The sequence below is a fragment of the Pseudomonas sp. GW823-FHT02C05 genome (assembly GCF_058797595.1).
On sequence record NZ_JBXAJU010000001.1, the window covers coordinates 383858 to 435151 of the forward strand.

Below are 51294 nucleotides of genomic sequence, written 5' to 3' on the forward strand. Positions count from 1 at the left end.
ATGACCTGTTCGATGGAGGGCCCTTGAATGGCCGGCGGTTGCGGGTTTTCGCCGAATTCGCGCCAGATGAACAGGGTCAGTTCCGCCCCGTCAGTCAGTGACAGGGCGTTTTCCTCATGGGCGAAAGTTTCAAGCAGCCGGTAGCGCTGATCACTCCAGAACAGCTCCTCGACCCAGGGGTACACCGGAATAAAGTGGAAATGGATGGGGTAGCCGGGGGCATGGCCGAACCGGCTGATGTACAGCCACTTGGGTTTGAGCTGCAGCTCCAGGTTTTTCTGCACCCTGGCGAGCAGGCCGCCCAACTCCGTCAGGGCGCTCTCGGGCAGCTCGGCCAGTGAATTGACCCGGGATCGCGAGCCCAGCATCAGGTAGCCGGGCAGGGCGGACGACAGGTGATGATTGAGCACCCAATGGTCGGTTTGCAGAATGATGAACTCGGGGGCTATGCCCACCTGCTGGGCGGAGTTCAAGGCATGGGCTCCTGTTCGGGAAGGTCGCTCTTGTATTCGCCCCATTGCATGTACGCGTAGTACCGGGTCATTGCTTCGAAGTGGCTGGGGGCTTCCACTTCCCACACAAGCCGGGCGTCGGGGTGAAGCAGTTTGCGTGCGGTGTTTCCCTGTGGGCCGCTCAGACAGAAGGTCTGGCAGTCATCCGGTTCCATCCAGAGTTGGTAGTTCATCTCTTGCGCTTCTGAGTGTGGGGGAGGCTATCGTCGTTGTGGCTCGAGCAACCTAGATCGAGCCGACCGAACGCAGGTATTTCCGTGCCTGAGGGCTGGTGATCTTTTCGGGTTCAAGGACATACAGCGAGCTCCAGAGCGGTGGTAAACCCAGTTCCTCCATGTAGGACGTGAAGCTGTTGAAAGGCTCGGTACCAATGACCTCGGCGCTGAGCCAGAGCAACTCGCACTCCTGGCAAAGGTGCAGGATTTCCTGCGTTGCCCGCACTTGAACCTGGGTTACTTCGCCTTGTTCACATTCCGGACACAGCATTTTTTCACCTCCCCAATGGGCGCGCAGTCTATCACTGACCAGGTTGCACGCGGCCAGCAACGAAGGTCTGCCTGCGCTCAGAAACCCGCCATGGAGGACGCTGCTTTCGACCCTGTCCGGAGCGGGCCTTTGCGGCACCCGCATCCCCGGCCCCGGTCGCATAAATTTGAAATGCCTGGCATTGCTCGCCAGAATCGCCCCCCGATCCGGCACAAGGTGCCGGACCTTGGTGGTGAAAAGGGGCAGCAGTTGAATCAGCAGACATTGTCCATGCGCCTGGCGCGCGTGGCGGCGCATGTACCAACCGGCGCACGCCTGGCCGATATCGGCTCGGATCACGGCTATCTGCCGGTGGCCTTGCTGCTGCGCGGCAGCATCAGCGCGGCGGTGGCCGGAGAGGTGGCGTTGACGCCGTTCCACGCGGCCCGGCGCACGGTGCGCGACAACGGCCTGGAGCAGCAGGTCAGCGTGCGCCTAGCCGATGGCCTGGCGGCGATCGAACCGGGCGACGCCATCAGCGCCATCAGCCTGTGCGGCATGGGTGGCGAGACCATCCGCGACCTGCTGCAAGCCGGCAAGGCGCGCCTCAATGGCCAGGAGCGGTTGATCCTGCAGCCCAACGGGGGCGAGCAGCCCCTGCGCCAGTGGCTGATGGACAACGGCTACCGCATCCTGTGCGAAGAGGTGCTGCGGGAAAACCGTTTCGACTACGAAATCATCGTCGCCGAGCGCACAGGGCCGGTGAGCTACAGCCCCCGGGAGCTGTACTTCGGCCCTCTGCAACTGCAGGCCCGCAGCCCGGCGTTCCTGGCCAAATGGCAGCGCCTGCTGCGCCTGAAACAGCGCACCCTGGAAAACTTCAGCCGGGCACAGGCGGTGCCCGAAGAGAAGGTGCAGGACATGGCCCGGCAGGTGCGCTGGATCAGCGAGTTGCTGGGCTGAATCGAAGTTCAAGGCTATTTTTCGGGTGCAAATCGCGTCATGCCGGCTTGCCTGATGCCAAAGGGGCCGTTGCAGTCAGCCCTGCACTGTCCAGAGCATGGTCTGCACCTGGATGTGGGGGTGGCTTTGCAGAGGCTCCCACTCATCAATGAACGCGAACCCCTGGCGCAGATAGAAACTCGCGGCCCTGGCATTGGCGGGGGAGACGTCGAGGAACACCCGCTCATGGCCTTGTTCCCGTGCGCGCGACTTCACCGCTTCCACCAGCCGGGCCGCCACGCCGGAGCCACGGGCCGCGGGTGCGACCCACATGCCGATCAGGTTGTAGCGGTTTGCCTCACTGACTGCGGCGCCGATCATTCCCAGGGGCTGGCCATCCTCGATGGCCAGCCAGAATGCGCTGGTCGCGCCCGAGGCACGTTCCTGCCACTGCTGGTCACTGTACCGGGCGGCACTCTGGTAGCTGACCCCGAACGCGGTCGGGGCGTCCTGCAGCGCGGCGAGACGAACTTGCTTCAACAGCCTCCAGTCCTGGGTTTGCGTCGGTCGAATATCCATGGCGGTCTTCAGGTCGAGTGAGGCAGCAACCTCTCACAAGGCTGGCGCAGGAACAAGCGTGCCTTGCCCGGTGCTGCGCTTGCCGGCGGCCTGCGCTTGCCATTTGCCAGCATCTTGTCGCTGATGAAACGCTGGCTATATGATCGCGCGTCATGCCATTGGCCACTTGCGTGGCCGGCGTTTCCTCATCGGTTCTACAGGGATGTTCCAGGGATGAAAATCAAGAGCAATACAGGTCTGTACAAGGAAGGCCGGCTGGCTGCGCGACTGGCCGGCTGGTTGCTGGCGCCGTGCATGCTGGCGGCTTCGATGCTGGCCCAGGCCGGTGCGCCGATCCCTCCCGGCGCAGTGCTGGCGGTGATGCAGAACGTCGAGGTGCCGGACCAGGATGAAGAGGTGGAGCTGGAAGACGGCGTTTCCGCCACCTTCTGGTACGGCCAGGAGCTGGACTTCGACGGCAAGCACTACTACGCCACCTTTGTCTGGCACACCCGGGACCGCGCCGCCCGCGAGGGCGAGGATTTTGCCGCGCCGGAGGTTCAGGTACGGCTGGCCGATGCCACCTTCGAACTCACCAACCCAGGCCAGAAGCAGGCCTATTCCATCCGCAGCATCGAACGCAAGATCGGCTTCTTCGGCGGCGGCGAGAAGCCCGAGGAAGTGGACACCAAGCGCAAGGCCGTTGAGCACCGTACCGCTGACGGCCGCCTGCTGCTGGCGGTGCCCACGGCCACTTTCGACAATGGGGTGATCACCAGGGGCTACACCATGCTGGTGTTCAATCCGAACAAGAAACCCGAAGACGATGGCTGGGTCTGGTCCTACGTTGGCCAGGTGCGCACCGGCGAGGACAACTCCGCGGCCTGCGACGACGGCGCGGTCATGCCCTGCATCGGCAGCGACGGTGAGCTGAGCTTCGTCGCCGGCCAGGAGCCGCTGCCGCAGGTGCAGGTCAAGGTCAGCGGCACTACCTTCGAGGGCCCGGGAAAGGTCCGTTCGCTGGCGGCCGCAGACAACCTCACCTATGTCTACGACAGCAAGACTGAGCAGTACGTCAGCCGCTAGTTGCGGCAGCGACGGCCAGGTGGCGCAGCCTTGCCAAACCCACGATCCTCCAGGGAGGATCGTGGAGCGCTTTCACCCCGGTCCGGCACAGCCATCATCCAAGGAAACGGCGAATGAGTACGCGTATCGACATGCTGATGAACCCGGGGCCGGAGGTGCGCGCTGCGATCCTCGAGCCCTTGCGGGCCCACAACCGGGCCCAGGCGGGCGATCCCAAGCCCGAGGCCATCGCCCTGGTGGTTCGCGACGAGCACAGCGGTGAGATTCTCGGTGGCCTGCAGGCGGAGATTTTCTATCGCTGGATGTTCATCGAGCTGCTGGCGGTCCCCGAGCAGACACGGGGCCAGGGCACGGGCTCGCAATTGCTGAACATGGCCGAGGAGCTGGCCCGGGAAAAGGGCTGTATCGGCATCTGGCTCGATACCTTCGACTTTCAGGCGCCGCAGTTCTATCAGCGGCATGGCTTCAGCGAATTCGGCCGGCTGGAGGATTTCCCGCCGCAGCACCGGCGTTTCTTCCTGCACAAACGCCTGGTCTGAACCCCCGGGCCCTGGCTGGCGAACCCGCATGCAGCGCGTTCCCGCAGCCTGGGCTGCGGCTACTCAGGCGTGGGCATCGACGCCGATCCGCGCCAGTAGCCAGTCCTGATAGAGCGCGGGGCTGTCGGTGGTCTGGCCGCCGTTTTTGGCAACGACCGTCTTGCCGTCCAGGCGCCCGATTTCCATCAGGTATTGCAGGCCCTTGAGCACATGGGTGGCGTCGTCCTTGCCCAGGGACTGCACATCGGGCAGTTGGACGGAGTTGCTCTTGTCGTCGAATGTCGCCCAGGTGGGGTTGGCTCTGTATTGGGCTATCAGTTTGGCGTCCGAGATTTGCGATTCATGAAAACTGGCGTCGATCTTCGCCTGCATTTGCGGCGTTGCATTCTCTACCTGGATTTTCATGGACTTCAGCGTGCCATTCTCCAGCGCCCTGGTGATTCCCTTGAGGCCCATGGCTACGAGGGATGTCGAGTTTGAGATGCTTCCTGTCATGAGACTGCTCCTGGGTGGGTTCTGGCCAAGCAGAGCAAAACCCGGGCCATGAGCCCTGCACATGATGCAGCGCGGCGTTGGCAGCGGCGCCAGCAGCGATGGCGGGCAGAAGTTGGCCGTAGTGGGCAAGGGATTGCCATTGGATCGCCTGCTTTTGCCAGCCACTACTGCCCCGAGGCGGATATCGACCTGTGTCCGCTGCCCTGGTGGCCGTGAAGAAAAACTCGATCTGCATGGCCAATCGGCGCACAGTGGCCGCCTGTACTGTTGCCACTTCCGATTGCCCGCCCATGACCCAGCCCCGAACCTCCACCGCACTCGCGGCCCTGATTGCCCGGCACACCCCGCACTCCGGCGACTTTCCCAGCGCCGTGCCCAACCTGACCTTGCACCGCCGTTCCACGCCGACCTCGGCCATTCCCTGCATCTACAGCCTGGGCCTGGGGGTGATTGCCCAGGGCGGCAAGCAGGTGCTGCTGCAGGAGGCGGTGATCAATTACCGGGCCGGGCAGGGCATGCTGACCAGCATCGACCAGCCGGTGGTGGCCCGGGTGACCCAGGGCTCGGCGGCCGAACCTTTCCTGGGCATGATGCTGACCCTGGACATGCACCAGATCCTGCAAACCGCCGCGCAGATGCAGCCGCCACCGCCTTCGCGGGCCAGCGATTATCGGACGGTGGTGGTGGATGAACTGGAGCCGGGGCTGGCCAGCGCTCTGGAGCGGCTGGTGGGCTTGCTCGACGAGCCGGCGCTGATTCCCCAGCTGGCGCCATTGATCCAGCAGGAAATCATCGTCCGGCTGTTGGCCGGGCCCTACAGCCTGGCGTTGCAGCAGTTGCTGGCGGTGGGTTCGCCGACCCAGCAGATCTTCAAGACCGTGGCCTGGCTCAAACAGAACTTCACCCAGCCGTTGCGCGTCGATGATCTGGCGCAGCGCGCCCATATGAGCCCGTCCACCTTCCGCCAGCATTTTCGCGCCATCATCGGCGTCAGCCCGTTGCAGTTCCACAAGCAGTTGCGCCTGCAGGAAGCCCGGCAGTTGATGCTCAGCCAGAACATCGATGCAGGGCGCGCCGCGGGGCTGGTGGGCTATGAAAGTGCTTCGCAGTTCAGCCGGGAATACAGCCGGGTGTTCGGCGCGCCGCCGCAGCGGGATATCCGCAGGATGCGCGAGGCCGGGTAAGGGCCAGGTTGCAGTGCAGGGTTCAGCGAAATAGGCAAACAGGCTGTGGCGCGGCTCTGGGCGCCTAACCATTCGATCCGCCACGGATAGGCCTGTTTCTAGCTGTTTGTGTTGCAGCGAAACAGCCTTCGGGGTGAGCCGGCAGAATCCGCAAAACAGGCAAACTTGCCGTCAGAATAGGCAAGGTTTCGCCGCGAGACATTTCTATACTGGTGCCCGACGACGCAGCAGCCCCAAGGCCTGCCGTGTCCCGGGCGCTTTCGGTAACGCCCGACTCCGCACTCCCGCACACGGGAGCGAGCGGTCCGCCTATCGATCCAGACGAGCCTGCCCAGGGCGGCTCAAGGAGTACGGTCATGAGCAACAGCATCGAACACGTCAGCTTCCCCAACTTCGGCTGGGACAACGCCGCGGACATCTATCTGCCGGCGGATTTCGACCCGGGCAAGCGCTACCCGGCGATCGTCAGCACCCATCCCATCGGCAGTTGCAAGGAGCAGACCTCCGGCAACATCTACGCCGCCCGGCTGGCCCGGGCCGGGTTTGTGGTCATCGCCTTCGACGCCAGTTTCCAGGGCGCCAGCGGCGGCCAGCCACGCTTTATCGAAGACCCGGCCACTCGCGTGTCGGACATCCGTTTCGCCATCGACTACCTGGTGACCCTGCCTTATGTCGACCCCGAGCGCATCGGTGCCATCGGTGTCTGTGGTGGCGGTGGCTACACCATCCAGGCGGCAATGACCGACTACCGGATCAAGGCCCTGGCCTCCATTACCGGGGTCAACTTCGGCCGCCTGATCCGCGAAGGTTTCAGCAACTTCGATCCGGTCAGCGCCTTGCACGCCATGGCGAAGCAGCGCACCGCCGAGGCCCGGGGCGAGGCGCGTCATGTGATCGACTACCTGCCAGCATCGGTAGCCGAGGCGCAGCAGAACGGCATCAGCGACATCGACGTACTGGAAGCCACCGAGTACTACAAGACCGCCCGGGGCCAGCAGCCAAACGGCGCCACCAGCGGTCTGTTTTCCTTCAATAGCGCGGCCTTCGGCTGGGATGCCTTCCTGCAGGCCGAGGTGCTGCTGACCCAGCCACTGATGGTGGTGGTCGGCGACAAGCCCGGCGGCTTCGGTGCCTACCGCGACGGCCTGGAAATCCATGGCCGCGCGGCCTCCCGGGACAAGCATCTGGTGGTCGCTGAGGGCGGGTCCCACTACGACCTGTACGACCGCGCCGAAACGGTGGCGCTGGCCATGGCGCAATTGGTGCCGTTCTTCCAGCAGCACCTGTAAGGGGTGAGGCAGCCGCCGCTGTCGCCTGGCCGGCGACGGCGGCTTTGTCGTGCCTGGGCGCCAAACCGCTCCCCCGGCAGGCCGCCGGTGAGCAGCAGGCTGGCGAAGCTCAGGGGGTAGGCATTGATGACTCATTGCAGGGCCGTGATGCCGGCATCCCGGTCCCGGGCGATGGATTCCAGGGCGACATTGACGATCGAGGTGTCGAGGATCACCACCCCATAGCTCCGGCAGGGGGCGATCAGTACCTGGCGTCGCAGGCGGTGCTTGAGGTCCATGGGGGCGTATTTCCTTTGCCGCAGTGCGGTGCGACTATACGAACCTTTTTGCACACAATGCTTCGGGCTGGATCGAAGTGTGCGGCGAAACCTTCGCCGAGCCGGTGCGGGGGGCATGCTCATCATCCTGTCCGATGGCAGCTCGCTGTCCGCCAGCGCCCTGGCCGAAGCGGCGGGGATGTCACCGCAGACCGCCAGTTCGCATCTGGCCAAGCTGCTGGAGAGCTTTTGCAAGCTGGGCTGGGAGCAGTTGCAGCGCCAGCTGGGTGTCCAGCCGCTGGCCTGAAGCCCTTGTGGCCAGCCAGCGAAAGCCCCTTCAAGCCATCACCCCAAGGAATGACGAATGAGCCGCCTGCCCCTGCAACATATCGACCTGAGCCAGGTGACGAGCACCGCTGAACTGCACCTGGTGCTGCGCGATGCCCTGGGTTTTCCCCATTGGTACGGCTGTAACTGGGATGCCTTCTGGGACGCCATTACCGGGCTGGTGGAAATGCCCGAACAGTTGCATATCAGCGGCTTGCCAGCATTGTCCCGGCGCCTGCCCCGGGACGCGCAACTGCTGCTGCAATGCCTGGAGCGGATGAAGGTCCAATACCCGACGCTGGCTGCGGACCTGCTGTTGGAGCCAGCCAAGCCTTAGTCCTGCCTATCGCCGGACGCGCAATTGAGCCACGACGCTGCCAGGCAAGGGTTTATTCTTTCCCGAGGCAGTGAACAGCCACCCATGGAGACGCCTGTGAGCATCAAAGACCATCCCGAGGATTACCAGGACCTCAAGCGCGCCGTTGCCTTGCTGGAGTCGCCTTCACTGACGGCGCGCCTGTCCGGGCTGCTGGGTTCGCCCATCGAAAGTGCGGTCAAGGCGCTGCCGGCGGTGGTGGCGAAAAAGATCAACGGCGCGGTGGTGGCGGCCCTGCACAGCTCCGCCGATGCGGCGCTGTGGAGCCTGGACAACGCGCCAAAAAAACCGGCATCGACCTTGCTGCACAAGATGTATGCGGCCACTTCCGGCGCTGTGGGCGGGGCCTTCGGTTTTGCCGCGCTGTTTGTCGAGTTGCCCATTTCCACCACCATCATGATGCGCTCGGTGGCCGATGTGGCCCGCAGCGAAGGCTTCGATCTGGCGGATTTTGCCACCAAGCAGGCCTGCATCGAAGTGTTCGCCATGGGCGGCAACAGCCAGGCCGACGACGCCACGGAAACCGGCTACTACATCACCCGCAGCTTCACCACCCAGGCCATGCAGCAACTGTCCAAGGAGCTGGCGGCCATTGCCGCCAAGCGCGGTGCCGGGGCGGTGGGCAGCTTGTCACCGGGGCAGGTGGGCAAGTGGCTGGCACTGCTGATCGAGAAAGTCGCCAGCCGTTACGGCGTGACCATCTCCAGCAAGTTCGCGGCCCAGGCGGTGCCGATGATCGGCGCCTTTACCGGCGCCACCATCAATGCGCTGTTCACCGACTTCTACCAGGACATGGCCCGTGGGCACTTCACCGTCAAGCGCCTGGAGCACAAGTACGGCTTTGAGCAGATCAAGGACGAGTATGCGCAGATCCTGCGCAAGCAGCTGGCAGGCTAGGGCGGTATCCCCATGAGCGACTTTCCCGTTATCCGCACCCCGCGCCTGATCCTCAGGGAACTGTGCCCGGCCGATGTCCCGGCACTGTTCACGATCCACAGCGACGCGGATGCCATGCAGTGGTTCGGCACCGACCCCATCACCGACTACCCGCAGGCCGAGCAACTGCTGGCGCTGTTTGCCAGCTGGCGCAGCCTGCCCAACCCGGGGACGCGCTGGGCCATCGAACGCCACAACCAACCGGGCCTGCTGGGCACCTGCGGCCTGTTCAAATGGAACCGGCAGTGGCGCAGCTGCGCCGTCGGTTTCGAGCTGGGGCGTGCGGCGCAAGGGCAGGGGCTGATGACCGAGGCGCTGGAGGCCGTGGTTGGCTGGGGCTTCGAGCATATGGCGCTCAACCGTATCGAGGCCCAGGTGCATCCGCGAAACCTGGCGTCCCTCAGATTGCTGGAGCGGGCGGGCTTTGTCCGCGAAGGGCTTTCACGGCAGGCGGGATACTGGCTGGGGACTCATCATGATCTGGTGCAGTACGGGTTGTTGAGGGCCGACTGGCTCAGTCTGGCGCCGCTCGCCGCAGGTTCTGCGTAGCCCATAGCGCGAATATCAAGCGGGCGCTGGCAGCTCAGCTGTTGCCCGGCGTCGGCGCATCGCTGTCCTCGACGGGCTCCAGGTCGTGGTAGGAGGGGAAGACCTTCCTGTTACTGATCTTCAAGCCTGTCGGTTGCTCGAGCCCGTGGGTTTTACTGGAGTCCCAGGTGCGCCGTTCGCCGCAGTAGGTATGCACCACCTCCGAGTTTTCCCAGAACAGGCGCTCCAGCAGGGCTTCGTACTCGGCCAGCCACGAATCATCGAAGATGTAACTGCCTTTGGGGTAGGTGGCGAAGTGCACCATATGCCCGAAGTAGCAGTGCCCCCGGCTGTTTGGCAGCACGCTGAAAAGCGCCCGGGTGATCTGCGCCCCCGTCACTGGCAGGCTTTGCAGCACCGCACGATTGTGCGCTTCGGCAGCCGGCGAAGGGTCAAAGCAATGGATGTATCCATACAGGTTGCCGCTCATGGGGTCAGTTGCCTGCGTTATGGGTTGATTGGCGGCATCCGTTGTTGCGGGCCAGTCGATCGATCGCTTGCACGCCGGCGCGCATCTTTTCCACGGCGCTGGCATTGGCCGAGTGGATGTGAATACGCGGCGGATGAAAACCATTGAGGGCCACGGCCTCTTCGATCCACAGGATCACGTCGTAACCGGTGCCGCGCTGATCATCTCCGAGGTCGTGGTCGAGGCTGATGTCCTCGACGCCACCGGCTTTCAGCAGCGCGATCACTTCGTCCGGCCAGTAGGCGCGAACCCAGCCTTGCGGGGTTTGGCGTTCGTCGTCGAGGTAGATTTTCATGGGCATGTTTACTCTTTCAGATGCAGTTCAAGCATCGGCGTCGTTCGCGATGACATGCAGCACAAGGCTTAGCGAGTCGTCGGTGAGCAGCGGTGGGTGATCCTGTTGCTGCTTGTCGATGAAAAAAAGCGCACCCGGCGCTGTTTCAGCGGGCATGGAGAGGCAAGGGTAGAGTCGGTTTTTACTGGCCTCGGCATACTGGATATGAACCTCGCAGTGCTCAACCCAGATCCTGCTCGATTGACCGGAGCAACTCAGGAACAAGGTGCTGAAGCCTGATTGCTCCTGCTCCAGCGGCATTGATTGAGAGTCGCCGTGCCGGCCTTTGCGAATGGCTCGTGCCATGGCATTGAATGCTTTGGGTGTGCCAAAGAAATGCAGTTCCTGCCCGTTCAGTCTTGCCAGCACGTCAAGTTTCCTTTCGTATCGCATCGGTCAACGCTGGGTCATTGCAACCTGCGCCGGAGCGCTGACAGGACCGCGTCAGCGTGGCAGAGTGGCCTGTCCAGAGGAATGGCGCCGGCTGTTTCAGGTGCCAAGGTGATCGTGCTGGGCACGCCCTGGTCGCAGAGCTGCTGTTGAGCTTGCAACAGGACTCGGCGGCTGCCTGTCAGCCAATGCTTGTTCTGCTCTGACAGCAGTGCAGCGACTTGCGGTGGGTGCAGGCCAGTTTTTGCCGCAGATTGCCCATCGCGGTTTTGTCGTGGCGATTGAATGCAGGAGTCAGCACGTAAAAGTTGCCCGCCGCAGCGTCCTGATCGTACTTGTCTTGCAGATAGTCATTCACGCTGGTGGCACTACCGATGGCGTCGACCACTCCAGTCTGCACGTTAACCAGATGGGCGTTTGTGCCGATATAGCAACTCGACTCCAGGCCATGCTGCACATAGTCCGCGCTGTTGCAGCGGATCATCCAGTAAGCTCCCTGGGGGCAAAGCTCGCAGGACTGAATGACAAAACGCTCAGGCTTTCCATCGTTGATAATGCCGTCATGCATGGCGAGCACCAGCGCACAGGCTTGTTGGGCTGAGAACATCGGTGGATGGTCTTTTACGGTGGATGTCTGGATGAATTTTCGCCCAGTTGTATACCCCGATATTGAGCAATAAGCCATTGCCGGGCTCAAGGTTGCATTGTTTCTCCGGCACTGGATTAGTCCGCCGCACTTGTGTAGAAACGCTCCATTCTTCAACCCGGCACCCGTTGCCACCCCAGGTAGAACCCCATGCGGCCCAACGCCGAACTGCGATTGTTTGCACTGCCCCTGTGTGCTGGCCTGGTCTACGCCGTGATCAAGGGCCTGATCAAGGGCTGGAATGGCACGCAGCTGTTTTCCGGGTTTCTGTTTGGCAGTGTGATTGCCATGGTCCTGGGCATTCCCCTGTTGCTGTGGGCCGAACGGCGCTGGCCGCAGGCCAAGCTGCGCTACCTGTGGATCAGCCTGATCCTGAGCCTGGTGGCCACGGTGCTAGTGCGTGCTTCATGGATGCAACTGTTGCTGCTGCCGCTGGCCGGCGGACTGGTCCTGGGTGGCCTGTACAGCCTGGTGATCCGTTGTATCGACAAGCTGCCAGTGCCGCTTCATGGACGATCTCGGCAGGGGTGGGGGCAGCTCCTGGCGGTTCCTCTGTCAGGTGCTTTGACCCTGGGCAGCATCGCTACAGCGCTTTATCCCAAGGGCGAGGAAAGCCTGCCGATGTTTTTCTTCGGCGGGTTGATCGGCGCGTGGCTGAGCGTGCTGGTCTGTTGGCCGATGCTGTGGCTGGTGGAGCGGGTACTGGTCACCCCTTGGCGCTACGTGATCGGTGGCGTCCTCAGCGGCCTGCTGGTCTGGCTGCTGTCCGGGGCACAGGGCTTGAAGGTCAATCCTCAGGGCTGGTCTGCGGGGCTGGGTTTCTGGGTGTCGCTGCTGACCCATGGTTTCTTTCCGTTCCTGCTAATCGGACTGTTGAGCGGGATGCTGGTGACGGCCTGCAACCGCCTGCTCCAGAGCAAGAAGGCGGGCCCCGGTTGAACTCGATGACCTGGAGAGATGCTTCGATGAAACAAGGGTGATAGCATTGCGCCACTTTTGCACTGCAGATCAAGGGATTTCTCGTGCGTCGATTGCTCAGTCGCTTATCAACCGTGTTTGCCGGCCCCTCGGATGAGTACTGGGATCAGAAAGCCACGGAGTTGACCTATTTGGGCAAGCTGCATCGTGGCGAGCTGGAGCTTGAGCAGAGCCGCCCGGGCCAGAGCCTTCAAGAGCGTGCCATCGCCGCTGTGGGGCCGGTGAACTTTACCGAGCTGCTGGCTGAGCTGGAGGTCGATACCCGCTATAGCACCCTCACGGCGGCGCAGATCAGCGGCGCGGTGGGCATCGGTATTGCGGGGGTGGTCTCGGCGTACATGACCAACCTGCACGCCGACAAGCTGGAGGAGCTGTTCCTCAAGTTGCATGAGTATTTCAAGCCGGAAGGCAACACCAGCCCCCTCGATTATCGGTCCGGCGCCAAGCATCGCTACATTTTCGGGCATGACCTCAATGTGTTCCAGAAGCTGCCTGACGACTACACCTTCGGTGGCGAGTCCGTAGGCGGCAAGACCCTCTATTCTCTGGTCGTCGATTACATCGAGGCGGGGTACCCGGCGGCGGGCCCGGTGCTCAAGCACCTCAAGGCGATTGCCCATATCCTGACCCATTGCCTCAGCGACCTTCCCACCAAGGATGGTCTTCCCCTGCCGTTCAGTTCCCTGTTCACCCAGTGGGTGAAGGATGAAAGCAAAGCGTCTGGCTACAGCGCCTCGAACCCGCTGATGGATGCCTTGGGCAGGGAGTTCGGTACGATCAATGCGGCGGATATCAGCTCCTATGCCACCATCAAGCTGCTATTGAGCGGACGGCACGCCATCGCGTTCTACAAGTCCGAGGTGTCCCAGGAGGACAAGGACCTGCACCTGGCGCTGATGAGCACCATTGCCTATGGCACGGGGTTGATGATCCAGATGTTGCTGCTGGTCGCCGGGGCAGGGGGGCGCACCGGCAAGATGAACTACCTGATTGCCGGGCCTTTTCTCTGGAATGCCGGCAAGTCGACCTTGATTACCCATCGTCAGCACCAGCGGGTGGTGATGGACTACGAGCGCTCCATCAGCCTGCTTGACGATAAAACCACTACCTTCGATGACTGGGTCAGAGTTCAATGCCAATGATCGATCATGCCGAAAATGCCGATACCGAATACCACTTCGAGTCCTCGGACGAGTACTGTTCTCCCGATCTCGTAGAGCAGGTTGCCAAGACGCTTAAGCAGAACATGAGCCTGACTGCTGCCGACCTGGCTCAGTTGGCGACCATCGTGCACCTGGAGCGCCTTCGTTACGATTTTGCCCACAGCGGGCAAAGTCTTGCCGAGCATGGCAAGGAGATTCAGCGGCTGCGCGCCGCGCTGATTGAGCATCACCGTCGCGAGCCATTCGACAACGGCAAGCTGGAAAAAGCCTTCTACAAGGCATTGAACAAGGCTTACGGCTATGTCGGATAAAGTCGTCCGGGGCCTGTTCATAGCTGCGGGCGCCATCGTCGTCAGTTGTACGTCGGGGCTGATGGGCAAGCTCGCCTCCGACTATCGAGAGCGCAAGCGCAGAAGCCGGCTCGATGAAACCTTGAACAAGATGGAAGCCAAGATGGCAACGGACAAACAGAACCGGGGAACTCCTTGATGGCGATTGTGGTAGTAGGGCTGTTTCTTCTGATCCTGGCCATTGTGGTGTTCAGCACGGTCTTTTCATTGTTTGAAAAATCCCGCATCGCCAAACACGAGCAGATGAAAAAGGCCAAGGCCAAGACCTTCAGGAAAAAATAGGCAACGTTTTGAGATTCCCTCCCATTCTCCATGTCTGCTTCGAAGATGACGCGCTTTGCCTGGGCTGGGCCGACGGCCTGGTCCTGCGCCAACCCCTGAGCCGTTACAGCCAGCTGCAAACCGCCACGCCCGAGCAGCGCGCGGATTTTCAGATCCAGCCTCATGGGATCTCGGTGTCCTGGCCGCACCTGGGCGAGCCGGTGGTCAGTGTCAACGCCATCGACTGGATCTGGGAGTACCTGTGCGATGCGTCCATGGCTCGCCTGAAGGCCCTGGACTGGCAACTGCAGCAACTGCCGGCGGACGACCAGGCCATCGTCGCGCTGTGGCGGCTGGAGGCGGACGGCTACAACGGCGGCTTCCTGCAGTTCTTCTGCAACTGGGGGCAGCAGACCTGCGAGCTGGCGCTCAGCACCCTGGCCGCGATCGGCGCGCGCAACACTCGGGCCCTGGTCAGCCGCCAGCGCCAGCTGATCGCGCACCTGGAAGGCCACCCGCAACTGGAGCAACTGTGGGACATTCCCGGGCTGCTGAGCGACGAGGAACATGAGCTGATCAGTGGCAAACTGGACGAGCAACTGTGGTCGGCGATGGAGGAGGTCCCGGCCTTGGCGGTGAAGCATTTTTACGTTGGCTGAGGGGCCTGGCGCCGTGTTCTAATGCCGCGCCTCGTCTCGGCAAATGGACTTCACCCCATGTCTGAACCCCGCATCCGCGCGCTCGCGCTGTGCATCTTCCATCACCAGGGCAAGATCCTGGTCAATCAGTTCTTTGATGCCGACAAGCAACAGATGCTGTTCCGCCCCCTGGGTGGCGGCATCGACTTTGGCGAGCACAGTGCCCAGGCAATCGTTCGGGAAATACAGGAAGAGCTGGGGCTGTCGATCAACAGCCTGCGCCTGATCGGCACCCTGGAAAGCCTGTTCACCTATGCCGGCAAGCCCGGCCATGAGTTCGTCCAGGTATACGACGCCCGCTTCGACGACCCGAGTGTCTACCAGCGTGCCCAGCTCGATGCCCGGGAAAGCGATGGCGCGCCCTTCGTGGCCCGCTGGCAGGGCAGCGCCAGCTTCACCGAGCAGACGCCGCTGGTTCCCGCGGGCTTGGCGGACCTGCTCAAGCAGGCGGGCCTGCTTGGCTGACGGGCACTGATGCTGCTGGGTGCCCTGCCGGGCGGGGTGGCCCGGCAGGGCCGCCGGCTCAGAAGTCCCAGCGGGTGCTGAGCATGAAGTTGCGGGGTTCGCCGTAGGCCGCCGAGTTATAGAAACCGACGTTGGTGTAGTAGGACTTGTCGAAGATGTTGTTGACGTTGAGGGTCGCCGACAGGTTCTGGGTGATCTGGTAGCGGGTCATCAGGTCCACCAGCCAGTAGGCCTCCTGGGAAATGTCTTCGTTGATCTTGCGCGGTGCGTTGTAGACCGAATACCAGCCCTCGCTCTGCCAGCGCAGGCCGCCACCGACGGTCAGCTTGTCTAGGTCGCCCTTGAGCTTGTAGCTGGTGTAGAGGTTGACCTGGTCCTGCGGCTCGAAGGTGGAGATCTTGTCGCCCTCGTCATCACGCACGATCTTGTGGGTGTAGCCGGCCTGCACTTGCCAGCCCGGGCTCAGTTCGCCGGAAATCTCCAGTTCGTACCCCTTGGTCACGGCCTTGGCGCCCTTGAACGCGTAGTTGTCGGGGGTGGGCGACTGGTTGTTGTAGGCATCGTCCGGCACCGAGCGGTTGGTCTCGTGCACTTCGAAGTAGGCCAGGCTGCTGTTGAGGCGGCCTTCGAAGAACTCGCCCTTGAGCCCCAGCTCGTAGTTCTGGCCTTCGTCCGGGTTGAGCAGTTTGCTGTCCTTATCCTTGTTCCAGCTTTCCTGGGGCATGAAGATATCGGTGTAGCTGGCGTAGATCGAGAAGTGGTCATCGAGGTCGTAGACCGCGCCGACGTAGGGCACGAAGCGTCCGCTTTCCTTGTAGGACGGGGTCAGGCCGGTGAGGTGATAGTTGACCACGCGCCCGCCCAGAAACAGGTTCAGGTCGTCCATCAGGTTGAGGCGGGTGGTCATGTAGGTGCCGGTCTGGCGCACGGTGTCGTCGGTGCGCTGGGCCGGCAGCCCCCAGATGGGCCGCTCGATCTTGCCGTGCCAGTTGTAGAAGTCCACCACGTTACCCTTGCCCCCGGGGAAGTCCGGGGACCAGTAGCCCTTGCCGGTCCAGCGCGAGTTGGCGATGGAACCGCCCAGCACCAGTTCATGCTCGCGGCCGAACAGATTGAAGGGGCCGCTCAGGTACAGGTCGGCGGAATCGCTGGTGGTGTCGCCGGTGTACTTCTGTGCGTTGACCTTGGCCGTGCCATCGGTCTGCGGCTCGTCGAACTGGATCGAGCCGAGTTCGGCGTGGTAGCTGTTGATCTTGTGGTCCAGTTGCAGCTTGGTGACCCAGCCATCCCCCAGGTCGTGTTCGAGCATGGCAAAAGCGGTGCGGGTGTATTGCTCCCAGCCGCTCCAGGTCGCGCCGTTGTTGTAGGAGCGCGACATGCTGTTGTGCCCGCCGGTGGCGTTGATCAGCGGGAAGGTGCCGGACCAGCTGGAGCCCTTGGGGATGTTGTCCTGGTAGTCGCCGCCCACGGTCAGCAGGGTGTCGGGGGACAGGTCGAATTCGAGGATGCCGTAGTAGGTCGAGGTCTTGCGCGAATAGTGGTCGAGGAACGACTGCTTGTCCTGGTAGGCCGCCACTGCGCGGCCGCGAACATTGCCGGTTTCGGTCAGCGGCCCGCTGACGTCCAGTTCGCTGCGGTAGTTGTCCCAGGAGCCCATGCCCAGGGAGGCGTGGCCCTGGAACTGGGCGGTGGGCTTCTTGCGCACCAGGTTGATGGTGGCGCCCAGGGAGCCGGCGCCGGTCAGCAGGCCGGTGGCACCCTTGAGCACTTCCACCCGGTCGTAGATGGCCATGTCGCTGAGGGTGTTGCCAGCCGAATAGGCGACGTTGCGCACGGTGGAGGGGATACCGTCGTACTGGAAGTTGTTGATCGAGAAACCGCGGGCGTAGTAGTTGGTGCGGTCGGTATCGTAGGCCGAGACGGTGATGCCCGGCGTGTGGCGCATCACGTCGTCGACGTTGTTGAGGCCGAAATCTTCCATGTGCTGCCGGGTGACCACGGTGATCGACTGCGGTGTCTGCCGCGGGGTCAGCACCATGCGGGTCGCCGTGGCGATGGTGCCTGGGGTGTAGGAGCCGCTGCCTTCGGTGACAGTGCCCAACTGGTTGCTGACGATCTGCGTAGTGTCCAGCTCCACGGCCTGGCCGGTCCGGGGCAGGCGGGTCAGCAGCACCGCGTTGGCACCGTTGCGTTCAAAACCCAGGCCGGTGCCTGCCAGCAGCTTGCCCAGTGCCTGTTCCGCGCTCATGCGCCCGCTGACCCCCGCCGACTCGATCCCCTGGGCCAGTGCCGCGGAGTAGGCGATCTGCAAACCGCTCAGGGTACTCAGTTGGTCCAGGGCATTGGCCAGGGACTGGCGGGCGATGGCAAAACTGTAGGTGGCGGTTGCCTGCTTGCCGGCAGCGGTGGTGGGCTCGACCGCCATCACGGGGTTGCAGGCCAGGCAGATGGCCAGCGCGAGGATGCTGCGGGCCGGGGTGAGTGTTGGAAGGTGCATGGAAGTCCCGTACGAAATAGGAATGATTTGCATGAGCAAACACCCTGACGGGTTGGCCTCGGCAAAGCCGTAAAACTTTTTTCAGCCCCCTCCCGGCAGTGTTTCAGCGCAGTATCAGGATGCCGCCCGGCAGGCGGGTGAGCTCGGTGGCGGTGACTTTGCCCAGGGCCTGGACAATGGCCTGCGGGTCATCGAGCTGGTAGTTGCCGCTGACTTTCTGCTGCGCCGCGTCGGCGTTGAACAGCAGGATCGGTGCGCGATGGTAACGACGCAGTTCTTGCAGAACCTGGGCCAGGGGCACGTCCTGGAAGGACAGGCGGCCGTTGATCCAGGCCAGTTGCCGTTCGCTGCCCTCGGGGTTCAGGGGCAGCAACTGGTGGCCCTGCAACTGTTGCCAGTTGCCGGCTTGCAGCAGGCTCTGCTGGCCGTTTTCGTCGGCCAGGCGTACCCGGCCTTCGCGCACGGCCACGGTCACCCCGTTGGCCTGGCGGCTGACGCTGAAGCGGGTGCCGACCACGGTCACCGTGGCGCCGCCGGCCTCGATGGTCAGCGGCCGGGACGGGTCGTGGAAGGCCTCGACATAGAGCTCGCCGCGCAGCAGCTGGATGCGCCGCCGGGCGTTACTGAAGTCGCTGCTGATGGCGCTGTCGCTGCCCAGCACGATGTGCGAACCATCGGCCAGGTCGAAGCGCTGGAGTTCGCCGACCGCGCTCAGCTGATCGGCCTGCAGGCGCAGCGGCAGGTCGCCGAACCAGCCGGCACCGAGCATCACCAGCACCGTGGCCGCGGCGGCCAGCCAGCGAGTGCGGTGGCGTTTTCTGCGCAGCGTGGCGGGGGCCGGGGCGGCCGGCAGGTCCAGGCCCAGCGCCAGCTGTTCCAGGGCCTGTTCGAAGGCGCTGGCCTGCCACAGGTCTTCCAGGGCGCGGTAGGCCTCGGCGTGCTGCGCATGGCTGTTGCGCCACTGTTCAAAGCGCTGGCGCAGCGGCAGGTTGTGGGTCATGGCCTCTCGCTGGGTGAACCAGTAGCTCGCCTGCTCGCGAATGGCGTCGCCGGGAAGGGCGCTGAGGTGTTCAGTCATCGGGGTTCTGCCGGTCGGTGGCTTTGATGCAGGCATTGAGTGCATGGCGCAGGTCCTTTTCCACCGTGCTCAGGGAAACCTGCAAGCGCTGGGCAATCTGGCTTTGCGAAAGATCGTGCAGTTTATGCAAAACCAGGATTTGTTGCTGGCGCTTGGGCAGGGTGGCCAGTACCTGTTGCAGCAAGTGCAACTGCTGCTGGCCCTGGACATGGCTTTCCGGCCCGGGGGCAGCGGTGGGCACTTCGCTGAGCTGGCTGGCGTCGGTGGGCTGGTACTCGAAGCGGCGTTTGCTGCGTTGGCTGCGCAGGTGATCGAAGGCCAGGTACTGGGCGGTCTGATAGAGGAACGGCTGCAAGTGCTCGATGGGGCGGGCGTTGAGCGCCTTGGCCACCCGCAGGTAGGTCTCCTGGGCCAGGTCCTCGGCCAGGTTGGCGCACCCCACCACCCGCGCAAGCATGCGGATCAGCCCCCCGCGCTGTGCAATGAACAGCGCGCTGAGTTGTTGCTGGTCGTCTCCGGTTTCCATCGCCCACTGCTCCCACTACCTGATACGGCTCAGCGTGAATGGCTGGGCATTCTAATGAGAATTCTTATCATTACCAGCGAATTTCCACGGGAGCCTTGTCCTGGGCCTTGTGCAGGGCTTGCGGCACCAGGGAATGATTCGCGCGGCCCATGGTCGATTCAACATGGCCCCCGGTGACCCGTTCGCTCCCCCTCGACGCGCCATCGTGCCGGCCATGCTGCAACCGGTTGCGCCGCTCTGCCGCCAGGTACGTTCAGGGGCGGCGCTGGCAGGGGGTAAAGGTTTTTCGGGAAGGATCGATCATGCGCTGGATTGTCAGGACCCTGTGTTTTGCCTTGTTGTTGCCCGCAGCCCAGCTCTGGGCCGCCGACCCGCAGCCGGCGGTGCAGGCCGCTGCCCAGGACAAGGCCCAGGCGCTGGAGCAGAAAGCCGCGGACAAGGAAAGCCCGAAGGTCGAGCCCCAGGCCGCACCCATTACCAAGAACGAAGTGCAGGCCGTGGACCCGGCCGGCCAGGCCCCGGTGGACGACGCCATCACGTGCCTGTCGCGGACCATCTACTGGGAAGCCAAGGGCGGTGAAAGCGCCGATATGGAGGCCGTGGCCAATGTGGTTCTGAACCGCCTGGGCCATGAGGGTTTTCCCGGGACGGTGTGCGAAGTGGTCAAGCAGGGTTCGGAAAAAAGCCCCTGCCAGTTCTCCTGGTGGTGCGATGGTCGGCCCGACCAGGTGGAAGAAGAGGGCCGCTATACCATCGCCAAGGAAATTGCCCGCAAGGCGCTGAACCAGCAGCTCAAGGACCGTACCGGCGGCGCGCTGTTCTTTCACGACCGCAGTGTTTCGCCGGACTGGTCCCGGGCCTATATCAAGACCACCGAGATCGGCAGCTTCAGCTTCTACAAACCCAAGGACGTCGCGGCGCGCTAGTGGCGTGGGTTTGAGTCGTGGGTACGGGCCTGGTCGTCCTGGCGTAGCCAGCGTTTGCCGAGGGCGGTCAGCCGATGGCGGATGGGCTGGCTGAACATTTTTTGCGAGACCTGGTGCAGCAGGCTTTCGCACAGCTCGCGATCCAGCGGGAAGCCGGCTTCCAGCCATGCCACAGCACAGTGCTCCCAGTGTTCGGAGCCGGACCCCAGGGCGCTCAGCAGTAACTGGCGCAGGCACAGCGGTTCACCCGGCGGGGGCTCTATCCTGAGCCCGGCGAGGGCGCCATGCAGGTCGGCCGCGACCGACTCGTAGGGCCGTTCAAGCAACGGCAGGAGCCAAACGTAGCTGAAGTGCCGGGTCATGACAGGGACATTCCTCTGGGCGCGGCGTGGCTTATTGCACTTGGTCGAACTGATCGGTGATTGCATACCAGTCGGCCTTCATGGCCACGCAGTAATGCTGTTGCTTGGGGGCTGCGAACGGCGTGTCCAGGGTGGCAATGGCGATGGAAATCCACTGGCGATATTCGCCCTGGGTGTCCTGCCAGAACAACGACGAGCCGCAGTGGCAACAGAACTGGCGCAGCACGCCAGGGGAGGACTCGTACACCTTCAGCGTCGATCGCTGGTCGCGGATGTCCAGATTCGCACGCAGCGTACTGGCGTAGGAAGCAAAGGCCGCGCCGTGGCCCTTCTGGCATTTGTGGCAATGGCAGTGGGTGACGGCTTTCAGCGCGCCGCACACTTGGTAAGTCACTGCGCCGCACAGGCAACTGCCTTGATGCTGGATTTGCATGCTCAGGGTTTCCAAAGTTTCAGGGCCAGCATTGCCGCGAGTGGGTGAACCCTTTATAAAACGCCGGCTGCTGATCGCAGCAGCTGCCCAGGAACCCGACCCGCAAGGAGCGACATAGTGAGTCAATCGCCTCAGCCTCTCAACACCTGCATGGGGCGCGTGCGCCTGCCGGGGCTCGCCGGCCTGCTGCTGGCGCTGGCCGGCTGCGGCGCCCTGACCGATGTGCGGTCCTTTTCCACGCCCTATTCCACGCCGCCGGGTGGCGAAACCGTGCGCCTGCGGGTGATCAGCGACGGCATGGTGCGCGGTGTGCCCAGGTCCGACTGCGTGGATTTCCGCCTGCCCGGTGCCGGGGTCGTGGTGGCTGCCCGGGACGGCTACGCCAACCGTAACGGTGAAAGCCTGGGCATGGCGGCGCCGCAGACTCCCGCAGTGCCCGGTACCCGGACCGAAGTGCTGGTGCCGGCCGGGCAGCCCATGGCGTTCCACTACCTGGGCAACCAGTGCTACAACCTGTTCAGCTTCGTGCCCAAGGCAGGCGTGGACTACCAGCTGGAAGCCTCGGGGATGTACAAGTGCGCGGTGATGCTCAAGCAGGCGCCGCTTGGCTCGAAGGAATATGCTGCGGCCCCGTTGAAAGACAGCAAGCTGTGCCGGGTGACGGACAACCTGTAACGCCCCGGACCTGAACCCGGGCAGAGGAGAGAGGCACCATGCAGGCCTTGGAAAACCGCATTCCACCCCCTTTTGTTGCGGTCCTGTTCGCGGTGTTGATGGGGCTGCTTGCGCGCGGGTTGCCGGGCCTGGATCCGGGCTTGGGCACACGCCTGTTGCTGGCGCTGCCGCTGGTGATGGCCGGGCTGCTGTTTGTCCTGGCCGGAGGGCTTGCCTTTCGCCGGGCCAAGACCACGGTCAACCCGCTGAAACCCGCCAGCGCCTCGGCCCTGGTGACCTCGGGGATCTACCAGTACACACGCAACCCGATGTATGTCGGCTTTGCCCTGTGGCTGCTGGCCTGGGGGCTGTACCTGGCCTCGCCCCTGGTGCTGCTCGGCGTGCTGGGGTTCGTCTTGTACATGAACCGCTTTCAGATCTACCCCGAAGAGCGGGCGCTCGGGCAGTTGTTCGGGGCTGATTTTGCGGCGTATCGCCAGCGTGTGCGGCGCTGGCTTTAGGCGGTACGGCTGTTCAAGCCGCCACTTGCGCCTGCAGTTGCAACTGGCCATCCACTTCGCGGGTCAGGCCGCTGGCGACGAACAGCGGTACCAGCAATTTGTGCAGTTGGGGGTCGACGAATTCCTTGACCGTTGCCAGGTCCAGATCGCCGCTCGCCGGCAGCTCGGCCTTGGTGAAGGACAGCCAGGCTTTCTTCAGGGCCTGCAGCACATCGCTGCCGGCGGTGGAGGCGAAGCGCCGGTTGGCCACCCGGCCGGCGAAGTTGAAGGTGTGCTGGTAGTCGTAGCCGCTCTCGTCACCCTGGCTGGCGACACAGCGACCACAGGAGCAGGGGCCATCGGCGAAGGCCGCGCGCAGGTAGCTGTTGAAATCGACGATGGGCTTGAGGGCCAGGCGCTTGTCGACTTCGAACAGGTCCCCGGTCATTTTTGCTTCACTGCTCAAGGTCATTTTCCTCACTGTCAGGCGGTATATTTCTCAAGGGGCGCACCATACCAGCCGGATCGGCCCAGGGGTACTTTTCTGGCGTTGTCCGCGGCTTGAGAGAGGGGGGACATCTGCTAGGATCCATCGGCTTTTATGGCGGGGCGACGGGCAGCACCCGGCCCCTGTGTCTTGATCTCATCGAGGAACATCCATGTCGATCTACGCAATCACCGTTCCCTGTTTTGCCCAGATGCTGCGCGCCCTGGAGGGCTTTCTCGCCAAGGGCGAAGAGCAGGCCCGGGAGCGGGGGTTCGAACCCCAGGTGCTGTTGCAGTCGCGGCTGGCACCGGACATGTATGACCTGGCGGCCCAGGTGCGTTTTGCCTGCACCCAGGCCCGGGAAGCGGTACAGCGCCTGAGCGGGCAGCCTGTGACTGCATTGCAGGCGCCGGCCGGTTTGGCCGAGGCCAGGGCACTGATCGAAGACACCCTGGCGTTCCTGGCGGCGGCGGACCGCGAGCTGATCGACAGCAGTGGCCAGAGGGCCATCGCCATCGAGCTGCACAACGGTATTGCCTTCGACATGAACGGCGAGGAGTTCGCGCGCAACTGGGCGACGCCGCAGTTCTATTTCCACCTGGTCACGGCCTACAACATCCTGCGGCACAACGGTGTGCCCCTGGGGAAGGCCGATTATGCCCAGCACATGTTCGCCTACCTGCGCCAACCGCAAGAAGCCTAGCCGCGCCAGCCGCAGACTCCCCGGCCAGCGTCAGGTCAACGGCCGATGGCCGCATCACCCGGCGCTCCAGGCCCTACAGCGCCGGCCGCGGCAACTGCACCCATTCCTGCACTGCCGGCCGTTGCCACTGGCGCCGGGCATAGTCCACCAGGTTCGCCGGTACCGGGTCACCGTTGAGGATCAGCCGGTTGAGCATCAGCGCCAGGTCGACATCGGCGATCGACCACTGGCCGCACAGGAAGTCGCGGCCATCCGCCAATAGCTCCTGCGCGGCCTCCACCAGGGTGTTAGCCGCCGCTTGGGCCTGGGGCGACAGCGGTTCGCCCTTGCAGCCGTAGAACACCACCAGGGTCGTGCGCTCCTGGCGGATCGGCAGCAGGTCGCTGCGCAGCCAGGCCTGGACCTGGCGGGCCTTGGCACGCTGGCGCAGGTCCTGGGGATAGACCGGGTTGTGCGGGAACAGCTGTTCCAGGTATTCAGCGATGGCCGAGGATTCGGACAGGGCAAAATCCTCCAGCACCAGGGTCGGCACGCGCTGGGTCAGGGACAGGCGGGTGTAGGCCGGCTCGCGGTTCTGCGCGGCGTCCAGGTCCAGGGGCAGCAGGTCGAAGTCGATACCCTTTTCCCGCAGCACCACGAACACGGACAGGGCATAGGGGCTGGTGAACTGGGCATCGACGTACAGGCGCGGGCGGGAAGCGGTCACGGCGGTCTCTCCAAGGGGGGAGCGCCCACGCTAGGAGATCTTGGTCGATAAATAAAATGCAGGTTTTTTATCCGTGCATTCCTCATAGGAATACTGGCGTTTCGGCCTCCGTGCGCGATGCAGCCTTGGCGATGCGGTTCTGGAGTCGCGGGCGGGCGTCGGAGGCGGACCGGGGCGTGCAGCGTTGGCTGTGCAGTCGCCAGCGTCGGTTATCGAGCCGGTCCACGGGGTGCGGAAAAACCCGGCTTCAGCGTGTTGCAGTTGATCGACTGGCGTCAGCGGCGGGTGCGCCTGTGCCGCGCGAGTGGCCAGCATTGGCAGGCACATTGCCTTGATCGAGAAGGCAAAGTACTGGCCCCGGGCAGTCTGAAGTGTCGCCAAAATCACTTTATTTTCAGGTGGTTAGGTGACCGCAAAATGCGCCATGTGTTGATTACGCTGACTTCGTTTGCCCTGTTGGGCGGGGCTTCTGCGGCCCAGGCCCGGGAGCTGGCGGCCAATGACCGATATATCTGCAGTTGGGGGGCGGGCACTGCCGCCAGGGCCCAGGAATTGAAGTTGTCCGGGGTGTCGCTGTATGCGGCGCGGCAGAAGATCCAGACCTACAAGTTCAGCAAGGGCTGGATGCGCATGATGGCCCTGGGCATTACCGAGCAGACCTACGACAGTCCCTCGCGGATCAAGCCCGAGGCACTACGCAAAAGCTTTAACGAGGATTGCCTGAGGTATAAGTTGGCTCGCCGCTGAGGGGGGCGCAGATCTGCACCGGGTCGCAGGCCTGTAGCTGGCCCGGGCCGCCCCGGGCAGGAGCCTGAAGGGCGCGCGGCCTCCTGCGGCTGTGTCTGATCTGCCTGTTTGATCATGAATGGAACTTGTGATCATCGCGATTAAAATGAGTTTGTCTCACCAAGTGCCGAGTGCCGACAATGGCTCCCATCAAACACAGGGGAGTTGCATGTCATGGCTTTGGCCCATTCTCTAGGATTTCCGCGCATTGGCCGCGACCGTGAACTGAAGAAAGCGCAAGAGGCGTTCTGGAAGGGCGAACTCGACGAAGCCGGCCTGCGCGCCGTGGGCCGTGATCTGCGCAAGACTCACTGGGAGCTGCAGAAAAACGCCGGTATCGACCTGCTGCCCGTAGGCGATTTCGCCTGGTACGACCAGGTTCTGACCCATTCCCTGATGTTCGGCGTGATTCCCCGGCGTTTCCGTCCGCAGCATGGCCCAGCCACGCTGCAGACCCTGTTCGGCATGGCGCGTGGCGTCAGCGACGGCTGCTGCGGCGGTGCCCACGCCCAGGAAATGACCAAGTGGTTCGACACCAACTACCACTACCTGGTGCCTGAATTCGGCGCCGACCAGCAATTCCAGCTGGGCTGGGAGCAGCTCTTCGAAGAGGTCGAGGAGGCCCGGGCCCTGGGGCACGCCGTCAAGCCGGTGCTGATCGGCCCGCTGACCTACCTGTGGCTGGGCAAGGCCAAGGGCGCAGAGTTCGACAAGCTGGAGCTGTTGGACCGCCTGCTGCCGCTGTACGGCCAGATCTTCCAGCGCCTGGCGGCCCAGGGTGTGGAGTGGGTGCAGATCGACGAGCCGATCCTGGTGCTGGACCTGCCCCAGGATTGGAAAAACGCGTTCGAACGTGCCTACAACCAGATCCAGCGCGAGCCGCTGAAAAAACTCCTGGCGACCTATTTCGGTGGCCTGGAAGAGAATCTCGGCCTGGCCGCGAACCTGCCGGTCGACGGCCTGCACATCGACCTGGTGCGTGCTCCCGAGCAGTACCCGACCATCCTCGATCGCCTGCCGGCCTACAAGGTGCTGTCACTGGGCCTGGTCAATGGCCGTAACGTCTGGCGCTGCGACCTGGAAAAAGCCCTGGCTACCCTGCAGCACGCCCATGAGCGCCTGGGTGAGCGCCTGTGGGTGGCGCCTTCCTGCTCGCTGTTGCACAGCCCAGTGGACCTGGGCCGTGAAGACCAGCTGGACGCCGAGCTCAAGAGCTGGCTGGCCTTCGCCGTGCAGAAATGCCAGGAAGTGGCGGTACTGGCCCAGGCGGTGAACCAGCCGCAGGCCCAGGCGGTGCTCAAGGCCCTGGAGCAGAGCCGCGCCGTACAGGCCAGCCGCGCGGCCTCGCCGCGCATCCACAAACCGGCGGTACAGGCTCGGGTGGCGGCCATCACCCCCAAGGACAGCCAGCGGCGCTCGGCCTTCATCCGGCGTATCGCCAAGCAGCGCGCCGGCCTCGACCTGCCGCTGTTCCCCACCACCACCATCGGTTCGTTTCCGCAGACCGCCTCGATCCGCCTGGCACGCCAGTCGTTCAAGCAGGGCAAGCTGAGCGTGGCCGAATACACCGAAGCCATGCACAGCGAAATCCGCCACGCGGTGCTGGTGCAGGAACGCCTGGGCCTGGACGTGCTGGTGCACGGCGAGGCCGAGCGCAACGACATGGTCGAGTATTTCGCCGAGCAGTTGGACGGCTATGTGTTCACTCGTTTCGGCTGGGTGCAGAGTTACGGTTCCCGGTGCGTCAAGCCGGCGGTGATCTTCGGTGACCTGAGCCGCCCCAAAGCCATGACCGTGGAGTGGATCCGCTACGCCCAGGGCCTGACCGACAAGGTGATGAAGGGCATGCTCACCGGCCCGGTGACCATGCTGATGTGGTCTTTCCCGCGCGAAGATGTGAGCCGCGAAGTGCAGGCCCGGCAATTGGCCCTGGCGATCCGCGACGAAGTGCTGGACCTGGAAGCCGCCGGCATCAGGATCGTGCAGATCGACGAAGCCGCGTTCCGTGAAGGCTTGCCGCTGCGCCGGGCGCAGTGGCAGCACTACCTGGACTGGGCCACCGAAGTGTTCCGCCTGTGCGCCTCTGGCGTGCGTGATGAAACCCAGATCCACACCCACATGTGCTACAGCGAATTCAACGATGTGATCGAGTCCATCGCCGCCATGGATGCGGATGTCATCACCATCGAGACCTCGCGTTCGGACATGGAACTGCTGGACGCCTTCAAAGCCTTCGCCTACCCGAACGAGATCGGTCCGGGCGTCTATGACATCCACTCGCCACGGGTGCCGGATGCCTCGGAAATGGCCAACCTGCTGCGCAAGGCCGCCCAGCGCATTCCTGCCGAGCGCCTGTGGGTCAACCCGGACTGCGGCCTGAAGACCCGCGGCTGGCCGGAAACCGAAGCAGCCCTGGTGCACATGGTCACCGCGGCCCGTCAGTTGCGTAAAGAACTGGCCTGATCGGCCAACCCCGCCACCGGAGCCCGTCGGCGTGCTCCGGTTTTCTGCTTCCAGCATGGCATCGTGGGCAAGTGGTGCGAGGGCGAGCAAGCAGGTAGCGGAGGCCGGTGCGGCGTATCTGATCCGTATTTTTCTTGCGCATCTGCGTCTGTTATCAGAACAGCCATGGTTTGAAAATGGCGCGCCCGGCCGGCTTTACGGCTGGAGACCGGGCCCGCTGCACCGCATACCTACTGTTCAGGAGGCCTGATGACTAAGATGGCGTTTTTCTTGTTTGGATTTTTAGCCTTGACCATCGCGCTCGGTGCGCTCGCGACTATCTCTCCGACCTGACCCCCGAGCCCTTTGCGGCTCTTGCTTCATATCCCCGCGCAATCAGTGGCAGCCCGGCAAGCGCCGCCACTGCCTTGTACTTATTTGGAACACTTTCGTGCCCCGACCACGCAGAGGATCACCGCCACGGTGACCCCGAGCATGCCCAGGCTGACGTGCTCGTGGAGCAGGCCGGCGGCCAGGGCCAGGCCGAAAAAGGGTTGCAGCAACTGCAACTGGCCGACGGCGGCGATCCCGCCCTGGGCCAGCCCGCGGTACCAGAAGACAAAACCGATCAGCATGCTGAACAGCGATACGTAGCCCAGGCTGACCCAGGCCGGCAGGCTGATGCCGCTAAAGGAGGCGGGCATGCTGAACAGGGTCAGTGCGGCCATCAGTGGCAGCGACAGCACCAGGGCCCAGGAGATCACCTGCCAGCCGCCCAGGGTGCGCGACAGCTTGGCGCCTTCGGCATAACCCAGGCCGCATACCAGTACGGCCAGGAGCATGAGCAGGTCACCCTCGGGTGAAGCCGTGAGGCCCTGGGACAGGGCATAGCCCACCACCAACAGGCTGCCGAGCACCGAGAACAGCCAGAACACAGGGCGCGGCCGCTCGCCGCCGCGCAGCACGCCGAACACCGCGGTGGCCAGGGGCAACAGGCCGAGGAACACAATGGAATGGGCCGAGGTCACGTACTGCAGGGCCAGGGCCGTGAGCAGCGGAAAGCCCAGCACCACGCCCAGGGCAACGATGGTCAGGGGCAGGAGTTGGACGCGGCTCGGACGGCGCTGCTTGAACAGCAGCAGGATGCACAACGCCAGGAGCCCGGCGATGGTGGCCCGGGCCACGGTGAGGAATAGCGGGTCGAACTCCAGCACCGCGACCCGGGTGGCCGGCAGTGAGCCGCTGAAGATCAGCACGCCGATAAAGCCGTTGAGCCAGCCACTGGCGTTTTTTTCCAGGGTTGGGGATTGCAGGGTCGATGTCCGTTCCATTCGGGGAGTGCTCAAGAAGTGGGAGGCCGCAGCGGCGGGGGCTTGTGTCGAGCCCATCCTAGGATTGAAAATCAGCACAATCAAAAAATTGTCATGGATACAGCGCCTATGGCCCGTGCCCGCTACAAACAACTGGTGGACACCTTTGCCGCCGATATCCGTACCGGCATCCTTGCCCCCGGCACCCGCCTGCCCACCCATCGCGAGCTGGCGGCGCGGGAAGGGCTGGCCCTGGTCACTGCATCGCGGGTCTATGCCGAGCTGGAAGCCATGGGCCTGGTCAGCGGTGAAACCGGGCGTGGGACCTATGTCCGGGAAACCGCCTTGCCGCCAGGGCAGGGCGTGGACCAGCCCGCCACGGCACCGGGCACCCTGGACCTGAACTTCAACTACCCGGCGTTGCCCGGCCAGGCCGAACTGCTGCGTAGCGCCTTGCGCCAGTTGGCGGCGACCGGCGACCTGGAAGCCTTGCTGCGCTACCAGCCCCACGCCGGGCGCAGTCATGAGCGGGCCACGGTAGCGCGCTACCTGGCAGGCCATGGGCTGGTGGTGGAGGGCGAGCAGGTGCTGCTGGTCAGCGGCGCCCAGCACGGCCTGTCGACCACCCTGATGGCGTTGCTCAGGCCCGGTGATGTGGTGGCGGTGGATGCCTTGACCTACCCCGGGTTCAAGGTGGTGGCCGAGGCCCACGGGCTGGAACTGCTGGCCATTCCCCTGAGCGAGCAGGGGCCGGACCTGGAGGCCTTCGAGCGCCTGTGCCAACGGCGGCGGGTGCGCGCGGTATACGCCATGCCGACCCTGCACAACCCCATGGGCTGGGTGCTGGACCTGGCCTGGCGCCAGCGCCTGGTGGCGATTGGCCGGGCCCACGGGCTGCTGATCATCGAAGACGCCGCCTACGCCTTCCTGGCCCAGGATCCTCCCGCGCCGCTGGCTGCCCTGGCACCAGAGATCACGGTCTACATCTCGGGGTTCTCGAAGAATGTGGCCACCGGCCTGCGGGTCGGTTATGTGGTGGCGCCGCCGGCCTGGGTGGCGCTGATCGAGCGTGCGATCCGCACCAGCACCTGGAACACCCCGGGGGTGATGACCGCCATGGCCTGTGCCTGGATCGAGGACGGCACGGTGGCGCGCCTGGAGCACCAGAAGCGCGAGGATGCCCAGGCCCGCCAGGCCCTGGCCCGGGAAGCCCTGGCCGGGCTGGCCTATGTCAGCCATCCGAACTCCTACTTCCTCTGGCTGCCCTTGCCCGAGGAAGTCCGGGCCGATCAGGTGGCCATGGCGCTGCTGCGGGAGAAGGTCTCGGTGTCCACCGCCGAGCCCTTTGTCGGCGCCGGCCCGGTGCCCCACGCCATTCGCCTGGCGTTGGGCTCGGTGGCCATGGCCGATCTGGGCGTGGCGCTAGCCAGGGTCCGGCAGGTGATCGGCCGCTACGCCTTCTGAAGCGGCAAGCGTCAAAGCTTGAACTGGGTCACCAGGGCATTGAGGTCCACCGCCAGGCGTGACAGCTCCTGGCTGGCGGCATTGCTCTGGTTGGCCCCGGCCGAGGTCTGGGTCGACAGGTCGCGGATATTGATCAGGTTGCGGTCCACCTCGCGGGCGACCTGGGCCTGTTCCTCGCTGGCGCTGGCGATCACCAGGTTGCGCTCGTTGATGGTGGTGATGGCCTGGGTGATCTGGTCCAGGGCCAGCCCCGAAGCGCGGGCGGCTTCCAGGGTCAGGTGGGCGCGCTCGTTGCTGTTGCGCATGGCACTGACCGCACCTTCGGTGCCTTCCTCGATGGTGTTGATCATGCTTTCGATTTCCTGGGTCGACTGCTGGGTGCGATGGGCCAGGGCCCGCACTTCGTCGGCGACCACGGCGAAGCCGCGTCCGGCGTCCCCGGCCCGCGCGGCCTCGATGGCGGCATTGAGCGCCAGCAGGTTGGTCTGTTCGGCAATCGAGCGGATCACTTCCAGCACCTGGCCGATATTGCGCACGTCCACCGCCAGGTTTTCCACCCGCTGGCAGGTCTGGGTCACGTCTTCGGCCAGTTGGCCGATGGAGTCGACGGTGTGCTGTACCTGCTCGCGGCCGTGATGGGCCGTGCGGTCGGTTTCCTGGGAGGCTTCGGAGGTGCTCACCGCATTGCGCGCCACTTCCTCCACGGCGACGGTCATTTCATTGACCGCGGTGGCCGCCTGCTCCACTTCATTGCTTTGCTGGTGCAGGGTCTGGCTGGAATGCTCGGTGACCGCGTGCAGTTCCTCGGCGGCGGAGGCCAGCTGGTTGGACGAATCGGCGATCCGCTGCAGGGTGCCGCGCAGGCTGGCCTGCATGGTCTGCAGGGCGTGCAGCAGGCGCGCCGGTTCGTCCTTGCCGCTGACTGCGATGCTCTGGCCGAGATCACCGCGGGCGATGGTTTCCGCTACCTCCACGGCCTGGCCCAGGGGGCGCACGATGCTGCGGGTCAGGAACAGGGCCAGGACCACGGTCAGGGCCACCACGACCAGCATGATCAGCAGGACCATGCCCACCGCACCTTTGAACACCTGGTTGCTTTGCGCCGCCGCGGCGATACCGCCCCGGGTGTTGACGTCGATGATGGTCAGCAATTCCTTGAGCATGGCATCGGCATTGGCCAGGAACGGGCCGCCGTCGACGATGTCGATCGCCGCTTCCTTGTGGCCCTGGCGCATCAGGTCGGTGATCCGGTGCTGGTCCTTGAGGTATAGCGCCTCGGCTTCGACAAAACGCTCGTAGGCGGCGCGTTCGTCGTCGACGTTGATCAGTTTTTCATAGGCCTGCTGTTGCCGATCCTGCTGCTGCTCCAGCTCGCTGAGGCGCGACAGCAAGGCCTGCACGTCACCGCTGTCGCGCACCACCAGCATGCGCAGGGTCAGGGTTCGGATCTGGGTGCTGGTCAGGGCCAGGGCATTGGCGGCAACGATGGATGGCTGCCAGTTCTGGTCGACCTCAAGGGATTGCTGGTTCATGCGTTGCATTTCCAGCAGGGAGAAACCTCCCAGGGCCAGGGCCAGCAGGGCGATCAGGGCGAAGCTGAACCCTGCGCGGCGGGAAATGTTCATCGTTCTCAAGAGCATGACTGTGTTCCTTGTGGCGGCAAAAAGTACAACCGGCGAGGCGAGTCGCGGTTTGCATCGGTGCGGTGCGCGGTGGGGCCAGGCCCCACGGCACCGTCGGCTTTTTGCACACAAGGCAGGCGGCAGGCGCATCTGATCGGCGCCTTTGTCCAGTGCTTTCCAGGATCGACAGGTTGCACGGCCTGCCTGGAAAACCCGCCAATGATAGCACGGTGACATCTGTCGCGGGCGCCTGGCCCGCGGCTTTCACCGGCCTTCGGTCTGGAGAAAGCCCTGGATGGAGCGGGCGCTGGTGGCCGGGTCGACCTGCATGAAGCAGTGCTGGCCATCGATCACCTGAGTGCTCAGGTGCCGGTTGATGGCCGCCCAGCGCTTGATCGAGCGAGCCACGTAGGGGTAGCTGTCGCGGCCATGGATCACCAGGCTTGGGGTCTTCACCTGGCGCAGCGAGCGCCACAGGCGGCGGGGAAAGGAGCTGTAGATATCCACTTCGCGCTCGGGGGCGCATTTGAGGGCCACGCCTTGTTCGTCGTCCTTCAGGCCGTGTTCGACATAAGCGGCCAGGGCCGCGTCGCTCCAGCCCTTGAAGATGCCCCGGTTGGCCAGCGCGGCCTTGGCGGCGGCGCGGTCCGGCCAGCGCCGGCGGCGGGCGGCGGCCTTGCGCGCGAGGCTGTGGCGGCGGTTCAGGCCCAGGGCCGACAGCACGCCCAGGGAGCCGATCATGGAGGGGGTGAAGATCACCGGGTCCAGCATCACCGCCTTGCGAAACAGTTGCGGGCGTTCGGCGACGATCAGGCAGGTGAGCACCCCGCCAAAACTGTGGCCCAGCGCATAGCGCGGTACCTCGCCATAGGCATCGAGCCCGGCTTCGAAGGCCTCGGCTGCCAGTTCGGCGGTACGGTTCCAGCCCAGGAACGGGCCGCCGTGGTCGGTATCGCCGTGGCCCTGGACGTCACTGAGCCACAGGTCGAAGGACTCGGCCAGCAGCGCCAGCATCGGCTGATAGGCCATGGAACAGAAACCGTTGCCGTGCAGGAAGTGCAGCAGCGGCTTGCCCGAAGGCGCGGAGCGCAGGCCGCGCAGGGTGAAGCCTTCGGGACAGGGGTAGGACCAGGGAAGCAACTGCATGGGGCCTCGGGGCAAACGCTGAATACAGCCGGGCATTGTCGATGGCCCGGCCCTTGAGTCAAGGGCCGATCCTGACCGAGTCCAGCACTACCCGGTCTTGAGCTGGCGAAACGACAGGCTGATGCGCTCGCCGGCGTCCGGCGCCTTGGGGATCGCGTGCAGCCAGTGTTTCTGCAGTTCGTCCGACATGTGCAGCAGCGACCCGCTGGCTAGGCTGTAGTCGAAGGTGGCGCCGCTTTCCTTGTGGCGAAAGACCATGGCCCGGGCATGGCCCAGGGAGACGATCACCACCCCGGTGCCTGTCACCAACTGTTCATTGGCGTCGGAATGAAAGCCCATGGAGGATTGGCCGTCGGGGTAGCAGTTGAGCAGGCAGTTGTTGGGACGAAAGCCCAGCAGTTGCTCGATGGGCCCGCACAGCTGCTCCAGCGCTTCGGGCATCGGCACGGCGGGGTAGGTGATCTGCGAGTAGTCGTAGGGCGCGCCGAAACTGGCGGTCTTGCGCGCACGCATGCGCTCGTCCCACAGCACGGAGTCCTTGAGGTGGTTGAACAGCCGATGCGGGTCGGCGATGAAGTCGGGGAAAAAGTCGATTTCGGGTGGAGTCATGGGAGTACTGCCTGTCGTGAAGGACAGCGCCTGCGGGGGCAGGGCGTGATCCTTATCGGTCCTTGATGGGTGCCTGGAGTGTGCCGCCTGCCACCGACTGGATAAACTGTGCGGCCTTTTGCCCCAGGTCCGCCTGGGAAGCGCGGATCAGCAGGACCAGGGGCGCCAGGGACAGTGGCTCGATGTCCAGCCGTTGCTGGCTGGAATTGCGCAGTATCAGGGTCAGCTCGGTCCACTGGTCATCGTCGGTGGTCCGGCTGTCACCATCGGAATCCACATTGCAGCCAGCGCCCCACAGGTGTTCGGCCACCCGGTAGAACGCCGGGCGTGGTCCGGGCTGTTGCAGAAGCAGGGCATGTGGCGAAGGCATGGCGTGGAGCTCGGGCGAGGTGGCGTTCCAGGTCGGTAACGGTATCTCGCCGCCGGCGTGCGGCGCAACTGCGAAGAGGGCAGGCGCCGAGCATCCGGCCGGCTTGCTCAGCCGCCGTTGGCGCTGAGGATGCTCGCCACCTGGCGTGGCTGGCAGTTGAGGTAGGGCGAGGTTTTCAACCAGCGCTGGTCCGGGTACCAGGAGAACATGAACTGGCCATCCTTGAGCTTGTCTATCACCTGGCGCGCCACTTGCGGGCGCACCGCGGGGCAGCCCTGGCTACGGCCGATGCGGCCCTGGCGCTGGCTCCACAAGGGGTTCACGTAGTCGGCGGCATGGATCACGATGTCGCGGTCCCGGGCCCGGTCGTTGAAGCCCGGTTCCAGGCCGTCCATGCGCAGCGAGTAGCCATGGCTGCCTTCGTAACTTTCCTGGGTGCGGAACAGGCCCAGGCTGGATTGGTAGCTGCCCAGGCGATTGGAGAACTGGGTAGCGAAGTTTTCCCCGGATTTCTGCCCGTGGGCCACCAGGTCGCGCAGCACCAGTTTTTTGGTCCGCAGGTCGAAGATCCACAGGCGCCGTTCGGTGGAGGGCTGCGAGTAGTCGATCACCGCCAGGTGGCGGGCTTGTCGGGCGCCGCTGCCTACCGCGCATTGCATGGCGTTCAGGGCACTTTTCAGGGCCTGGGGATTGAGTTGCGGGGCGGCGTGGGCGAGGCTGGCGTACAGCGTGGGGCTGGCGACGGGCTGGACTTTGCTGGCGGCGAAGGACGAAATGGAAAAGGCGCCCAGGGCAATGGCCACCAGGCAGAACCGGCACGAGAAATTCAACATGTATAGAGCGTCCCCATGGTCACTTTGGCTCCTGACGTCCTGTCGTTCCCCCGGCAGTCTGGTCTATATGTTTAATGCCCAGGCCCGATTGTTTTCCGCATCTGCCGTAATGGTTGGCCGCCCGCTGGGCGCCCACGGATTGGAGTAAAGCAGTTGTTCAAAAAACCCGCATGTTACTTGACCCTGTGCCTGCTCGCTGCGCCATTGGTCGCGCTGGCCGATGAGCTGCCACAGCTGTCGGCGAGCCCGATGCAAACGGCGCTGACGCAACTGGCCGTGGCTTGCCCGGCCCTGGCGCCGCGGCTCAATACCCCGGCCCAGCAGCTGTTGCAGGGCTTCTACCAGCAACAGGGCGAACAGCAGGTGTGGTCCGTGGCGGGCCGCCTGGCCAGCTTGCAGGCGCAGTTGGCGCAACTGGTGGACGACGGGCTGGACCCGGACCACTACCGCCTGCCGCAGGCGAGCCCGGCGGGAGATGGCCTGTGCAGCGATATCGATATCACCCATCAGTACCTGCAAGCCCTGCAGGACCTGCATTACGGTCGCCTGGCGCAAAGCCGTTTCGAGCCTATGTGGCGGGCCCAGCCGCTGCCGGACGATCGCCAGAGCGCGCTGCTGGCGATTGCCGTGCCGGGCATCGCCCACATCGCCACGGCCTTCGAGCAGGCGCGCCCCAGCCTCGCGCAATACCGCAACCTGCGCCAGGCCTATGCCCATGAGCGCCAGCAACCCTTGCCCCAGTGGCAGGCCGTGGCCGGCGGCCCGTTGCTGCGCCCGGACATGCAGGACAAGCGGGTGCCGGACCTGGCCCTGCGCCTGTACCACGGCGGCTACCTGCAAAGCCCGGTGGTCAACCCGGACAACGCCTACAGCGGCGAGCTGGTCAGCGCGGTGAAGAACTTCCAGCTTGGCCATTCGCTGCAGGCCGACGGTGTGGTCGGCGCGGGCACCCTGAAAGAGATGAACATCAGCCCGGCCGAGCGCCGCGAACAGCTGCGCATCAACCTCGAACGCCTGCGCTGGCTGGCCCAGGATTACGAGCCGAACCTGGTGCTGGTGAACGTTGCCGCCGCCCAGTTGACCTTCTATCAGCACGACGCGGTGGTCTGGCAGACCCGCACCCAGGTCGGCCGCGCGGAGCGCCAGACGCCCTTGCTCAAATCCCAGGTCACCCGGCTGACCCTGAACCCCACCTGGACCGTGCCGCCGACCATCCTCAAGGAAGACAAGCTGCCGGAAATCCGCCGCGACCAGGGTTTCCTCAACCGCCAGAACCTGCAGGTGCTGGATGCCAACGGCCAGCCCCTGGCGGCCGAGGACATCGACTGGGACCGCCCCGGCAACATCCTCCTGCGCCAGGGCGCCGGCCCGCGCAACCCCTTGGGGCGCATCGCCATCCGCTTCCCCAACCCGTTCTCGGTGTACCTGCACGACACCCCGAGCCAGGCGCTGTTCAGCAAGGGGCCGCGGGCCTTCAGCTCCGGCTGCGTGCGGGTCGAGCAGGCCCTGCAACTGCGCGACTGGCTGCTCAGCCCGGCGGAGCGGTTGCGCACCCACGAGCTGTTGGCCACCGGCCTGACCCACGAGTTCCGCCTGGCCAAGCCGGTGCCGATCCTGCTCAGCTACTGGACGGTGCAGGCCGACAGCCACGGGCAACTGCTGTATGCCCCGGATATCTACGGGCATGACCAGGTGCTGTCGACTGCGCTGGGCAGCAAGATCTGATGTGGCTGTGTGGGTGAAGGCAAACCCTGGCCAGGGAGCTTGCTCCCTAGGGGGCGTAGCCGCCCCGAGGCCTTCATGGCGCTCTAGCGGACGCAGGCTCTCTCGCCACCGTCGCCTTAGCGCGAGCAGAAAAAACGCCGCGGTGCCTGGATGGGCGTCGCGGCGTTTTCCATAGCGGGTTTCAAGGCTGCACAGGCGCCAGCCGGTCGTAGATCACATCCAGGGCCGGGCCCAGGTCGCCGTCGCCCTGGGCCACGGCTCTGATGCCCTGGGGTACCGGCAATGACGGATCGCCATGCATCCCGAACGGCGGCGGCAAGCTTGCCCCCTTTGCCGGACGCTCATAGATCACCCGGCCTTCCTTGACGGTCTTGAGCACTTGGATCTCGCTCAGGGTCTCGGGTTTGACGGTCAGCGGGTTGGCCGAGAGCACCGCGAAATCCGCCAGCTTGCCCGGGGTGATGGAGCCTTTGCGGTCTTCTTCGAAATGCTGGTAGGCCGACCACAGGGTCATGGCCTTCAGCGCCTGCAAGGGCGTCACCCGCTGGTCCGGGCCGAGTACGTAGCCGCTGCGGGTGGTGCGGTTGACCGTGGCTGCCAGCACTCGCATGGAGTCCGGCAGGGCCACCGGTGCATCGTGGTGGGTGGTGAATTTCATCCCGGCCTGGAGCACCCACTGGGTCGGCGAGATGTTTTCCGCGCGTTCGGGCCCCAGCACCGACTGGCGATGCCAGTCGCCCCAGTAGTAGGTGTGCATGGGGAATAGGGAAGGGAAGATCTTCAGTTGCTTGAGTTCGGCCACCTGGTCCTTGCGCAGGGTCTGGCCGTGGATCATTACCGGCCGCACATCGACCCCGGGGTAGGCCTGTTCCGCGGCACGCATGGAACCGAGCAACTGGTCGATGGCGCGGTCGCCGTTGGTGTGGGAAAGGATCTGCCAGCGGTTGGCCAGGGCCTCTTTATAGATGGCCAGGGCGTCGGCGTCTTTGACCACGCCGTAGCCGGCATAGCTGGCGTCCTGGCCCTGGGGCGGCTTGAAGTAGGGCTGGCTCAGCCAGGCAGTCTTGCCCTGGGGCGAGCCGTCCAGGGTCAGCTTGACCCCACCGATGCGAAAGTGCTGGTTGTACACCACCGGCTGGTTGCTCGGGTGATACCAGGGGGCGACCATCAGTTGCTTGACGCCGGGGGTGAGGATATCCGGGTAGGAGACGATGTCCGCCAGCAACTTGCCATCGCCCGCGGCCTTGATCGCGGTCTTGACCTGGTCCGGGGAGGAGCGGCCGTCCTGGATCGTGGTGTAGCCATAGCTGACATACAGCTTCTGCCCGGCGCTGAGCATGTCCACCGCCTGGTCGGCGGTGAGCTTGGGGAAGATCCTGATCAGGGCGTTGAAGAAGGCGTTTTCCTCCAGCACTCCGTTGGGCTCCTGGCTGCCGTCGACGCGGCGGATCACCCCGCCTTCCGGGTTGGGGGTCGACGCGTCGATCCCCGCCAGTTCCAGCGCCTTGCTGTTGAGCACCCCCAGGTGCGAGGACTGGTGGACGATGGCGATGGGCAGGTCGCGGGTCACGGCGTCCAGGTCGGCCTTGGTGGGGTGGCGCTGTTCCTGTAACTGGGAATCGTCATAGCCAAAGCCGAACAGCACGCCGAACTGCTTGGGGATCGGCGACTGCTGTTCAAAGCGGCGCAGGGTTTCCTGGAGCCCGGGGATGCTGTTGTTGGTTCCATCCGGTGGCGGCAGCAGGTTGGCGCTGGCAGCCTGGAAACCCACCATCGACACATGGCCGTGGGGGTCGACGAAGCCCGGTAGCAGGGTCGCGCCCTTGAGGTCGAGCATCTGTGTGGCCGGGCCCTTGTTCTTGAGTACGTGTTGCCGGTCACCCACGGCGAGGATCTTGCCGTCCTTCACCGCCACTGCCTGGGCCTTGGGGTGCTGGTCATCGATGGTGATGATCGGGCCGTTGAACCAGATGGCGTCGGCCACCGGCGGCGTGGCCGCCAGGGCGCTGGCACTGGCGAGCTGGAGCGCTGCCACGAGCAGCGCGAAGGAGGTCTTTTGCATGTGCGTTCTTCCTTGAAGCGGGCAGGAGCGCACTAGCCTAGCCGCAAAGCGCCGCCGTGGGCGAGTGGCTTGAGGTATGGTGTGCGGCCTTTTAGCTGCGACTCAAGGCTTGTCATGCCATTCAACAAACGCCAGCAGGCGGCCACGGAGCGCCTGCTGGCCGCCACCCTGACCGAAGCCTGCGAAGCCGCCAAGGCCGAAATCGTCGGTTTTTCCTGGCTGACCCACGAAGTGGACTACGCCGCCTTTGCGGCGAGCCTGGTGGTGGTCTGGGTCTTCGACACCCAGGCCCACAAGGAGCAGGCCCTGGCGGCCGGGCAGGGCGCGCGGATGCTCGAACTGACGGCCCGGGCCCTGGAAGAGGCCGATGTTCACCTCGACGCCCTGGAAACCCGTGTGTTCTTCGACAGCGAAGAGCAATGCCGGCGGATCAATGGTGGCGATTGGGCGCAACGCCTGAAGCGCCTGCGCCCGGGCCGGGGTTGAGCCATGGCCAAGGAAATCGACAACCCCTGCATCGCCCTTTGCCAGCTCAGTGGCGACCTGTGCCTGAGTTGCGGGCGCAGCAAGGACGACATCCGCAAATGGAAGCGCATGAAGCGCCCGGAAAAAATGGCCGCCGTGCAGCGGGCCGGCATCCGGCTCAAGGCCTTGCAGAAAAAGAAGGGCTGATCAGGTATCGCTCTGGAATTGGCCGGCGCCCAGGCGCCGCACGCTCAGCCAGAAGTCTTCCCCAGGTTCGTACTCGGCCAGAGACAGGCGGTGCACCTGTCCCTGCTCGTCCTCCACCGTCAGGCTGGTCTCCCAGTCGAAATCCGGGTTCTGGGAAATGGTGTAGGACGGGTAAGGGCTGTTGATCTCGAAATGAATCGAGTAGACCTCCAGTGGCGGGCACGACAGCAGGCCTTGTGCGTACAGCTGCCAGACCTTGCGCATGCCGGGCACGCACAGGCGCTCGGCAAAGGCCAGGGCCTGGGGGATGTCGTCCCAGGCGGCCTGCACCCCTTGCTGCGCGGTCGCAAGCCGGCGCTGGGGCGGTTCGTTGCTGGGGTGCTGGACGTAGACCAGGCGGCTGCCGAACTGCAATTCGCATTGCAGCACGCCGGCAGTGGTTTCCCAGTGGCCCAGCAGCGATTCCTTGAGCAGGTCTATTTGCATCGCGCCTGAGGGCTCAGGCCGTTTGCCGGCGCATGGCCAGGATGGTGGTGCCGAAGAAGATAAAGGTGGAACCCACCACCCGGTTGACCCACTTGGACAGGGCCGGCCGGGTCAGCACGCCCTTGGCCCGGGAGGCCAGCACCGCGTAGACGCTGAGGGAGGTCAGGGACAGCGCCATGAAGATCAGGGTCAGGATGAAGAACTGCGGCAGCAGCGCGGCGTGCTGGTCGATGAACTGGGGGAACAGGGCGGTGAAGAAAATCGTCGCCTTGGGATTGGTGGCGGCGGTCAGGAAGGCCGACTTGAACAGCTTCAGGCGCGGCGGCTTGCCGACCTTGGTGCTGTCTGCGCTGGCTTCGCTCAGCAGTTGGCTCTTGCTGAACAGCTGCTTGGCACCCAGGTAGAACAGGTAGCCGGCACCGATGATCTTCACCGCGTTGAAGATCCATTCGGAACTGGCGATCAGTGCCCCGAGGCCGAGCATGGCCGCGGCAGACATGCAGAACAGCCCGCTGACATTGCCCAACGATGACCAGATAGTGGACTTGGCGCCGTAGGCCACGCTGTTGTGCAGCGCCACCAGGGTAGCGGGGCCGGGGCTGGCGATGGCGATGGCTGCCACCAGGGTGTAGGTCAGTATCGAGTGAGCATCCATGGTCCGGACTCGTCTTGCAGAAAAAGGGGGCTTGATTCTATCGGGGCCAGGGCGAGCTGTATGCCAGAAATTGACGGCTTTATCGAAGGGCGCGAGCGGCGCAGGCCACCGCCTCCGAGGTGCATCGGTGCCCATTGTCAACCATTGCTGCAATCGATAGTTATCATCAAAAAGTGCAGGTTCCGTTTTTCCGGCAAAGGAGGAAGATAGCGCTTACACCGTGCTTGCTGCAGAAGGAAACACCCGATGAGAATCTCGACTCTAGTGACCCTTGTGGTGCTTTTGATCGCGGGAACCGGGGCTTCTGCGGCCACCCTCGCCACTGAAGACACCTCCTGCCACTTCCTGCCCATGGCCGACAGCAGCGCCGACCTGCAACACGCGCAGTCGGTAGGCGTGCTGTACAGCGAAAACACCATCAGCACCCTGCAATACCTGGAGCACTACCATGCGGTGGCGCTCAACGGGGCGAAGAATGCTGGCCTCGATCCGCGCATCAGCCAAGCCTTCGTCAACAGCTCGGACCCGAAACGGGCAATCGACTGGCTGATGGCTTCGCTGCAGAAGCATTTCGGTTCGGTGACCGTCTATGACAGCCTTGACGCGGTGGTCCAGGCCCACCCCGATGTGGTGGTGATGCTCGATACCTACAACCAGCTGGTGACCAAGCGCAACAGCAAGGTCGAGGCGCGCTTCATCGCCAAGTTCTATGACGCCAACCTGCAATACATCGGCCAGGCAGCCGGGATCCAGGCCAAGGAACTGCCGTCGGTCTGGGTACGGGGCAAGGCGGCGCCGGAGATCGCTGCGCAGATCAACCAGCAGACCGAGTTGCAGGTCGATGCCCTGAAGCAGTTCGACGCATCGCTCAAGGCCCTGGTGAGCCAGGGCGAAGCGGGGCAGATGGCGGCCAACAAATGAGTTGCAGGCAGGCCTGATGAAAAAAAAGCCCCGAATGTTCGGGGCTTTTGCTTTGTGCCTGGGCGGGGGCAGCCTGTGGCGCGGTGCCTAGGCCGAGGCCAGAACCCCCGCGACCAGCAGCGCTATGCCCAGGTACCAGCCCCAGAGAAAGGGCCGGGCTTGCGGGTCTTTCCTGGCGTAGACGTATACATAGAAGGGAATGAACAGGCTGAGGATGGCATTGCCCAAAGAATTCTTCAGGGCCACGCAGAAAATCGCGAACTGCATCGCCACCGTAAGTGCCAGCCCTGACAGGATCAGGAACATAACCATTGAATCGTCTCGCTATCGAATGAAGGTCGGTCACCCCCTCTGGTGCGTCGCGGCCCGGATGCGGGCAGCGGCGCGCCAGAGGGAGCGGTGTGACGGGTTATCGACACGGCGGTGCAAAGCAATAGGCAAGGGTGCCGTCATCGACCCTTCATTCACTTGCGAGCGTTCACTGCTGGTGCCAGGCCGGGTTTCAGGCGCCGCTGCCCAGGGACGCCATGTCGATCACGAAGCGGTAGCGCACATCGGCCCGTTCCATGCGTTCGAAGGCCTGGTTGATGTCCTGCATGGCGATCATTTCGCAGTCCGGGAGGATGTTCTTGCGCGCGCAGAAGTCGAGCATTTCCTGGGTCTGGGCGATGCCGCCGATGGGTGAACCGGCCAGCCGGCGCCGGCCCAGGAGCATGGGCAGGGTCAGTTGTTCGTCGATCGGCCCGACCTGGCCGACGATCACCAGGGTGCAGTCGATGTCCAGCAGGGGCATGTAGGGCGAGACGTCGTGGCGCACCGGAATGGTGTCGATGATCAGGTCGAAGCTCGACTGGGCGCGGGCCATGGCCTGCGGGTCGCTGGACACCAGCAGTGCATCGGCGCCCAGGGCCAGGGCGTCGGCGCGCTTGTCGGCGCTGCGGCTCAGGACCGTGATCTTGGCTCCCATGCCCACCGCCAGCTTGACCGCCATGTGCCCCAGGCCACCGAGGCCGATGACCCCGACCCGGCTGCCGGGCCCGACATTCCAGGTGCGCAGCGGCGAATAGGTGGTGATGCCGGCGCACAGCAGCGGCGCGGCCTTGGCCAGGTCCAGGCCCTCGGGCACCCGCAGGACGAATTCTTCGCGCACCACCAGGTGCTTGGAATAGCCGCCGTAGGTCACCTCGTGGGTGATGCGGTCCAGGCCGTTGTAGGTCTGGGTATTGTGCTCGCGGCACATCTGTTCTTCGCCCTTGCGGCACTGGTCGCACACCTGGCAGGAGTCCACCATGCAGCCGACGGCGACGCTGTCGCCGACCTTGTACTGCTTGACCTCGGGGCCAACGGCGGTGACCCGGCCGACGATCTCGTGGCCCGGGACCATGGGGTAGCGGCTGGCGCCCCAGTCGTTGCGCGCCTGGTGCAGGTCGGAGTGGCAGACTCCGCAATAGAGGATTTCCATCGCCACATCGTTGGCGCGCAGGGCGCGACGCTGGAAGGTGAAAGGCGCCAGGGGAACCCCGGCGGACTGCGCTGCGTAACCGAAGGTTTGCATGATCAGCGTTCCTGTGTGAGGGAGAGCGAATGATCCGAAGGCAGGGCTACAAGCATAGAAGCCCCGGGCGCACCGTGAGGACGGCCGACCGATGGTTGTGCGGGCCAACCGGCCGCGCACCGCGCAGGCCGGGGCGAGTGAGTGGTGCTCCTTCGTTGTCCTGGGGCCTCGGTTGCAGCTTCAGGGCGTGGCAGCCACGCCCAGGCACTGGGCTCAGGGCGCGCCGAACATCGCGGTCCAGTAAATGCCGGCATCGCTTTTCGGGTCCACCGCGTAGGCCGCGCCCAGCTCGCTGTAGGCCGGGTTCATCAGGTTGGCGCAATGCCCGGGGCTGGCCAGCCAGCCGTCCACCACCTTGCGCGCCGTGTCCTGGCCGGCGGCGATATTCTCGCCCACCTGCTGGCCGGCATAGCCTGCCAGTTCCGCGCGGTCACCCGGGGTGCGGCCGTCGTGGTCCTTGTGGTCGAAGTAGTTCTGGTTGGCCATGGCCCGGCTGTGTTCCTCGGCGGTGGTGCCCAGGGTGGCGTTCCAGGCCAGGGGCGCGGTGGCGGCAAAACCTTGGCCACCGCATTGCCGGGGCTGGCCGCGGGCACTGTTGATCTGCGCGAGCAGTTGCTGGCCCTCGGCCTGCCAGTCCCCCAGGCGCGCGGACAGCAGCGGTCGCGCGAGCACGATGCGCCACTGGTTGGCCTGGCGATTGACACCGATATCGACGAACTGCGGGTCCAGCACCACCTGGCAGAAGCTCTCGCGTACCGCCTGCATCGCCGCCTGGGCATCCCGGGGGCCGGAGAGGCTGATGGCCTGCACGTTGACCATGGGGTAGGCCGCCCGGGCCAGGGCCTGCTGCAGGTCACCGACGTTGTCCACCGGCAGGATCAGCCGTGGGTCGCCGGTCAGCGGCGGCAGCTCCGAGGAGGCCTGGTTGGCGCAGCGTTGCGGCTGGCTGCGGTAGGCGTTGATCGATTCGATCAGTTGCGACTGGTCGTCGGCGACGGCGCCGGTGGCCGCCAGCAAGCCCAGGGCCAGGGCTGTGGCGGGTAAGAACAGTGAGCGCATGGGCATGCAAGTCTCCCGGGAAATGGACAGCGCCCATGATGCACCCGGCGCCGGGGCATTTCATCCGCCGGTGGATGAAATCGGTGTTAGCCGCTGCGCCTCAATGGAAGTCGTAGTACAGCGCCCATTCGCCGCTGGCGGGGTGTTTCCAGAACATCAGGCTGCCGCCGTGCACCACGTTGAGTCCGATCTTGGCGTCGGAGGAAATCTGCATCACGAATTCGAAGCCGTCCCCGACATCGATTCCCGACTGGCAGAACGAGGGGTAGCCCCCGAGCTTGTGCTGGTAGCAATGGTTCACCAGGTCGTAGTAGCACTCGATCTGCCCGGAGTTTTCCAGTTCGAGGATTTCCCGCTCCAGGTCCTCCGGCACGCCACCGCCGTCCCACAGCGGAAAGTCCGCGGGCACTGCCTCGGGCTTGAGCGGGAAGGGCTTGAGAAAGGCCCCGGGGGCAGTCAGGTCCTTGCGCACCAGCACATCCTCGGCACGGTACTCGCGGATCAGCCAGCGCTCGCCCATGGGTTCCAGGGGTTCGGGAAAGGGGTTGGCGACGAACACCGTGAGCACCCGCACGCCTTCCAGCAGCGGGCTGTGGAAGGGCAGCGCCGGCAGATAGAGCTGGGCGAACGGCAGCAGGGTTTCCCCGGCGCTGTTGCGCGGCAGCTCTTCATCCTCGCGAAATAGAAAAACCTGGCCCAGCCAGCTTTCCTCGTCGCTGCCGGAGGGGCGAAAACCGCCGGGAATCAATTGCAGCGCCGGCTTGGCCAGGCGGCGCTGGATTTCCTGAATGTCCATGGTCAGGGCAGGTGTCCTGTTCGAAAGAAAGGGAGCGGCAATGTATCAAAAGTCCTCTTGCCTGGGGACCGTGGTGGGCTCAGCGCAATTGCCTCGGAGTGGCGTTGAGCAACTTGCGCATCAGCCGGCGCAGGGCCGTGGCGTCCTGGTATCCCACCTGTTCGGCCACGCGCTCCACCGAATATTTGCTGCTTTGCAACAGAGCCCTCGCCCGGTTCAGTTGCACATTCTGGATCAGGCGCAAGCTGCTGTGGCCGGTGACCTTGCGTATCTGGCGCCCCAGGGTCCGTTCGGACATGCTGAACTGTGCGGCCAGTTCGCCGACGCTGGGCAGGTTTGGCAAGCCGGCTTCGATATGGGCGGTAAGCCGGCTGATCAGGGTGCTGCCCTGGGCCATCATTGCCGGTACCCGAAACGGTGCCTGCAATTGCCGCCGATCAATCAGCAGCGTCTGCCCCACCGCGTCTGCCAAGCTCGTGCCGAAACGGCTGCGCAGCAGATGCAGCATCAAATCCGATTGGCCAAATGCTGCTCCGGCGGTGGTTAGCGGAGGGTCGACCACAACCATCTGGTCCGGATCCACCTTGGTGTCGACGGCCCACTCTTGCAGCAGCGGCGCCAACCACCAGGAGGTCGTAACCCGGTGCCCGGGCAGGAGCCCGGCGGCCTGCAACAGGAAAACGGCGGAACAGGATGCCGCCACTTCGCCTCCGAGTTCCAGATGATCGCGCAGTGCATCCAGCAACGGGGCAATGTCTGCTTGCAGCAGGCGCTGGGCGATGGCCTCGGGGGTGTCGATGCCCAGCCCCGGCACTATCCAGCAGGACCGATCATCGTCCCTGGCATCCAGGGCCTCGACCTCGAGCAGCAGGCCCTGGCCCAGGGCTACCTGGCCAGCCTGCAAGGCACAAACCCGCCAGCGCGGAGCCCCGAGCCCCAGGCGTGGGGCCAGCAGCGCGGCGCTGGAAAGCATGTCCAGGGTCAGGGCGACGCTGGAGGCAAAGGAACCGGGTAGGAGCAAGACGGTGAAATCGTTCATTGGCGGATTATGCATGAAAGATGTCGAATCGGTCGCTGTTGGCCAGGGATGAGCACAGGCTCAATAGCCGCTCCTTTTCTGTGTAAGTGGTGATGCCGATGCCTAATATTCTGATCAAGATCCCCCAGGGCGCTTTCGATGCCCGGCAGCGTGCCAAGGTCCTGCAAGAGGTTACCCAAGTGGCCCTGAGGGTGGAGCAAATAGGTGATGACCCCCGTCAGCGGGCGTTGTGCTGGGTACTGCTGGAAGAGCTGGCGCCGGGCTTCTGGAGTTGTGGAGGTGCCGACTCCAGTGCCCAGGCGGTTCCTTGCATGGTCCGGGTCAAGGTCCCGGCGGGCGTGCTCGATGCTGCCCAGCGCCAGGCCTATGTCGAGGGCTTGCATCAGGCGCTGGCCGCCTGTCTGGCAGAGGACGATCCGCGAATGCTGATGACCTCGATCCTGCTGGATGACGTGGCTGATGGCACCTGGGGGGCCAACGGTTCGTTGTGGCGGCTGGCGGATTTTGCCCGAGCGGCGGGCTATCGGCACCTGTCCCACCTGCATGGGCGATAGTTCCGACCGCCTTCCCAGGCCCTCGGCTCAGGCGTCTCTACCGTGAGCCGCTGCCGCGAGCTGGCTGGTATCGACCCGCACGAAGACCGAATCGCCAATGGCGGTCAGCACATCGCCGGCATACACCTCGCAGATCACCTGGCTCTTGCGGCCCACTTCACCCTCGACCCTGGCACGCAGGGTCAGGGGCACGCCCATGGGGGTGGGCTTGATGAACTTGATGCCCAGGTTGCCGGTGACGCAGTCGATGCGTGGCAGGCTGCCGGGCTCGCGCTGTTCGTTGCGGTAGTGGTAGGCCATGGCGGTCCAGTTGGAGTGGCAGTCCACCAGCATGGCGATCAGGCCGCCGTAGACCAGGTCCGGCCAGCCGCAGTACTTGGCGTCGGGCAGGTGCTCGGCCACCACGTGCACACCGTCCTCGTGCCAGTGGCTCTTGATGTGCAGGCCGTGATGGTTGCTGCTGCCGCAGCCGAAGCACACGCCTTCGGGGGCGGTGGTGTCTTGCAGTGAGGTCGGGTGCATGGTTGTTCCTTGTTGTTCTTGGGGGCGCGGCGCCGGGTGCTTTCCCGGCGTTGCAGCGCAGCATCCTATCCAATTTGCCTGAACGATCGAAGGACGGATTGCAGCTAGCTGGGGTAGTGCATGGTCAGCACGGCCCAGCGCAGGTTCTCGACCCCGGGTACTTCGCCAATATCGCGGGAGGCGTGTTCGACCCAGCCGGTGTATTCCACGACCGCCTCCAGATGCTTTGTCCATTTATCCTCTGTGAAGCCGACGCCGAAGATGATCACGCTGCCGCTGGCGACCTTTTCTTCCTTGGCCTTCAGGCGTGTCATGTACCAGTAGTCGTCCGATGCCGAGATGAACAACTTGCCTTGGTTGGCGTTGGCAAAGGGCGCCTTGAGTTCGATGAAGTGGAAGCGCCGCTTGTCTGCATCGCGGATCCACAGGTCACATTGCTTATGGTGAATGTCCATGTCGGACCAGCGCTGGTCCAGGGCGACCTTGTATTCCACGCCCACGTCGCCGAGCCAGCCGTCGCGTGGCCCGGCCAACCCCCGGTGCTGGATCAGCCAGAAATAGAATTCGAACTTCAGCCAGCCTTCGAAACCATTGCCGAGCACGCTGAGGGCCGAGGGAAGGTGCGGGCGCTCCTGTTCCCAGGACTTCAGGAACGCGCGGAACTCTGTTGCGACACTGTCGATACCTTGCATGGCCGTCCTTTGCAGTAAATGGGTGAAGGTGGTGTTGTGGCGCGGTGCCATCATGCATCAAGGTCGCCTCTTGGCGAAGGCGCATTTGCCGCTTTGAATGAGGGGCGGCCAGCGTCGTTGTGACGCATTGATTGCGGCAGGTGTCGTACAGCGTCGAGGTTTTCCCGGGCGGGCGGCTCGTGGCTCCGGCCAAGACAGGCTGATGCCGTAATGATATTCTTGCGCTGAATCGGTTCATCGTTTGTGCAGAAATACCTTACCCTTGCTTAGCTTCAAGTGGCCTGTTCGGGTCCCTTGCAAGGCAGTGGGAGTGTCTGCACGACCCCGCCGAATGTAATGTCAGGCAGTGTTCGTTTACCTCTTTGGTTGAACCCGACCCCTAATTTCCTGTTGGCCCCCGCAGTTGCGGGCGTCATTCTTGTTCGTCCGGCAGTTTGCGGCGCGCAAGGTCGGGCAGGGGGAAACTGCCTGTTGGTTGCGTCCCGTGACGTGCCCTGAGAAACACTGTCACTCAAGTAGCTGAAGCCAAGAACGACAAGAAGTCAGCGCCGGAGCGATATAAAACTGAGGTCGAGCCTGTCTCGTCGGCCTTGTGTGCCCACCCTCCAGTTCTTTTGAATGTGTTGGTCCAGGACCTGCGAAATGACTGTTTCGCAATCACCGGAGTACGCAGGATCGAGGATGGGGCGGCGGATGGCGTTCTATCGTAGGTACTCAGAATGTTTAAGAAAGTGAACACGGCCCTGATCGGGCTGGCGATGTCGATAGGCCTCACGACCGCGCACGCGGCTGAGCCGAAGAAAGTGGATGTGCTGCTGATCGGTGGCGGCATCATGAGTTCGACCCTGGGGGTCTGGCTCAATGAGCTGCAGCCGGATTGGTCGATGGAGATGGTCGAGCGCCTGGACGGCGTCGCAGAAGAAAGCTCCAACGGCTGGAACAACGCCGGTACCGGCCACTCCGCTTTGGCCGAGCTGAACTACACGCCGGAAGGCAAGGACGGCAAGATCGAGATCGCCAAGGCCATCGAGATCAACGAAGCGTTCCAGATTTCCCGGCAGTTCTGGTCCTGGCAGGTCAAGAACGGCGTCCTGAAGAACCCGCGTTCGTTCATCAACTCCACCCCGCACATGAGCTTCGTCTGGGGCGATGACAACATCAAGTTCCTCAAGGCCCGCTACGAGGCCCTGCAGGCCAGCCCGCTGTTCAGCGGCATGCAGTACTCCGAAGACGCCGAGCAGATCAAGAAGTGGGTTCCACTGATGATGGAAGGTCGTGACCCGGCGCAGAAGATCGCTGCGACCTGGACCCCGATCGGCACCGACGTCAACTTCGGCGAGATCACTCGCCAGTTCGTTGCCCACCTGCAGGCCCAGCCCAACTTCGCGCTGAAACTGTCCAGCGAAGTGCAGGAAATCGAGCGCAATAAAGACGGCTCGTGGCGCGTGACCTACAAGAACCTCAAGGACGGTTCGAAAACCGAGACCGACGCCAAGTTCGTGTTCATCGGCGCCGGCGGCGGTGCCCTGCACCTGCTGCAGAAGTCGGGCATTCCTGAAGCCAACGAATACGCCGGCTTCCCGGTGGGTGGCTCGTTCCTGGTGACCGACAACGCCAGCGTGGCCGAGCAGCACCTGGCCAAGGCCTACGGCAAGGCTTCGGTCGGCGCGCCACCGATGTCGGTTCCGCACCTGGACACTCGTGTGCTGGACGGCAAGCGGGTGATCCTGTTTGGCCCATTCGCTACCTTCTCCACCAAGTTCCTCAAGGAAGGTTCGTACTTCGACCTGCTGACCAGCACCACCACCCACAACTTCTGGCCGATGACCAAGGTGGGCATCGAGCAGTACCCGCTGGTGGAATACCTGGCCGGCCAGCTGATGCTGTCGGATGACGACCGCTTCGCCGCGCTGAAGGAATACTTCCCCAACGCCAAGCAGGAAGACTGGCGCCTGTGGCAGGCCGGCCAGCGCGTGCAGATCATCAAGCGTGACGAAGAGAAGGGCGGCGTGCTGAAACTGGGCACCGAGATCGTGGCCTCCGAAGACGGCAGCATCGCCGGCCTGCTGGGCGCATCCCCAGGTGCTTCGACCGCCGCGCCGATCATGCTCAGCGTGCTGCAGAAAGTCTTCAAGGACCAGGTCGCGACCCCGGCCTGGCAGGAAAAGCTCAAGCAGATCGTGCCGAGCTACGGTACGGCCCTGAACGACAGCCCTGAGCGTGTGGCCAAAGAATGGGCCTACACCGCTGAAGTGCTGCAACTGACCCCGCCGCCTCCGGTCAAGGGCGCGGCGCCTCAGGCTCCGGCCAGCCTGGCCAAGCCAGAGAGCAACCCAGCGGCCGACATGGCGCTGTAAGCCCTCGGCCCCGTCCGCGTTCGTCGGGCGGGGCACCGCGGATGCCCCGGTGCATCCGCATCCTGTGCCGGTTGCGGCCATGGCCCCGCCATAGCCGCAGCCAGCCAGTCTCTTGCTCCCGATCCCATTCGCGCTTTTTCGCCGATGCACGCGCCCGATGCGCTGCCCGGTTGTGCGCCTGTGTCACCCGCGCCGGGTTATCATGGCGCGCCCGCCGTAGCCGGGCATGCCCCAATCCTCGGAGTCACCGCCTCGATGTCCAGCATCACCCTGTTCCAAGCCCCGCCGCCCGAAGCCATCCAGAGCCAGATCCAGCAGATGGTGGTGGACTACATCACCGACGTCAGCGCGGTGGCCATCGCCCCGAGCAACCCGCTGTACAACCTGTACCAGTACGGCGTCGGCTATGAGGTGCACCTGTACCTGCAGGCCATGGACGGTTCCCGGGGGATCGCGGTGGAGCTGGTGGTGGCCACCGACCCGCAGGCCCCGGACCAGGTGCTGGGTTTCACCCTGTACCTGCCGGTCAAGGATGATCCCCAGGCCTGCGCCGTGGCTTATATGGCGGTGCTGCAAGGCCACCGGCGCCAGGGCATTGCCCGGCAGATGCTGCAAGCCATGCTGGCGCGTTACCCCCATGCGGAACTCGCCTGCAACGTGGCCAAGGTGGGGTGTTTCGAGGCCCTGGGCTTCCAGCTGCTGGGCGCCCGCGGCCCGCAGGTGCTGATGAACACCCGGGACCACGGCAGCGACGGCCTGCTTGCGGTGCTGGATGTGGCACCGATCTACCAGTCGGTGGAAGTGCGGCAGATCCACACCTACCTGCTGGCCCAGCACGGGCGCAAGGCCATGCTGGAAGCGGAGAAAAAGCGCGACCGGCAGTTGGACCAGATGACCCGCCAGGCCCAGGCGCTGGTGCGCGAGCGCCTCGGGGAAGCGGCCTTGTACCGCTCACGGGCGCCGCAGCTGATCAACTGATCGGGTTGCTTGTTTTTACCCGAGTGTCTGTGTAGCTTGGCGAAAACACGCAATAACGGGCATAAACATGCAAGGTCAACACCCGCCAGCCGAGCTGCCATCCTTGCGTCGGCAAAAAATCCTTCTGCTGCTGGAGCGCGACGGCAAGGTCATGGCCGCCGAACTGAGCCGGCATTTCGCGGTGTCCGAAGACACCATCCGTCGCGACCTGGCGGAGCTGGATGCCGCCGGCCTGGTGCAGCGGGTCCATGGTGGCGCGCTGCCGCGGCCCAAGGACAGCGGCAAGGACTATTTCACCCGGGTCGGCGAAACCAATGAGGCGAAACTGCGCCTGGCGCAATATGCCGTGCAATGGGTGCAGGACGGCCAGACGGTGCTGTTCGATTCCGGCTCCACCACCCTGCACATCGCCCAGTCGCTGCCGGCGGGCATCAGCCTGACCGCGGTCACCGCCTCGCC

General features: G+C 64.2%; 64 protein-coding genes and 1 pseudogene (2 of these 65 only partly in view). 31 read left to right on the forward strand and 34 right to left on the reverse strand.

Features of this window, described 5'->3' with window-relative positions; translation table 11 throughout:
* The 3 genes in view from AC1RGE_RS01865 to AC1RGE_RS01875 are tightly spaced (at most 52 nt apart) and all read right to left on the reverse strand, a layout consistent with a single transcriptional unit that may run on beyond the window.
* Positions 1 to 455: the 5' portion of an HIT family protein gene (locus AC1RGE_RS01865; protein WP_077935005.1), read on the reverse strand. It extends 28 nt beyond the left edge of the window; only the first 455 of its 483 coding nucleotides appear in the window; its start codon is at positions 453 to 455; its stop codon lies off the left edge, out of view.
* A gap of 14 nt (positions 456 to 469) precedes the next feature.
* Positions 470 to 685: a hypothetical protein gene (locus tag AC1RGE_RS01870; protein WP_019095014.1), complete on the reverse strand. Its 216-nt coding sequence runs from the start codon at positions 683 to 685 to the stop codon at positions 470 to 472.
* 52 nt (positions 686 to 737) lie between these two features.
* Positions 738 to 1295 carry a hypothetical protein gene (locus AC1RGE_RS01875; protein ID WP_253278774.1) on the reverse strand — a complete coding sequence of 186 codons (558 nt, stop codon included), beginning with the start codon at positions 1293 to 1295 and terminating at the stop codon, positions 738 to 740.
* Between AC1RGE_RS01875 and AC1RGE_RS01880 the strand changes: the two genes are divergently transcribed.
* Positions 1248 to 1940, forward strand: coding sequence for a tRNA (adenine(22)-N(1))-methyltransferase (locus AC1RGE_RS01880; protein ID WP_026022876.1), 693 nt, complete (start codon positions 1248 to 1250; stop codon positions 1938 to 1940). The genes AC1RGE_RS01875 and AC1RGE_RS01880 overlap by 48 nt on opposite strands.
* 75 nt (positions 1941 to 2015) lie before the next feature.
* On the opposite strand, the gene AC1RGE_RS01885 is transcribed toward AC1RGE_RS01880, so the two are convergent.
* Complete coding sequence (locus AC1RGE_RS01885) at positions 2016 to 2498, reverse strand: GNAT family N-acetyltransferase (protein WP_492583138.1); 483 nt, start codon at positions 2496 to 2498, stop codon at positions 2016 to 2018.
* A 213-nt stretch (positions 2499 to 2711) separates the two neighbouring features.
* Between AC1RGE_RS01885 and AC1RGE_RS01890 the strand changes: the two genes are divergently transcribed.
* Both AC1RGE_RS01890 and AC1RGE_RS01895 read left to right on the forward strand, forming a co-directional pair.
* A complete protein-coding gene (locus AC1RGE_RS01890) occupies positions 2712 to 3563 on the forward strand; it encodes a hypothetical protein (protein ID WP_492583140.1) in 852 nt (283 codons plus the stop codon).
* A gap of 113 nt (positions 3564 to 3676) precedes the next feature.
* A complete protein-coding gene (locus tag AC1RGE_RS01895; protein ID WP_011060675.1) occupies positions 3677 to 4102 on the forward strand; it encodes a GNAT family N-acetyltransferase in 426 nt (141 codons plus the stop codon).
* 63 nt (positions 4103 to 4165) lie between these two features.
* Here the strand turns inward: AC1RGE_RS01895 and AC1RGE_RS01900 are convergent, their stop codons facing one another.
* Positions 4166 to 4597 (reverse strand): hypothetical protein, encoded by a 432-nt coding sequence (locus AC1RGE_RS01900; protein ID WP_015635144.1) that lies wholly within the window; start codon positions 4595 to 4597, stop codon positions 4166 to 4168.
* Between the two features lie 233 nt (positions 4598 to 4830).
* On the opposite strand from AC1RGE_RS01900, the gene AC1RGE_RS01905 reads away from it, so the two are divergent.
* Together AC1RGE_RS01905 and AC1RGE_RS01910 are read left to right on the forward strand one after the other, a co-directional pair.
* Entirely contained in the window at positions 4831 to 5781 is a 951-nt protein-coding gene (locus AC1RGE_RS01905; protein WP_015635145.1) for an AraC family transcriptional regulator, read from the forward strand.
* Positions 5782 to 6137: 356 nt separating this feature from the next.
* The gene (locus AC1RGE_RS01910; RefSeq protein ID WP_401333765.1) at positions 6138 to 7070 is read left to right on the forward strand and encodes an alpha/beta hydrolase; all 933 of its coding nucleotides are present in this window, start codon (positions 6138 to 6140) and stop codon (positions 7068 to 7070) included.
* A gap of 131 nt (positions 7071 to 7201) precedes the next feature.
* On the opposite strand, the gene AC1RGE_RS01915 is transcribed toward AC1RGE_RS01910, so the two are convergent.
* Positions 7202 to 7348: an MFS transporter gene (locus AC1RGE_RS01915; protein WP_145992905.1), complete on the reverse strand. Its 147-nt coding sequence runs from the start codon at positions 7346 to 7348 to the stop codon at positions 7202 to 7204.
* 115 nt (positions 7349 to 7463) lie between these two features.
* Here AC1RGE_RS01915 and AC1RGE_RS01920 point away from each other — a divergent pair, with 115 nt between their 5' ends.
* From AC1RGE_RS01920 to AC1RGE_RS01935, 4 genes are all read left to right on the forward strand, one after another.
* On the forward strand, positions 7464 to 7634 hold the full coding sequence (locus tag AC1RGE_RS01920; protein ID WP_162865003.1) for a winged helix-turn-helix transcriptional regulator: 171 nt from the start codon (positions 7464 to 7466) through the stop codon (positions 7632 to 7634).
* Between the two features lie 57 nt (positions 7635 to 7691).
* Positions 7692 to 7991, forward strand: coding sequence for a barstar family protein (locus tag AC1RGE_RS01925; RefSeq protein ID WP_015635147.1), 300 nt, complete (start codon positions 7692 to 7694; stop codon positions 7989 to 7991).
* A gap of 84 nt (positions 7992 to 8075) precedes the next feature.
* Positions 8076 to 8927: an EcsC family protein gene (locus tag AC1RGE_RS01930; RefSeq protein WP_492583142.1), complete on the forward strand. Its 852-nt coding sequence runs from the start codon at positions 8076 to 8078 to the stop codon at positions 8925 to 8927.
* A gap of 12 nt (positions 8928 to 8939) precedes the next feature.
* Positions 8940 to 9515 carry a GNAT family N-acetyltransferase gene (locus tag AC1RGE_RS01935; protein ID WP_011060683.1) on the forward strand — a complete coding sequence of 192 codons (576 nt, stop codon included), beginning with the start codon at positions 8940 to 8942 and terminating at the stop codon, positions 9513 to 9515.
* Between the two features lie 34 nt (positions 9516 to 9549).
* Here AC1RGE_RS01935 and AC1RGE_RS01940 read toward each other — a convergent pair whose 3' ends face one another.
* The 4 genes from AC1RGE_RS01940 to AC1RGE_RS01955 form a co-directional block, all read right to left on the reverse strand.
* Positions 9550 to 9984, reverse strand: a complete 435-nt coding sequence (locus AC1RGE_RS01940) for a hypothetical protein (protein WP_011060684.1) — start codon at positions 9982 to 9984, stop codon at positions 9550 to 9552.
* Between the two features lie 4 nt (positions 9985 to 9988).
* A complete protein-coding gene (locus AC1RGE_RS01945) occupies positions 9989 to 10318 on the reverse strand; it encodes a cyclic-phosphate processing receiver domain-containing protein (protein WP_011060685.1) in 330 nt (109 codons plus the stop codon).
* A gap of 27 nt (positions 10319 to 10345) precedes the next feature.
* A complete protein-coding gene (locus AC1RGE_RS01950) occupies positions 10346 to 10726 on the reverse strand; it encodes a hypothetical protein (protein WP_492583144.1) in 381 nt (126 codons plus the stop codon).
* A 202-nt stretch (positions 10727 to 10928) separates the two neighbouring features.
* Positions 10929 to 11354 (reverse strand): hypothetical protein, encoded by a 426-nt coding sequence (locus AC1RGE_RS01955; RefSeq protein ID WP_492583146.1) that lies wholly within the window; start codon positions 11352 to 11354, stop codon positions 10929 to 10931.
* Between the two features lie 189 nt (positions 11355 to 11543).
* Between AC1RGE_RS01955 and AC1RGE_RS01960 the strand changes: the two genes are divergently transcribed.
* The 7 genes from AC1RGE_RS01960 to AC1RGE_RS01990 all read left to right on the forward strand — a co-directional run bounded on the left by AC1RGE_RS01960 (position 11544) and on the right by AC1RGE_RS01990 (position 15308).
* On the forward strand, positions 11544 to 12332 hold the full coding sequence (locus AC1RGE_RS01960; RefSeq protein ID WP_492583148.1) for a hypothetical protein: 789 nt from the start codon (positions 11544 to 11546) through the stop codon (positions 12330 to 12332).
* Between the two features lie 170 nt (positions 12333 to 12502).
* The gene (locus AC1RGE_RS01965; protein ID WP_492583150.1) at positions 12503 to 13513 is read left to right on the forward strand and encodes a hypothetical protein; all 1011 of its coding nucleotides are present in this window, start codon (positions 12503 to 12505) and stop codon (positions 13511 to 13513) included.
* Entirely contained in the window at positions 13510 to 13845 is a 336-nt protein-coding gene (locus AC1RGE_RS01970) for a hypothetical protein (protein WP_492583152.1), read from the forward strand. Before AC1RGE_RS01965 ends, AC1RGE_RS01970 begins: the two co-directional genes overlap by 4 nt.
* Complete coding sequence (locus tag AC1RGE_RS01975; RefSeq protein ID WP_492583154.1) at positions 13835 to 14023, forward strand: hypothetical protein; 189 nt, start codon at positions 13835 to 13837, stop codon at positions 14021 to 14023. Before AC1RGE_RS01970 ends, AC1RGE_RS01975 begins: the two co-directional genes overlap by 11 nt.
* Positions 14023 to 14166, forward strand: coding sequence for a hypothetical protein (locus AC1RGE_RS01980; protein WP_492583156.1), 144 nt, complete (start codon positions 14023 to 14025; stop codon positions 14164 to 14166). The genes AC1RGE_RS01975 and AC1RGE_RS01980 overlap by 1 nt, the downstream gene beginning before the upstream one ends.
* Positions 14167 to 14174: 8 nt before the next feature.
* Positions 14175 to 14804, forward strand: a complete 630-nt coding sequence (locus tag AC1RGE_RS01985) for a DMP19 family protein (RefSeq protein WP_492583158.1) — start codon at positions 14175 to 14177, stop codon at positions 14802 to 14804.
* 57 nt (positions 14805 to 14861) lie between these two features.
* Entirely contained in the window at positions 14862 to 15308 is a 447-nt protein-coding gene (locus AC1RGE_RS01990; RefSeq protein ID WP_169893659.1) for an NUDIX hydrolase, read from the forward strand.
* A gap of 58 nt (positions 15309 to 15366) precedes the next feature.
* On the opposite strand, the gene AC1RGE_RS01995 is transcribed toward AC1RGE_RS01990, so the two are convergent.
* From AC1RGE_RS01995 to AC1RGE_RS02005, 3 genes are all read right to left on the reverse strand, one after another.
* The gene (locus tag AC1RGE_RS01995; protein ID WP_492583160.1) at positions 15367 to 17838 is read right to left on the reverse strand and encodes a TonB-dependent siderophore receptor; all 2472 of its coding nucleotides are present in this window, start codon (positions 17836 to 17838) and stop codon (positions 15367 to 15369) included.
* 70 nt (positions 17839 to 17908) lie between these two features.
* Positions 17909 to 18883 (reverse strand): FecR family protein, encoded by a 975-nt coding sequence (locus AC1RGE_RS02000; RefSeq protein WP_492583162.1) that lies wholly within the window; start codon positions 18881 to 18883, stop codon positions 17909 to 17911.
* Entirely contained in the window at positions 18876 to 19409 is a 534-nt protein-coding gene (locus AC1RGE_RS02005) for an RNA polymerase sigma factor (protein ID WP_011060692.1), read from the reverse strand. Before AC1RGE_RS02005 ends, AC1RGE_RS02000 begins: the two co-directional genes overlap by 8 nt.
* Before the next feature lie 302 nt (positions 19410 to 19711).
* Between AC1RGE_RS02005 and AC1RGE_RS02010 the strand changes: the two genes are divergently transcribed.
* Complete coding sequence (locus AC1RGE_RS02010) at positions 19712 to 20335, forward strand: cell wall hydrolase (RefSeq protein WP_011060694.1); 624 nt, start codon at positions 19712 to 19714, stop codon at positions 20333 to 20335.
* Here the strand turns inward: AC1RGE_RS02010 and AC1RGE_RS02015 are convergent.
* Together AC1RGE_RS02015 and AC1RGE_RS02020 are read right to left on the reverse strand one after the other, a co-directional pair.
* Positions 20332 to 20697, reverse strand: a complete 366-nt coding sequence (locus tag AC1RGE_RS02015) for a hypothetical protein (RefSeq protein ID WP_492583164.1) — start codon at positions 20695 to 20697, stop codon at positions 20332 to 20334. The two genes, AC1RGE_RS02010 and AC1RGE_RS02015, sit on opposite strands and share 4 nt — an antisense overlap.
* A gap of 31 nt (positions 20698 to 20728) precedes the next feature.
* Positions 20729 to 21130 (reverse strand): GFA family protein, encoded by a 402-nt coding sequence (locus tag AC1RGE_RS02020; protein WP_492583166.1) that lies wholly within the window; start codon positions 21128 to 21130, stop codon positions 20729 to 20731.
* 117 nt (positions 21131 to 21247) lie between these two features.
* Between AC1RGE_RS02020 and AC1RGE_RS02025 the strand changes: the two genes are divergently transcribed.
* Positions 21248 to 21805 carry a hypothetical protein gene (locus AC1RGE_RS02025; RefSeq protein WP_492583168.1) on the forward strand — a complete coding sequence of 186 codons (558 nt, stop codon included), beginning with the start codon at positions 21248 to 21250 and terminating at the stop codon, positions 21803 to 21805.
* A 38-nt stretch (positions 21806 to 21843) separates the two neighbouring features.
* Positions 21844 to 22305, forward strand: a complete 462-nt coding sequence (locus tag AC1RGE_RS02030; protein ID WP_492583170.1) for a methyltransferase family protein — start codon at positions 21844 to 21846, stop codon at positions 22303 to 22305.
* A 13-nt stretch (positions 22306 to 22318) separates the two neighbouring features.
* On the opposite strand, the gene AC1RGE_RS02035 is transcribed toward AC1RGE_RS02030, so the two are convergent.
* Positions 22319 to 22756, reverse strand: a complete 438-nt coding sequence (locus tag AC1RGE_RS02035; RefSeq protein ID WP_019094994.1) for a hypothetical protein — start codon at positions 22754 to 22756, stop codon at positions 22319 to 22321.
* Between the two features lie 187 nt (positions 22757 to 22943).
* On the opposite strand from AC1RGE_RS02035, the gene AC1RGE_RS02040 reads away from it, so the two are divergent.
* Positions 22944 to 23474, forward strand: a complete 531-nt coding sequence (locus tag AC1RGE_RS02040) for a DUF1993 domain-containing protein (protein WP_492583172.1) — start codon at positions 22944 to 22946, stop codon at positions 23472 to 23474.
* Positions 23475 to 23547: 73 nt separating this feature from the next.
* Here AC1RGE_RS02040 and yfcF read toward each other — a convergent pair whose 3' ends face one another.
* On the reverse strand, positions 23548 to 24180 hold the full coding sequence (gene yfcF / locus AC1RGE_RS02045) for a glutathione transferase (protein ID WP_065363717.1): 633 nt from the start codon (positions 24178 to 24180) through the stop codon (positions 23548 to 23550).
* Between the two features lie 417 nt (positions 24181 to 24597).
* Here yfcF and AC1RGE_RS02050 point away from each other — a divergent pair, with 417 nt between their 5' ends.
* Together AC1RGE_RS02050 and metE are read left to right on the forward strand one after the other, a co-directional pair.
* Positions 24598 to 24927 (forward strand): hypothetical protein, encoded by a 330-nt coding sequence (locus tag AC1RGE_RS02050; protein WP_019094991.1) that lies wholly within the window; start codon positions 24598 to 24600, stop codon positions 24925 to 24927.
* 213 nt (positions 24928 to 25140) lie between these two features.
* Positions 25141 to 27429: a 5-methyltetrahydropteroyltriglutamate--homocysteine S-methyltransferase gene (gene metE, locus AC1RGE_RS02055; protein WP_492583174.1), complete on the forward strand. Its 2289-nt coding sequence runs from the start codon at positions 25141 to 25143 to the stop codon at positions 27427 to 27429.
* A 413-nt stretch (positions 27430 to 27842) separates the two neighbouring features.
* Here the strand turns inward: metE and AC1RGE_RS02060 are convergent, their stop codons facing one another.
* A complete protein-coding gene (locus tag AC1RGE_RS02060) occupies positions 27843 to 28739 on the reverse strand; it encodes a DMT family transporter (RefSeq protein WP_011060703.1) in 897 nt (298 codons plus the stop codon).
* 108 nt (positions 28740 to 28847) lie between these two features.
* Between AC1RGE_RS02060 and AC1RGE_RS02065 the strand changes: the two genes are divergently transcribed.
* Entirely contained in the window at positions 28848 to 30182 is a 1335-nt protein-coding gene (locus tag AC1RGE_RS02065; RefSeq protein WP_011060704.1) for an aminotransferase-like domain-containing protein, read from the forward strand.
* Between the two features lie 11 nt (positions 30183 to 30193).
* Here AC1RGE_RS02065 and AC1RGE_RS02070 read toward each other — a convergent pair whose 3' ends face one another.
* The 6 genes and pseudogenes from AC1RGE_RS02070 to AC1RGE_RS02095 all read right to left on the reverse strand — a co-directional run bounded on the left by AC1RGE_RS02070 (position 30194) and on the right by AC1RGE_RS02095 (position 34762).
* On the reverse strand, positions 30194 to 31057 hold the full coding sequence (locus AC1RGE_RS02070; RefSeq protein ID WP_370059491.1) for a methyl-accepting chemotaxis protein: 864 nt from the start codon (positions 31055 to 31057) through the stop codon (positions 30194 to 30196).
* Positions 31052 to 32041, reverse strand: a pseudogene (locus AC1RGE_RS02075) (MCP four helix bundle domain-containing protein); the annotation flags it as partial. The pseudogene AC1RGE_RS02075 and the gene AC1RGE_RS02070, both read right to left, overlap by 6 nt.
* Positions 32042 to 32068: 27 nt before the next feature.
* On the reverse strand, positions 32069 to 32950 hold the full coding sequence (locus AC1RGE_RS02080; protein ID WP_041774176.1) for an alpha/beta fold hydrolase: 882 nt from the start codon (positions 32948 to 32950) through the stop codon (positions 32069 to 32071).
* Positions 32951 to 33037: 87 nt separating this feature from the next.
* Positions 33038 to 33559 (reverse strand): alpha-ketoglutarate-dependent dioxygenase AlkB family protein, encoded by a 522-nt coding sequence (locus tag AC1RGE_RS02085; protein ID WP_015635171.1) that lies wholly within the window; start codon positions 33557 to 33559, stop codon positions 33038 to 33040.
* 52 nt (positions 33560 to 33611) lie between these two features.
* Complete coding sequence (locus AC1RGE_RS02090) at positions 33612 to 33929, reverse strand: hypothetical protein (protein WP_015635172.1); 318 nt, start codon at positions 33927 to 33929, stop codon at positions 33612 to 33614.
* Positions 33930 to 34036: 107 nt separating this feature from the next.
* Entirely contained in the window at positions 34037 to 34762 is a 726-nt protein-coding gene (locus tag AC1RGE_RS02095; RefSeq protein WP_011060709.1) for a murein L,D-transpeptidase catalytic domain family protein, read from the reverse strand.
* Positions 34763 to 34915: 153 nt separating this feature from the next.
* Between AC1RGE_RS02095 and AC1RGE_RS02100 the strand changes: the two genes are divergently transcribed.
* The gene (locus tag AC1RGE_RS02100) at positions 34916 to 36487 is read left to right on the forward strand and encodes a L,D-transpeptidase family protein (RefSeq protein ID WP_492583176.1); all 1572 of its coding nucleotides are present in this window, start codon (positions 34916 to 34918) and stop codon (positions 36485 to 36487) included.
* 181 nt (positions 36488 to 36668) lie between these two features.
* Here the strand turns inward: AC1RGE_RS02100 and AC1RGE_RS02105 are convergent, their stop codons facing one another.
* Positions 36669 to 38549, reverse strand: a complete 1881-nt coding sequence (locus AC1RGE_RS02105) for an amidohydrolase (RefSeq protein WP_492583178.1) — start codon at positions 38547 to 38549, stop codon at positions 36669 to 36671.
* A gap of 114 nt (positions 38550 to 38663) precedes the next feature.
* Here AC1RGE_RS02105 and AC1RGE_RS02110 point away from each other — a divergent pair, with 114 nt between their 5' ends.
* Positions 38664 to 39035, forward strand: coding sequence for a hypothetical protein (locus AC1RGE_RS02110; RefSeq protein WP_015635176.1), 372 nt, complete (start codon positions 38664 to 38666; stop codon positions 39033 to 39035).
* Between the two features lie 3 nt (positions 39036 to 39038).
* Positions 39039 to 39221 (forward strand): DUF1289 domain-containing protein, encoded by a 183-nt coding sequence (locus AC1RGE_RS02115; RefSeq protein WP_011060713.1) that lies wholly within the window; start codon positions 39039 to 39041, stop codon positions 39219 to 39221.
* On the opposite strand, the gene AC1RGE_RS02120 is transcribed toward AC1RGE_RS02115, so the two are convergent.
* Together AC1RGE_RS02120 and AC1RGE_RS02125 are read right to left on the reverse strand one after the other, a co-directional pair.
* Positions 39222 to 39707 carry a hypothetical protein gene (locus tag AC1RGE_RS02120; protein ID WP_011060714.1) on the reverse strand — a complete coding sequence of 162 codons (486 nt, stop codon included), beginning with the start codon at positions 39705 to 39707 and terminating at the stop codon, positions 39222 to 39224.
* A 13-nt stretch (positions 39708 to 39720) separates the two neighbouring features.
* Positions 39721 to 40362 carry a LysE family translocator gene (locus tag AC1RGE_RS02125; RefSeq protein WP_011060715.1) on the reverse strand — a complete coding sequence of 214 codons (642 nt, stop codon included), beginning with the start codon at positions 40360 to 40362 and terminating at the stop codon, positions 39721 to 39723.
* A gap of 246 nt (positions 40363 to 40608) precedes the next feature.
* On the opposite strand from AC1RGE_RS02125, the gene AC1RGE_RS02130 reads away from it, so the two are divergent.
* A complete protein-coding gene (locus AC1RGE_RS02130; RefSeq protein WP_072442366.1) occupies positions 40609 to 41283 on the forward strand; it encodes an ATPase in 675 nt (224 codons plus the stop codon).
* Between the two features lie 87 nt (positions 41284 to 41370).
* On the opposite strand, the gene AC1RGE_RS02135 is transcribed toward AC1RGE_RS02130, so the two are convergent.
* The 5 genes from AC1RGE_RS02135 to AC1RGE_RS02155 form a co-directional block, all read right to left on the reverse strand.
* On the reverse strand, positions 41371 to 41589 hold the full coding sequence (locus AC1RGE_RS02135; protein WP_019094443.1) for a hypothetical protein: 219 nt from the start codon (positions 41587 to 41589) through the stop codon (positions 41371 to 41373).
* 196 nt (positions 41590 to 41785) lie between these two features.
* Positions 41786 to 42838, reverse strand: coding sequence for an NAD(P)-dependent alcohol dehydrogenase (locus tag AC1RGE_RS02140; protein ID WP_492583180.1), 1053 nt, complete (start codon positions 42836 to 42838; stop codon positions 41786 to 41788).
* A 213-nt stretch (positions 42839 to 43051) separates the two neighbouring features.
* On the reverse strand, positions 43052 to 43897 hold the full coding sequence (locus tag AC1RGE_RS02145) for a CAP domain-containing protein (RefSeq protein ID WP_492584234.1): 846 nt from the start codon (positions 43895 to 43897) through the stop codon (positions 43052 to 43054).
* 100 nt (positions 43898 to 43997) lie between these two features.
* Complete coding sequence (locus tag AC1RGE_RS02150; RefSeq protein ID WP_258611764.1) at positions 43998 to 44693, reverse strand: YwqG family protein; 696 nt, start codon at positions 44691 to 44693, stop codon at positions 43998 to 44000.
* A 79-nt stretch (positions 44694 to 44772) separates the two neighbouring features.
* On the reverse strand, positions 44773 to 45732 hold the full coding sequence (locus AC1RGE_RS02155) for a GlxA family transcriptional regulator (RefSeq protein WP_492583182.1): 960 nt from the start codon (positions 45730 to 45732) through the stop codon (positions 44773 to 44775).
* Positions 45733 to 45830: 98 nt separating this feature from the next.
* Here AC1RGE_RS02155 and AC1RGE_RS02160 point away from each other — a divergent pair, with 98 nt between their 5' ends.
* Entirely contained in the window at positions 45831 to 46286 is a 456-nt protein-coding gene (locus AC1RGE_RS02160) for a tautomerase family protein (RefSeq protein ID WP_011060722.1), read from the forward strand.
* A gap of 27 nt (positions 46287 to 46313) precedes the next feature.
* Here AC1RGE_RS02160 and AC1RGE_RS02165 read toward each other — a convergent pair whose 3' ends face one another.
* Both AC1RGE_RS02165 and AC1RGE_RS02170 read right to left on the reverse strand, forming a co-directional pair.
* On the reverse strand, positions 46314 to 46808 hold the full coding sequence (locus AC1RGE_RS02165) for a PaaI family thioesterase (RefSeq protein ID WP_011060723.1): 495 nt from the start codon (positions 46806 to 46808) through the stop codon (positions 46314 to 46316).
* 104 nt (positions 46809 to 46912) lie between these two features.
* Positions 46913 to 47554, reverse strand: a complete 642-nt coding sequence (locus tag AC1RGE_RS02170) for a hypothetical protein (RefSeq protein ID WP_072442357.1) — start codon at positions 47552 to 47554, stop codon at positions 46913 to 46915.
* Positions 47555 to 48219: 665 nt separating this feature from the next.
* On the opposite strand from AC1RGE_RS02170, the gene mqo reads away from it, so the two are divergent.
* The 3 genes from mqo to AC1RGE_RS02185 form a co-directional block, all read left to right on the forward strand.
* A complete protein-coding gene (gene mqo / locus AC1RGE_RS02175; protein ID WP_011060725.1) occupies positions 48220 to 49857 on the forward strand; it encodes a malate dehydrogenase (quinone) in 1638 nt (545 codons plus the stop codon).
* Positions 49858 to 50112: 255 nt separating this feature from the next.
* Positions 50113 to 50835: a GNAT family N-acetyltransferase gene (locus tag AC1RGE_RS02180; RefSeq protein WP_015635183.1), complete on the forward strand. Its 723-nt coding sequence runs from the start codon at positions 50113 to 50115 to the stop codon at positions 50833 to 50835.
* A 67-nt stretch (positions 50836 to 50902) separates the two neighbouring features.
* Positions 50903 to 51294, forward strand: partial view of a DeoR/GlpR family DNA-binding transcription regulator gene (locus AC1RGE_RS02185; protein WP_342403616.1) — the 5' portion only. The gene runs 391 nt beyond the window's last position; 392 of the gene's 783 nt are visible here — the first part of the coding sequence; its start codon is at positions 50903 to 50905; its stop codon lies off the right edge, out of view.

What these genes read in the sequence shown, in the direction of transcription:
- AC1RGE_RS01910 (WP_401333765.1), top strand. Translation starts at nt 6,138, where the DNA reads ATGAGCAACAGCATCGAACACGTCAGCTTCCCCAACTTCGGCTGGGAC.
- AC1RGE_RS02060 (WP_011060703.1), bottom strand. Translation starts at nt 28,739, where the DNA reads ATGGAACGGACATCGACCCTGCAATCCCCAACCCTGGAAAAAAACGCC.
- AC1RGE_RS01990 (WP_169893659.1), top strand. Translation starts at nt 14,862, where the DNA reads ATGTCTGAACCCCGCATCCGCGCGCTCGCGCTGTGCATCTTCCATCAC.
- AC1RGE_RS01935 (WP_011060683.1), top strand. Translation starts at nt 8,940, where the DNA reads ATGAGCGACTTTCCCGTTATCCGCACCCCGCGCCTGATCCTCAGGGAA.
- AC1RGE_RS02110 (WP_015635176.1), top strand. Translation starts at nt 38,664, where the DNA reads ATGCCATTCAACAAACGCCAGCAGGCGGCCACGGAGCGCCTGCTGGCC.
- AC1RGE_RS01970 (WP_492583152.1), top strand. Translation starts at nt 13,510, where the DNA reads ATGATCGATCATGCCGAAAATGCCGATACCGAATACCACTTCGAGTCC.
- AC1RGE_RS01960 (WP_492583148.1), top strand. Translation starts at nt 11,544, where the DNA reads ATGCGGCCCAACGCCGAACTGCGATTGTTTGCACTGCCCCTGTGTGCT.
- AC1RGE_RS02015 (WP_492583164.1), bottom strand. Translation starts at nt 20,697, where the DNA reads ATGACCCGGCACTTCAGCTACGTTTGGCTCCTGCCGTTGCTTGAACGG.
- AC1RGE_RS01930 (WP_492583142.1), top strand. Translation starts at nt 8,076, where the DNA reads ATGGAGACGCCTGTGAGCATCAAAGACCATCCCGAGGATTACCAGGAC.
- AC1RGE_RS01925 (WP_015635147.1), top strand. Translation starts at nt 7,692, where the DNA reads ATGAGCCGCCTGCCCCTGCAACATATCGACCTGAGCCAGGTGACGAGC.
- AC1RGE_RS02120 (WP_011060714.1), bottom strand. Translation starts at nt 39,707, where the DNA reads ATGCAAATAGACCTGCTCAAGGAATCGCTGCTGGGCCACTGGGAAACC.
- AC1RGE_RS02010 (WP_011060694.1), top strand. Translation starts at nt 19,712, where the DNA reads ATGCGCTGGATTGTCAGGACCCTGTGTTTTGCCTTGTTGTTGCCCGCA.
- AC1RGE_RS02020 (WP_492583166.1), bottom strand. Translation starts at nt 21,130, where the DNA reads ATGCAAATCCAGCATCAAGGCAGTTGCCTGTGCGGCGCAGTGACTTAC.
- AC1RGE_RS02165 (WP_011060723.1), bottom strand. Translation starts at nt 46,808, where the DNA reads ATGCACCCGACCTCACTGCAAGACACCACCGCCCCCGAAGGCGTGTGC.
- AC1RGE_RS02180 (WP_015635183.1), top strand. Translation starts at nt 50,113, where the DNA reads ATGTCCAGCATCACCCTGTTCCAAGCCCCGCCGCCCGAAGCCATCCAG.
- AC1RGE_RS02070 (WP_370059491.1), bottom strand. Translation starts at nt 31,057, where the DNA reads ATGCAGGCCAGCCTGCGCGGCACCCTGCAGCGGATCGCCGATTCGTCC.
- AC1RGE_RS02000 (WP_492583162.1), bottom strand. Translation starts at nt 18,883, where the DNA reads ATGACTGAACACCTCAGCGCCCTTCCCGGCGACGCCATTCGCGAGCAG.
- AC1RGE_RS01875 (WP_253278774.1), bottom strand. Translation starts at nt 1,295, where the DNA reads ATGCGCCGCCACGCGCGCCAGGCGCATGGACAATGTCTGCTGATTCAA.
- AC1RGE_RS01945 (WP_011060685.1), bottom strand. Translation starts at nt 10,318, where the DNA reads ATGAAAATCTACCTCGACGACGAACGCCAAACCCCGCAAGGCTGGGTT.
- AC1RGE_RS02080 (WP_041774176.1), bottom strand. Translation starts at nt 32,950, where the DNA reads ATGCAGTTGCTTCCCTGGTCCTACCCCTGTCCCGAAGGCTTCACCCTG.
- AC1RGE_RS02125 (WP_011060715.1), bottom strand. Translation starts at nt 40,362, where the DNA reads ATGGATGCTCACTCGATACTGACCTACACCCTGGTGGCAGCCATCGCC.
- AC1RGE_RS02155 (WP_492583182.1), bottom strand. Translation starts at nt 45,732, where the DNA reads ATGAACGATTTCACCGTCTTGCTCCTACCCGGTTCCTTTGCCTCCAGC.
- AC1RGE_RS01920 (WP_162865003.1), top strand. Translation starts at nt 7,464, where the DNA reads ATGCTCATCATCCTGTCCGATGGCAGCTCGCTGTCCGCCAGCGCCCTG.
- AC1RGE_RS01870 (WP_019095014.1), bottom strand. Translation starts at nt 685, where the DNA reads ATGAACTACCAACTCTGGATGGAACCGGATGACTGCCAGACCTTCTGT.
- AC1RGE_RS02040 (WP_492583172.1), top strand. Translation starts at nt 22,944, where the DNA reads ATGTCGATCTACGCAATCACCGTTCCCTGTTTTGCCCAGATGCTGCGC.
- AC1RGE_RS01905 (WP_015635145.1), top strand. Translation starts at nt 4,831, where the DNA reads ATGGCCAATCGGCGCACAGTGGCCGCCTGTACTGTTGCCACTTCCGAT.
- AC1RGE_RS01890 (WP_492583140.1), top strand. Translation starts at nt 2,712, where the DNA reads ATGAAAATCAAGAGCAATACAGGTCTGTACAAGGAAGGCCGGCTGGCT.
- metE (WP_492583174.1), top strand. Translation starts at nt 25,141, where the DNA reads ATGGCTTTGGCCCATTCTCTAGGATTTCCGCGCATTGGCCGCGACCGT.
- AC1RGE_RS02105 (WP_492583178.1), bottom strand. Translation starts at nt 38,549, where the DNA reads ATGCAAAAGACCTCCTTCGCGCTGCTCGTGGCAGCGCTCCAGCTCGCC.
- AC1RGE_RS01900 (WP_015635144.1), bottom strand. Translation starts at nt 4,597, where the DNA reads ATGACAGGAAGCATCTCAAACTCGACATCCCTCGTAGCCATGGGCCTC.
- AC1RGE_RS02085 (WP_015635171.1), bottom strand. Translation starts at nt 33,559, where the DNA reads ATGACTCCACCCGAAATCGACTTTTTCCCCGACTTCATCGCCGACCCG.
- AC1RGE_RS02115 (WP_011060713.1), top strand. Translation starts at nt 39,039, where the DNA reads ATGGCCAAGGAAATCGACAACCCCTGCATCGCCCTTTGCCAGCTCAGT.
- AC1RGE_RS02005 (WP_011060692.1), bottom strand. Translation starts at nt 19,409, where the DNA reads ATGGAAACCGGAGACGACCAGCAACAACTCAGCGCGCTGTTCATTGCA.
- AC1RGE_RS01915 (WP_145992905.1), bottom strand. Translation starts at nt 7,348, where the DNA reads ATGGACCTCAAGCACCGCCTGCGACGCCAGGTACTGATCGCCCCCTGC.
- AC1RGE_RS01955 (WP_492583146.1), bottom strand. Translation starts at nt 11,354, where the DNA reads ATGTTCTCAGCCCAACAAGCCTGTGCGCTGGTGCTCGCCATGCATGAC.
- AC1RGE_RS02130 (WP_072442366.1), top strand. Translation starts at nt 40,609, where the DNA reads ATGAGAATCTCGACTCTAGTGACCCTTGTGGTGCTTTTGATCGCGGGA.
- AC1RGE_RS02150 (WP_258611764.1), bottom strand. Translation starts at nt 44,693, where the DNA reads ATGGACATTCAGGAAATCCAGCGCCGCCTGGCCAAGCCGGCGCTGCAA.
- AC1RGE_RS02050 (WP_019094991.1), top strand. Translation starts at nt 24,598, where the DNA reads ATGCGCCATGTGTTGATTACGCTGACTTCGTTTGCCCTGTTGGGCGGG.
- AC1RGE_RS01980 (WP_492583156.1), top strand. Translation starts at nt 14,023, where the DNA reads ATGGCGATTGTGGTAGTAGGGCTGTTTCTTCTGATCCTGGCCATTGTG.
- AC1RGE_RS02030 (WP_492583170.1), top strand. Translation starts at nt 21,844, where the DNA reads ATGCAGGCCTTGGAAAACCGCATTCCACCCCCTTTTGTTGCGGTCCTG.
- AC1RGE_RS02160 (WP_011060722.1), top strand. Translation starts at nt 45,831, where the DNA reads ATGCCTAATATTCTGATCAAGATCCCCCAGGGCGCTTTCGATGCCCGG.
- AC1RGE_RS01895 (WP_011060675.1), top strand. Translation starts at nt 3,677, where the DNA reads ATGAGTACGCGTATCGACATGCTGATGAACCCGGGGCCGGAGGTGCGC.
- AC1RGE_RS01995 (WP_492583160.1), bottom strand. Translation starts at nt 17,838, where the DNA reads ATGCAAATCATTCCTATTTCGTACGGGACTTCCATGCACCTTCCAACA.
- AC1RGE_RS02135 (WP_019094443.1), bottom strand. Translation starts at nt 41,589, where the DNA reads ATGTTCCTGATCCTGTCAGGGCTGGCACTTACGGTGGCGATGCAGTTC.
- AC1RGE_RS01975 (WP_492583154.1), top strand. Translation starts at nt 13,835, where the DNA reads ATGTCGGATAAAGTCGTCCGGGGCCTGTTCATAGCTGCGGGCGCCATC.
- AC1RGE_RS02170 (WP_072442357.1), bottom strand. Translation starts at nt 47,554, where the DNA reads ATGATGGCACCGCGCCACAACACCACCTTCACCCATTTACTGCAAAGG.
- AC1RGE_RS01940 (WP_011060684.1), bottom strand. Translation starts at nt 9,984, where the DNA reads ATGAGCGGCAACCTGTATGGATACATCCATTGCTTTGACCCTTCGCCG.
- AC1RGE_RS02090 (WP_015635172.1), bottom strand. Translation starts at nt 33,929, where the DNA reads ATGCCTTCGCCACATGCCCTGCTTCTGCAACAGCCCGGACCACGCCCG.
- AC1RGE_RS01885 (WP_492583138.1), bottom strand. Translation starts at nt 2,498, where the DNA reads ATGGATATTCGACCGACGCAAACCCAGGACTGGAGGCTGTTGAAGCAA.
- AC1RGE_RS02145 (WP_492584234.1), bottom strand. Translation starts at nt 43,897, where the DNA reads ATGCGCTCACTGTTCTTACCCGCCACAGCCCTGGCCCTGGGCTTGCTG.
- mqo (WP_011060725.1), top strand. Translation starts at nt 48,220, where the DNA reads ATGTTTAAGAAAGTGAACACGGCCCTGATCGGGCTGGCGATGTCGATA.
- AC1RGE_RS02035 (WP_019094994.1), bottom strand. Translation starts at nt 22,756, where the DNA reads ATGACCTTGAGCAGTGAAGCAAAAATGACCGGGGACCTGTTCGAAGTC.
- AC1RGE_RS02065 (WP_011060704.1), top strand. Translation starts at nt 28,848, where the DNA reads ATGGCCCGTGCCCGCTACAAACAACTGGTGGACACCTTTGCCGCCGAT.
- AC1RGE_RS02140 (WP_492583180.1), bottom strand. Translation starts at nt 42,838, where the DNA reads ATGCAAACCTTCGGTTACGCAGCGCAGTCCGCCGGGGTTCCCCTGGCG.
- AC1RGE_RS02095 (WP_011060709.1), bottom strand. Translation starts at nt 34,762, where the DNA reads ATGTTGAATTTCTCGTGCCGGTTCTGCCTGGTGGCCATTGCCCTGGGC.